The sequence below is a fragment of the Chryseobacterium culicis genome (assembly GCF_002979755.1).
Classification (GTDB): domain Bacteria; phylum Bacteroidota; class Bacteroidia; order Flavobacteriales; family Weeksellaceae; genus Chryseobacterium; species Chryseobacterium culicis_A.
In genome coordinates this window covers 576716-634386 of record NZ_PCPP01000002.1, presented here as the reverse complement: position 1 = coordinate 634386, position 57671 = coordinate 576716, and the positions used below count along the sequence as shown (strand labels likewise).

The 57671-nt window shown below is 36.6% G+C and carries 42 protein-coding genes, 4 tRNA genes and 2 riboswitches (2 of these 48 running past the window's edge); of the genes, 13 read left to right on the top strand and 33 right to left on the bottom strand.

Annotation, left to right across the window (positions count from 1 at the left end; all coding sequences use genetic code 11):
- Positions 1-2459, bottom strand: the 5' portion of a protein-coding gene (locus tag CQ022_RS15910) for a putative LPS assembly protein LptD (RefSeq protein ID WP_105683298.1). The gene continues 127 nt to the left of window position 1, outside the view; only the first 2459 of its 2586 coding nucleotides appear in the window; the start codon lies at positions 2457-2459; the stop codon falls past the left edge of the window.
- Between the two features lie 53 nt (positions 2460-2512).
- Here CQ022_RS15910 and CQ022_RS15905 point away from each other — a divergent pair, with 53 nt between their 5' ends.
- The 9 genes from CQ022_RS15905 to CQ022_RS15865 all read left to right on the top strand — a co-directional run bounded on the left by CQ022_RS15905 (position 2513) and on the right by CQ022_RS15865 (position 7368).
- The gene (locus CQ022_RS15905; protein ID WP_185126817.1) at positions 2513-3799 is read left to right on the top strand and encodes an N-acetylmuramoyl-L-alanine amidase; all 1287 of its coding nucleotides are present in this window, start codon (positions 2513-2515) and stop codon (positions 3797-3799) included.
- A gap of 59 nt (positions 3800-3858) precedes the next feature.
- Positions 3859-3930 (top strand) — tRNA-Glu (locus CQ022_RS15900).
- Between the two features lie 347 nt (positions 3931-4277).
- On the top strand, positions 4278-4598 hold the full coding sequence (locus CQ022_RS15895) for a hypothetical protein (RefSeq protein WP_105683297.1): 321 nt from the start codon (positions 4278-4280) through the stop codon (positions 4596-4598).
- A 66-nt stretch (positions 4599-4664) separates the two neighbouring features.
- Positions 4665-4919 carry a 30S ribosomal protein S20 gene (gene rpsT, locus CQ022_RS15890; protein ID WP_002983073.1) on the top strand — a complete coding sequence of 85 codons (255 nt, stop codon included), beginning with the start codon at positions 4665-4667 and terminating at the stop codon, positions 4917-4919.
- Positions 4920-4929: 10 nt separating this feature from the next.
- Positions 4930-5001: transfer RNA gene (locus tag CQ022_RS15885), tRNA-Glu, on the top strand.
- An 82-nt stretch (positions 5002-5083) separates the two neighbouring features.
- Positions 5084-5155, top strand: a tRNA-Glu gene (locus tag CQ022_RS15880).
- A gap of 63 nt (positions 5156-5218) precedes the next feature.
- Positions 5219-5290 (top strand) — tRNA-Glu (locus CQ022_RS15875).
- A 292-nt stretch (positions 5291-5582) separates the two neighbouring features.
- On the top strand, positions 5583-6356 hold the full coding sequence (locus CQ022_RS15870) for a T9SS type A sorting domain-containing protein (RefSeq protein ID WP_105683296.1): 774 nt from the start codon (positions 5583-5585) through the stop codon (positions 6354-6356).
- 223 nt (positions 6357-6579) lie between these two features.
- A complete protein-coding gene (locus tag CQ022_RS15865; protein ID WP_105683295.1) occupies positions 6580-7368 on the top strand; it encodes a T9SS type A sorting domain-containing protein in 789 nt (262 codons plus the stop codon).
- A 171-nt stretch (positions 7369-7539) separates the two neighbouring features.
- Here the strand turns inward: CQ022_RS15865 and CQ022_RS15860 are convergent, their stop codons facing one another.
- The 20 genes from CQ022_RS15860 to CQ022_RS15765 form a co-directional block, all read right to left on the bottom strand.
- Positions 7540-9798 (bottom strand): DUF5074 domain-containing protein, encoded by a 2259-nt coding sequence (locus tag CQ022_RS15860; protein WP_105683294.1) that lies wholly within the window; start codon positions 9796-9798, stop codon positions 7540-7542.
- A 36-nt stretch (positions 9799-9834) separates the two neighbouring features.
- Positions 9835-11028, bottom strand: coding sequence for a cell surface protein (locus tag CQ022_RS15855; protein ID WP_105683293.1), 1194 nt, complete (start codon positions 11026-11028; stop codon positions 9835-9837).
- A gap of 14 nt (positions 11029-11042) precedes the next feature.
- Positions 11043-12176 carry a YncE family protein gene (locus CQ022_RS15850; protein WP_105683292.1) on the bottom strand — a complete coding sequence of 378 codons (1134 nt, stop codon included), beginning with the start codon at positions 12174-12176 and terminating at the stop codon, positions 11043-11045.
- A complete protein-coding gene (locus CQ022_RS15845; protein ID WP_105683291.1) occupies positions 12173-14206 on the bottom strand; it encodes a TonB-dependent receptor plug domain-containing protein in 2034 nt (677 codons plus the stop codon). The genes CQ022_RS15850 and CQ022_RS15845 overlap by 4 nt, the downstream gene beginning before the upstream one ends.
- Positions 14207-14314: 108 nt before the next feature.
- Positions 14315-14500: riboswitch (cobalamin riboswitch) on the bottom strand.
- A gap of 92 nt (positions 14501-14592) precedes the next feature.
- Positions 14593-15540 carry a transporter gene (locus tag CQ022_RS15840; protein WP_105683290.1) on the bottom strand — a complete coding sequence of 316 codons (948 nt, stop codon included), beginning with the start codon at positions 15538-15540 and terminating at the stop codon, positions 14593-14595.
- Between the two features lie 12 nt (positions 15541-15552).
- Complete coding sequence (locus CQ022_RS15835) at positions 15553-16602, bottom strand: cytochrome-c peroxidase (protein WP_105683289.1); 1050 nt, start codon at positions 16600-16602, stop codon at positions 15553-15555.
- Positions 16595-17425, bottom strand: coding sequence for an MbnP family protein (locus CQ022_RS15830; RefSeq protein ID WP_105683420.1), 831 nt, complete (start codon positions 17423-17425; stop codon positions 16595-16597). The genes CQ022_RS15835 and CQ022_RS15830 overlap by 8 nt, the downstream gene beginning before the upstream one ends.
- A gap of 188 nt (positions 17426-17613) precedes the next feature.
- Positions 17614-17982, bottom strand: a complete 369-nt coding sequence (locus tag CQ022_RS15825; protein ID WP_228421746.1) for a hypothetical protein — start codon at positions 17980-17982, stop codon at positions 17614-17616.
- Positions 17983-17986: 4 nt separating this feature from the next.
- The gene (locus CQ022_RS15820; protein WP_105683287.1) at positions 17987-18661 is read right to left on the bottom strand and encodes a superoxide dismutase; all 675 of its coding nucleotides are present in this window, start codon (positions 18659-18661) and stop codon (positions 17987-17989) included.
- 188 nt (positions 18662-18849) lie between these two features.
- Entirely contained in the window at positions 18850-19527 is a 678-nt protein-coding gene (locus tag CQ022_RS15815) for an SCO family protein (protein WP_105683418.1), read from the bottom strand.
- Positions 19514-19789, bottom strand: a complete 276-nt coding sequence (locus tag CQ022_RS15810; RefSeq protein WP_185126816.1) for a YHS domain-containing protein — start codon at positions 19787-19789, stop codon at positions 19514-19516. Before CQ022_RS15810 ends, CQ022_RS15815 begins: the two co-directional genes overlap by 14 nt.
- Positions 19790-19962: 173 nt before the next feature.
- Positions 19963-20343, bottom strand: coding sequence for a hypothetical protein (locus CQ022_RS15805; protein WP_228421744.1), 381 nt, complete (start codon positions 20341-20343; stop codon positions 19963-19965).
- Between the two features lie 786 nt (positions 20344-21129).
- Entirely contained in the window at positions 21130-22779 is a 1650-nt protein-coding gene (locus tag CQ022_RS15800) for a heavy metal translocating P-type ATPase (protein ID WP_410492713.1), read from the bottom strand.
- 378 nt (positions 22780-23157) lie between these two features.
- Positions 23158-23577: a Fur family transcriptional regulator gene (locus CQ022_RS15795; protein WP_105683284.1), complete on the bottom strand. Its 420-nt coding sequence runs from the start codon at positions 23575-23577 to the stop codon at positions 23158-23160.
- Between the two features lie 17 nt (positions 23578-23594).
- A complete protein-coding gene (locus CQ022_RS15790; protein WP_105683283.1) occupies positions 23595-24491 on the bottom strand; it encodes a cation diffusion facilitator family transporter in 897 nt (298 codons plus the stop codon).
- A gap of 16 nt (positions 24492-24507) precedes the next feature.
- Positions 24508-25389, bottom strand: a complete 882-nt coding sequence (locus tag CQ022_RS15785) for a bestrophin family protein (RefSeq protein WP_105683282.1) — start codon at positions 25387-25389, stop codon at positions 24508-24510.
- Between the two features lie 21 nt (positions 25390-25410).
- Positions 25411-26148, bottom strand: coding sequence for a methyltransferase family protein (locus tag CQ022_RS15780; protein WP_105683281.1), 738 nt, complete (start codon positions 26146-26148; stop codon positions 25411-25413).
- Between the two features lie 18 nt (positions 26149-26166).
- Entirely contained in the window at positions 26167-27396 is a 1230-nt protein-coding gene (locus tag CQ022_RS15775; RefSeq protein WP_105683417.1) for an efflux RND transporter periplasmic adaptor subunit, read from the bottom strand.
- 82 nt (positions 27397-27478) lie between these two features.
- A complete protein-coding gene (locus CQ022_RS15770) occupies positions 27479-31840 on the bottom strand; it encodes a CusA/CzcA family heavy metal efflux RND transporter (protein WP_105683280.1) in 4362 nt (1453 codons plus the stop codon).
- A gap of 145 nt (positions 31841-31985) precedes the next feature.
- On the bottom strand, positions 31986-32309 hold the full coding sequence (locus CQ022_RS15765; RefSeq protein WP_079240189.1) for a DUF6660 family protein: 324 nt from the start codon (positions 32307-32309) through the stop codon (positions 31986-31988).
- A 156-nt stretch (positions 32310-32465) separates the two neighbouring features.
- Between CQ022_RS15765 and CQ022_RS15760 the strand changes: the two genes are divergently transcribed.
- A complete protein-coding gene (locus CQ022_RS15760) occupies positions 32466-32939 on the top strand; it encodes a hypothetical protein (RefSeq protein ID WP_123864449.1) in 474 nt (157 codons plus the stop codon).
- A gap of 51 nt (positions 32940-32990) precedes the next feature.
- Entirely contained in the window at positions 32991-33455 is a 465-nt protein-coding gene (locus tag CQ022_RS15755; protein WP_123864448.1) for a hypothetical protein, read from the top strand.
- A gap of 61 nt (positions 33456-33516) precedes the next feature.
- Here the strand turns inward: CQ022_RS15755 and CQ022_RS15750 are convergent, their stop codons facing one another.
- A complete protein-coding gene (locus CQ022_RS15750; RefSeq protein ID WP_105683277.1) occupies positions 33517-35010 on the bottom strand; it encodes a RagB/SusD family nutrient uptake outer membrane protein in 1494 nt (497 codons plus the stop codon).
- 17 nt (positions 35011-35027) lie between these two features.
- Positions 35028-37961, bottom strand: coding sequence for a SusC/RagA family TonB-linked outer membrane protein (locus tag CQ022_RS15745; RefSeq protein ID WP_105683276.1), 2934 nt, complete (start codon positions 37959-37961; stop codon positions 35028-35030).
- A gap of 83 nt (positions 37962-38044) precedes the next feature.
- Positions 38045-38143: riboswitch (SAM riboswitch) on the bottom strand.
- A 245-nt stretch (positions 38144-38388) separates the two neighbouring features.
- On the opposite strand from CQ022_RS15745, the gene CQ022_RS15740 reads away from it, so the two are divergent.
- Positions 38389-38796 (top strand): type II 3-dehydroquinate dehydratase, encoded by a 408-nt coding sequence (locus tag CQ022_RS15740; protein ID WP_105683275.1) that lies wholly within the window; start codon positions 38389-38391, stop codon positions 38794-38796.
- Between the two features lie 65 nt (positions 38797-38861).
- Entirely contained in the window at positions 38862-39299 is a 438-nt protein-coding gene (locus CQ022_RS15735) for a hypothetical protein (RefSeq protein ID WP_105683274.1), read from the top strand.
- A 49-nt stretch (positions 39300-39348) separates the two neighbouring features.
- Here CQ022_RS15735 and pckA read toward each other — a convergent pair whose 3' ends face one another.
- From pckA to nusA, 10 genes are all read right to left on the bottom strand, one after another.
- On the bottom strand, positions 39349-40965 hold the full coding sequence (pckA, locus tag CQ022_RS15730; RefSeq protein WP_079240179.1) for a phosphoenolpyruvate carboxykinase (ATP): 1617 nt from the start codon (positions 40963-40965) through the stop codon (positions 39349-39351).
- Positions 40966-41092: 127 nt separating this feature from the next.
- Positions 41093-41998, bottom strand: a complete 906-nt coding sequence (locus CQ022_RS15725; protein WP_105683273.1) for a GYDIA family GHMP kinase — start codon at positions 41996-41998, stop codon at positions 41093-41095.
- 11 nt (positions 41999-42009) lie between these two features.
- Complete coding sequence (gene fabD / locus CQ022_RS15720; protein WP_105683272.1) at positions 42010-42885, bottom strand: ACP S-malonyltransferase; 876 nt, start codon at positions 42883-42885, stop codon at positions 42010-42012.
- 70 nt (positions 42886-42955) lie between these two features.
- Positions 42956-44926, bottom strand: coding sequence for a LysM peptidoglycan-binding domain-containing protein (locus tag CQ022_RS15715; RefSeq protein ID WP_228421741.1), 1971 nt, complete (start codon positions 44924-44926; stop codon positions 42956-42958).
- Between the two features lie 38 nt (positions 44927-44964).
- Entirely contained in the window at positions 44965-46551 is a 1587-nt protein-coding gene (gene bshC / locus CQ022_RS15710; RefSeq protein WP_105683270.1) for a bacillithiol biosynthesis cysteine-adding enzyme BshC, read from the bottom strand.
- Between the two features lie 12 nt (positions 46552-46563).
- Positions 46564-48501 carry a putative porin gene (locus tag CQ022_RS15705; protein ID WP_105683269.1) on the bottom strand — a complete coding sequence of 646 codons (1938 nt, stop codon included), beginning with the start codon at positions 48499-48501 and terminating at the stop codon, positions 46564-46566.
- A 92-nt stretch (positions 48502-48593) separates the two neighbouring features.
- Entirely contained in the window at positions 48594-50033 is a 1440-nt protein-coding gene (locus CQ022_RS15700) for a RagB/SusD family nutrient uptake outer membrane protein (RefSeq protein ID WP_105683268.1), read from the bottom strand.
- 12 nt (positions 50034-50045) lie between these two features.
- Complete coding sequence (locus tag CQ022_RS15695) at positions 50046-52841, bottom strand: SusC/RagA family TonB-linked outer membrane protein (RefSeq protein WP_105683267.1); 2796 nt, start codon at positions 52839-52841, stop codon at positions 50046-50048.
- A 588-nt stretch (positions 52842-53429) separates the two neighbouring features.
- Positions 53430-56408: a translation initiation factor IF-2 gene (gene infB / locus CQ022_RS15690; protein ID WP_105683266.1), complete on the bottom strand. Its 2979-nt coding sequence runs from the start codon at positions 56406-56408 to the stop codon at positions 53430-53432.
- A 76-nt stretch (positions 56409-56484) separates the two neighbouring features.
- A protein-coding gene (gene nusA / locus CQ022_RS15685; RefSeq protein WP_105683265.1) for a transcription termination factor NusA crosses the window boundary here: on the bottom strand, positions 56485-57671 show its 3' portion. It continues 49 nt past the right edge of the window; the window shows 1187 of its 1236 coding nt (coding positions 50-1236); its start codon lies off the right edge, out of view; its stop codon occupies positions 56485-56487.

Here is a 57671-nt window from a genome sequence, read left to right as displayed (position 1 = left end):
TTGATGGTAAAACTTCGTTGATCTCTTGAAAAACCAATTCTTGTGTACGCCAATTCTTTAGTCACCATATCATAATGCGTACTTCCGTTGATATTCCAGTAAGGGGTAAGTTTAATACTACCATCCAAACCTAAAGAAGCAATTTTATTACCAAACCTGCTTAATCCTTTTGAGTAGGCATAATTAGCACTAATATTCAGAGTCCATGCCTGATCAAAGTGAGCATAATGATCATCATCAAAATAATAATTTTCATTTCTGACTTCTCCTTTCGACGAATACTTCTTCGCATAATCTTTCTTCTCTCCAAAAATTTCGCTGCTTAAAGGATAAGACAACTGAACGTTGAATCCCTGTACACTGAAGTGTCCGAACTGTTCTGTTCTTATTCCTGTATCCTGTCCTGATGAGAAATCAATTTTATAAGGTTCCAGTGCCAGACTGGTATTTACCGTAAGTTTATTGTTGAAGAAAGAAGACTGTCCGTTGATTGAAAATACGGACCAAGGATGGTCTTTAGCAGCAAAGTTGTAGCTTCCTGCAAAGTTTAAAGATTCAAAAATTTTGATTTTTTTCACTCCTGTAGAATCGCTCTTAGACTTTACTTTCATCTCGATATTATTACCGATATTAAAACCTAAAGCTCCCTGCATACCACTTGACGGGCTTCCAATGATTCCTTTTTCAAAAATAGAATAAGGGGTCAGTGCTCCGTTGGCATTGTAATAATTTTTGTAATATCCGAAGTTAGGACTTGAAAAGTCCGGTGAATAAGTAAAGCTCACACTCGGAGTCATCATATGTCTCACCGCTTCCACTGTAGATCCTTTTTTGAATTTCATCATTCCGAAAAGGGTCGTCTGAAGACTGGCAGAAGTAGAGAAGGTAGAATATCCTGTAAAGTTTTTATTGATCTCATCCACTGTTACGTTTTTTACGGGATCATAAAATCTGTTCAGCGTCTTTGTTGTCAAAGCATTGTCGATATTGGCACTTAAACTGAAAGTGAAATATTTCGCCAATGTTGTATTGGTTGCTAAAGCGATGTTATTTTTAAGCCCTGTCTGCATCTTATCCCACATTTCTTTTTTAAACAGCTCATTTTCCTGAGTATTTACGAAATTGGTAAGGTTGAATCCGGTATTTACAGTAATATTTTCAAGAAGTCCCTGTCTGATTCCTGTTCTTGATTTAAACAGATAAAACTGGTTGATGGCTACGTTCATTTGCGGAAGACGAAGGTCTGCCAATCCCGTTGCAAAGTTTTGAGAATAAGAAGCTGTTCCTGTAATTGTCATCGGAAGTTTCAGGAATCTCTTGGTAAGGGTTACCGTAGAGTTCTGCTGGGTATTCAATACATTCTGGTTGAAAATGTAGTTGTTATTAAGCGGATTGTTATAGAACTTGGTACTTACAATATCTACCGAAGCACTGAATGTAAGGAAAGGATTGGCTTTAGAATCCTGAGAATGCGTCCAGTTTATTCTGTAGGTACTGTTTTTGGAATAATCATCCAGTCCTTTAATTCCTCTTACCATAGTCCCGATATCTGCCGTAAAGTTTCCGGAGTAACGGTATTTCTTCTGGTAGTTCACCTGAGGCCGTAAGTTCCAGCTTCCTTTTGTATAAATATCAGCTAAAACTTTAAGATCAAAGTGCTCTCCAATGGGTTGGTAATATCCTATTCCATTCAGGAAGAAACCTACATCTTCCCTTTCCCCGAAACTTGGGATCAGGATACCCGCTGCTCTTTTATCTGAGAACGGCAAAATGGCAAAAGGAAGATAAAGCGGTGTAGGAACCTGCTCAATAAACATTTGAATAGGACCTGTAACGATCTGGGATTTATTCTTGGTTTTAATCAGCTTAATATTATAAGCTCTCATAAAATAATCCGCTGCCGTATCTTTTTTCTTAATAAAATAATCATCCGTTGTATAATCCGCTTTTCTCATCGCGAATACGGAATCATTATATTTTTTTGTTTTCTGAGCTATAATTACCCCTTCACTTTCTTCTGTTCTTGCATTGAAAGCAATGGCCTGTTTCGTTTTTGTATTATAGCTGAATTCGTTGGTTTCGTATTTTTTTCCTGCCTGCGTGGTAATTACAGGTTCAATAATCTTCCCTAAAGAGTCCTGTTTTCCTCTGGCATAGATCAGACTTTTATTATCATCAATAGAGATATAGTCTGCATCAATCTGCATATCCTGATATTTTACCTGAGCATTTTTATTCAGGAATGTCATTTTTTTCGGGACATCTCTTCTCTGATCATCCGCTTTGGTACGAAGAACATCATTTAAAGATTCTTTTTTTACAACTATGGTATCCTTTTTGGAAATAGTATCATTAACCGCATTTTTAGGCAATTTTTCAGGAGTTTTCTGTGCTAAAAAATTGTTAAAAATTAGGATAATTAAAATTTGTAATATATTTTTGAAGACGGTTTTGGCCAATTTTATACTATATAATTAAGGCTCAAAATTAATATAATTTTTATAACTGTAAGATGCACAAACAAAATTTTAAAATAATTTTATCATTTCTCCTTATCCTAACCAGCAACTTTGTTTTCTCCCAAAAGAAGTTTACTATCGTTCTGGATGCGGGTCACGGAGGAAGTGATCATGGAGCCAACAGGACTTATTCTGACATTGGAAGAGTCGCAGAAAAAGACATTACACTTGCCATTACGTTAAAAGTAGGGGCAATGTTAGAGAAAAACAGAGACTTCAAAGTAATATATACCCGAAAAATTGACGAATATCCTTCTCTGTCGGACAGAACCAATCTGGCCAACAGGAGCAAGGCAGATCTTTTTGTATCTATTCACTGTAATTCTTCCCAAAGACCTACAGCATATGGTACTGAAACATATGTACAGGGACCTAACCAGAATAATGAAAACCTTGAGGTTGCTAAAAGAGAAAATGACGTGATTTTTCTGGATGAAAAAGATAAGCAGACATTCGGATCGTATAATCCGGATTCACCAGAATCATTAATTGCCCTGAAGCTTCAACAAAGTAAATATCTGGAATCAAGTCTTCTTTTAGGAGGATTGGTAGAAGATAACTTTGTGAATAAAGATAAAAGGTCTTCAAGAGGTGTATTCCAGAAGAACCTTCACGTTCTCCGTATGAATGCCATGCCTTCTGTACTGATAGAAACAGGGTTCATCAATCATCCTGAGGAAAGCCACTACATTGCTTCAGACAAAGGACAGACTGAAATTGCGGAAAGTATCTACAATGCTATTATTGATTATAAAAAAGCTGTTGACAGAAAATCCGGTGGTTCTATTGCTGTCAGAAAACCTGAACCTGAAAAGCCGGCAGAAGTTCCTTTGAAAAATGATTTCAGAATTCTCTTAATGAGTTCACCTACTAAATACAATGAAAATGATCCTGCACTGAAAGGACTGAACTATATTCTTACCCTTAAGGAAAACGGACAATATAAGTACTATTATGCTGTAACCAATATGGCTTCCGTGAAAGACATCAATCTTAAAACAGCTAAGGATGCAGGCTTCAGAAATGCTTTTGCAGTAGGATTTATGCCTAACCAGAGAATCAGCATGGGATATTATACGATAGAAGTGTATTCCGGTGATAAACTTAATGGCAATTCTTATATCCTTCAAAATTTAAAAGATGTGGAGCGAAATAAGGACAGTGGTATATTTTATTACACGTATGGAAAAGTATACACCTTAGAAGATGCTGTAAAACTTCAAAAAGAACTTGAAGCTAAAGGTGTCAAAAATACCGTGATACAGAAAGTCTACAAATAATTTAAAAAAAAAATTTTGAAGTTCAGAAGTTAATGATTACTTTTGCAACCTCAAAATTTGGCCTATTCGTCTAGTGGTCAGGACTCAAGATTTTCATTCTTGCAACAGGGGTTCGATTCCCCTATAGGCTACAACTTATAAACCTTTAGCTGATCAGTTAAAGGTTTTTTTATGGGCTCTTCTGTTCTTATTTTTAAAATTTTAACAGCTTTGAGCGCCTTTCAAGTTTTGTGATTATATTATCAATGAAAAGGGACAAAATTTTAGCATACTGACACTCTGGTAATTACTGTCATTATATTAAAAAGGGGGTTACTTTTATTTGAAAAAAGCATTCCGCTTATTTTATATGTTACAAAAGCATTATATTTGCAAAAATTTTAGCCATAGTTGGTCACCCAAATATGCTAACACTGATGAAAAATATTATTGATAAATCATTGTTTGTAGTTTTCTACAGACTATCAAATTTTATATCATGCCGGATTTAAAAATACAAGAAGCGAAATTGCTTTTTAAGAAAATCCACTCTAACCCAAAAAGTTATGATTTACAAATCAATGAAGGCGGGATTACAGGCAGAGATGATAAAATCAGTTTCAGACTTTACAGGACTGGAGAAAGGGTTGCTTTTGAAGTAACAATTGACGAACTTACTTTCACCAACACCACTGGAGAATGGAATAATGCACTGATCATGCTAGGAAATACGATCAAAAAATTAGAAAAAGAACAAGAAAATTTAAAAATAGAACAAGCAATAAATAAACTTAGAAAGTACCTTTCAGAAGAAAATTAAAATTTTTGAAAATAAATTTGGTAGTTTTAAAAAAAGTTTATAGTTTTGCACTCACATTTAAACGATATGGCAAATCATAAATCAGCACTAAAAAGAATCAGACAAAACGAAACTAGAAGACTTCGTAACAGATATTACCACAAGACTGCTAGAACAGCTTTAAAAGCTTTAAGAAATGAAGAGAACAAAGCTGCTGCTACAGAACAACTGCCAAAAGTTATCGCTTTATTGGATAAATTAGCTAAGAAAAATATTATCCATAAGAACAAAGCAGCTAACTTGAAAAGCAAATTGACAAAGCACGTTAATAAATTAGCGTAAAAATATAGCTGGCCCGTTCGTCTATCGGTTAGGACCTCAGATTTTCATTCTGGTAAGAGGGGTTCGATTCCCCTACGGGCTACTTAGATCTTATAAGACCACTATAACAATGGTGGTTTTATAAAGGTCACAGTAGAAAAAGCTATAATAAAATACATCTAACCGGCCCGTTCGTCTATCGGTTAGGACCTCAGATTTTCATTCTGGTAAGAGGGGTTCGATTCCCCTACGGGCTACAATAAGAGTTGATACTTATAAAAACAAAAACTAACACATTACTTCGGTAATGGAAGATAGAGGGCCCGTTCGTCTATCGGTTAGGACCTCAGATTTTCATTCTGGTAAGAGGGGTTCGATTCCCCTACGGGCTACAAAAGGACTTTTTCGAAAGTCCTTTTTTCGTTTCTATACATGACATTCCGGTACTTCTTTTCCAAAAACACCAACGTTTTAAGCATTCTCACCAATTGATTATACGGATTACTGCCGGATGAAAACAATCCTTTTCCTGGATTGCGCTTCTCATTTACCAAACTGTTTATACTCTACTCTACAGTCATATTAAATTTCATTAAAAATATCACCAATAATGGAAATATTGCTTTCTCATTATTCCACTAATCCTTAAATTTGAATAAAACTATTCATTTTAAAATATATAACATGAAATTCAATTTACTTTCGGGGAATCCATTCTCTTTCAAAGCCGGGCTGATGGCTTTATTTCTATTTTCAGCCAGCACAATGTCTTTTGCACAAAACAGAATTTACGCCCATGCCCAAAGTTCGGGTGTATTCGGAGTAGCCTGCCTGGGATGTCGTATAGATAACCCACTTAACGCTGTAGGATATAACGAAGACGATTATTCAACAATGGTATTGGGAACAGCACTATTGGGAGGAATTCAGCAGACACTGATTTTCCCTGACCTAAGATCAGACACAAGGTTGGTTGTAGGAATCGGTACAGACAATATTCCTTTATCTGTACAACTATTAAGCGGAGTAACTCTTGAAACAATGAACGGGGGAACTTCTAATGAAGACCACAGAACCATTGATGTCAGCCTTCTTAAACTGGGAGCCACGCCGAACAGAGGTACCGTAGAATTCAAACCGGCAAAACCTTATGACGGGATAAGAATAGGCTTAACAGGAGGTGTATTAAGCCTTGGCGGCGGATTCAGAATTTATTATGCTTACCAGGATCCATTGGCAAACATTTTGGCTCACAGCTTAAACGGACAGGTAACTCTTGGAGGAAACGTAGCTTTGGAAGGCTCTGAGGTCACTCTATATAATACATCAGGAAAAGAAGTGTTCCGTTCCCAATTGAAATCAAACACATTTGAATCCAAACAATCAGAAGGTGTTTATATCATGAATGTAAAAACCAAAGAAGGGAAAACATACTCCAGAAAAATTGTAATTAAATAATTCAATAAGCGATAAATAAATACGGCAGTCTTTTTAGGTCTGTCGTATTTTTTGTCTTCATTTTCAGAGAAATACAAAAACATCAATCATTAAATAAAAACAAATTCACAACCATAAATATCAACAAATCATTAACAAATCACAGAAATATGAAATAAAATAAGCAACATAATCATTTTATTTATAAATTTACAAAAAGCTAAAACCCAAAATTTTTCAACATATGAAAACTTATTTATTACTTAGCCAACGCACGATGAAAGCTGCAGTTTTGGCATCGTTCCTATTTTTAACAAGCACAATGTCTTTTGCACAGATTGTAAAAACCTATGCAAGCAGCCAAACCAATCAGGTACTAGGAGTATGCTTAGGCTGTGGTGTATTGAATCCTCAAAATGCGTTAGGAAGTAACGAAAGTGATTACTCCACCATTCAGGTTTCAGTAGGTCTTTTGGCAAGAACGGAACAGACATTGATCTTCCCAACGACTAATATCGCGAACAACACCAATAAGCTTGTGGTTGGAATTGGTTCCAATGGGACTCCATTATCTGCTCAGGTATTGGGAGGTGTAACCATTGAAACATTTAACGGAGATGTTTCCAACAACGATTACCAAAGTCTTACCAGTACTCTGATCAACCTTGGAGCCGGAGATCCGAGCAAAGCTGAAATTGAACTTAACATGAACATTCCTTTTGACCGTATCAAAATCAATGTAAATTCAGGATTATTGAATATTGGTGGTGAGCTTAGAGTATATTATGCTTATCAGTACAAAGATCCATTCATCAATTTCATGGCTCACAGCCAGAACGGGCAATTCACTCTTGACAAAAATGTTTCTGCTGAAGGTTCAGAGGTTACTCTAACGAATACATCAGGAAAAGAAGTATTCCGCTCTAAGCTGACATCAAATACATTTGAAACAAAACAGCCACAAGGAGTATACATCATGAATATTACCACTAAAGAGGGAAAAACATATTCTAAAAAAGTGATCGTTAAATAAAAAAATACATAACAAATCGAACCCGGCAAGCTTTTCAAGCTTGCCGGGTTTTTTATATCCAATATAGAATCATATCCGGTTCATAATGATAATGATGTTGAATGATAAATAAAAACCCCTGATCAAAACTGATCAGGGGTTTTATTAACAAGATTACGAACTAAAATACTATTAGTTTTTGATTACTTTTTGCTGATATACAGCTTTATCTGTCACGGCTTTCAAAATATAAATGCCTTTTGGAAGCGAACTTACATTGATCTGTCCGTTATTCAGTGGTGCATTCACTACTCTGCCTGAAGCATCATACATTGAAACATTCTGAATTTTCTCCTGAGTTTTAATCATAAGAATATCAGTTACCGGATTCGGGTAAATACTGAATTCCAGTTTTTTCACCTCAGCTGTAGCTAAAGTTGATGTGGTACTGTTTACCGTAATTGTCTTTTCTACCAGCTTACCATTTGAGTTAAAGCTGATCACGATATCAGATGTCCCCGAAACAAGCGGCGTCAGAACCAATTCATCACTATTGTTAATAGCAGCTGAAACGACCGTTGGATTACTATTTGATTTTATAGTTTTTACCACAGATACCGCCATGTTATCCGCATCAGAAACTATTGATTTCAGATCAACAGTTGTGGTATTCCCAGCTGTAATCTGTGAAGGTAAAACGTTGCTCACAACAGGAACGGAATTGTTGGTAAATACTGTCAATGCAGGGAACCAATAATAATCGTTCAGTGTTTTTGTATTGATAAGAGCTCCGGTCATATCATAGGTATGAATCCAGTTTTTCTGATAATGAGCTCCATATCCGCTTTCCGTTGTATTCAGAACCAGTTCTCCGGTAATAGGATTTACACGAAGCGCCGCACCGTAAGGAATTTGCTTAAACTGTCCTGTCTGTCCCGGGATTGCAGCAAAATTTTCGTTAAATGTTTTTGTAGTAACATCGAATCTTACAATCTGTGTTCCTGAACTCCAGCTGCTGATTGAATTGATCCAGTATAAAGCATTTTCTTTGTTACTTGCTGAAAATTTACCTGCATTCCATGCTCCCCAGTCTCCGATATATTTTGTTGTTGGGATGTTGTAAACCTGTGTTGCAAAAGTAGTAGGATTGATGCTGATCAGCTTCTGATCCTGAATTCCCCAAACACTTCCGTCTTTAGCCTGAGCCACAGAATAGAAACCTCCGGCAATAGTACTCACTATGGTATCTGTATTAGGATTTATGACCAAAATCCCTACTCCTTGTTTCACCGCAAATACATATTGTGAAGTACGGATCATATTTCCAATTTGTCCTGTTCCACCCGTTCCGGTAATTAAAGAACCTACCTGTAAATTATCAATATTGAAAGTAACAATTCCGGTAGAAGTACCGATATACCCTTTATGTTCGTTTACTCCTACAAATGATCTTCCGTCACCTCCTCCGATGTTATTGAATCCGGCAATTTTCTGCATGGTCTGTGCATTGGCTACAACCAGTCTACCCCCCGGAGTATATTGAGTATCTCCTCCATCAGCGGCCTGCTTTGATATGAAATAGAACTTATCTCCGTAGATTGTTCCGTATTGCGTAGTGGCACCGAAAGCCTGATTATTATTTGCATTGCTGTACACACGGTAGTTGATCTGTCCGTTATTGTCAATGAAGTTCACAGAACCATTGGTATGGCCAAACCACTCTTCATTCACCATGAAATATCCATTGGTAAAGTTATTGGAAGCCACATAAGGAGAAACCGGAGTGATGGTAGAGGAAATAGGAGTTTCATTAAATCCTACATTAAAATTCCAAACATCCCATGAACCGTTTTCCAAAACACGTGAAGAAGCTCCCACACTAGAATATCCAAAATCAGCATCCGCAGGGTTCTTTACCCAATATGCCCAGTATCCGTTCACGGTCCAGCCTGACTGCCAGTGATCATTAGCAGCATCTACAATCGTATAGCTGTCAAAATCATAAGCTGTAGTATTCACAAAGCCATTCACAGGATATAGTGGATAAGTGGCATTTCCGCTTTTGATCAGTGCATTGGTATTCTGCCCATTCAGGTCAAACCCTATTCCTCCAACAGCGGATCCAAACTGCGTTCCCTGATAAAGCAGTGTATATAATCTGTGGTCTGCTTTAGCAATAGCTTTCAGCATATCTTCACCTGTAGCATTTCCGTTCCATTTGAATCCCCAAACCATAGCATCAGGGTTTTTGCCATCGTTCCATTGTACTACAAAAGCAGCCTGGTTGGTGCCTGATCCTACCCAATACTGAATATCAGAAAAACTGATTGTAGTGGTATTAAGCTTGCTGATCCCTGAAATATCATTTCTGGGTACACCCTGAACTTTTATCTGTGCATTTGATAAGCATGCAAACAGAAAAAGCATCATAAAAAGATAAAACTTTTTCATTTTTTATTAATTTAAATAGATTGTATTATTGACTTATTATTTGAAGTGTAAATCGTAGGCTCCTGCCACTTCTGTGGAAACTTCTCCCAGCCAGCCAGCTTCCTGATTAACTCCTGTGTATATTTTCATAAAATCGACTCCCGGAAGTTTCACATATTTTCCGCTTCTGTCTACCGCCCAGGAAATATCAATATTGGAGGCATCATCAGTATTCGGAGCATTATCTGCATATCCGAATTCATATGATTTTCCTACCCAATAGGATCCATCACCGCTCTGATCGAAGAAGTTATTCGCCAGTCTGGTTCCCGAAAAACTGTAAGAAGGATCTGTAAACCACAAAGGATAATAGCTTTGTGCATGAAATGTATTTTTTGTTTTAAATCCCTGATTTCCCAGATTATCATTCCACTTGATATATTCTACATCAGTCTGCCAGAATTCGGTGCCGGGTACAGGAACCTTATTTTCATTAGGCTTATGGTACGTTATGCTATAATCTTTTACCGTTGTATTTTTGAAATATTCGCTGCCTGCAATTTCGTACCACTCATCATTATCGGGTTTCCCATTTTTATTTTTGTCGTAGGCCACCATAATAATTCCCGGCTCACAAGATCCTGAACGCTGATCATTAGCATCATTTCCAAAGAATGCATTTCCAAGCACTTTAAAATCTCGACCATTCAGATTGGGAATTGTATGATCAAAACCGAAAACGACATAACCGCCATATCCTCCAAGGCTGATCATCGTAGAATTCCCTCCCACCAATGATTCATTTGCTTTCTGAAGCATATTTGCAGCAGTATTTCCAGGTATATATTCCGGAATTTCATTCATGAACTGTCCTACAGCAGGGCGGAACTCTAATACTTTGGAAATATATTTACTATAAGGTGTTTTTTCTTTGGTAACGATTATTTTAGAATGATAAATCTGCTCCTTCCCTTTATTGTTGATCTTCAAAGTCAGAGGATAGGCATCTGCGTTCGGACTGATAAATTCAAGTTCTGAATTTTGAGAAATGATAGAATCATTAATGCTCCATGTAACCGATCCTGATGCATGGGTAGGAATACTCAAAACTTTAAAACGGTCAATGGAATAGGAATCATCAAGACCATTAAATGTAAATTCATCTTCATCATCATGTTTACAGGCTATCACTCCTACGAGGAAAACTGATAAAAATCCGATTTTTAAATAGGTAAAGGTATTTCTGTTCATTTTTTAAAGTTTGATTATTTGTATAAAAAAGCAAAGTGGGCAGGAATATTTCCTCCCTCCGTTTTCCACTTGAAGTGTCCGTTTTTATCAAAGCAATACACAAATCCCATGGATACATAATTTCTGGCATCTGTAATGTAGATATCTTCTGTAATGGGGTTTACTGCTATGCCGTAAGGTGTTTTAATAGCGGTTTCGTATTCTTTGTCAAAGATTTTGTTGGCAATAATCTCTTCTGTTTTCACATCAATGATTCCAAATGTTTTTTTATAACTGTGGGTATTGTAGTTGAATTCATTTCCGTAGAAATAGAGTTTATCATTAACGATTGTCATCTCACTGACTGAGAGGTGAAAATCTTTTTTAACAGTTCCTGTGGCCGCATCAATTAAATAAAGGCTTGAAGGAACATTATAATAATCTCCTCTTGAGCTTACATACAGATCACCATAATTGTCCTTTTTAATGTGGTGAAGATTGATGGCAACATTTAGTTTTTGGATTTCCGTAAAAGTATTCAGGTCAATTACAGAAACCGTATTGTCATAATCGGGAGCTTTGTATCCTCCGGAATTGGCAACAAATAACTTATTGCCTACAATTTCCATTTCTTCCGGCTGATATCCCACCACCACCTCACGTTGAATAGAAAGAGAAGTGGTATCAATTTCCACTACTTTTCCTTTTGGTGCTTTGGGGTTAATGGCTACAGGTCCTGCATAGCTGCTCGCATAAGCTTTCCCGTCTTTGAAGGCCAGATATCTGCAGTTTTGCAGGGGAATGGAAGTAATACGTTTAGCTGTTTTAGCATCCAGCACTTCAATTTTATTGGAAACATTCACAATGATATAGAGTTTGCTTCCATAGACTTTGATATCATTTCCTACATCTCCCAGCTCTTTTACCACATTCGGATTGATTTCAGCATAAATATTCCGGTAATAGGTTCCTTTGGTATAATCAAAAAAATCCAGCGTACATTTATTGCTTCCCATATTCCCTTCATTCAGCATGTAAAAACCTTTTATTGCTGTATTTTCTGAAGGAAGTCCTTCTACCACTTCCTGACGAACAATAATATCATCTGTACGGCATGAAGTAAGAAAAGCTAATACCAGAAATAAAAAATAAAAGTTTAGTTTTCTCATAAGGTGAAGTTTAGAATAAGTTTAAAATTTCTTCCAGGCATCGGATAATTGATGACAACATCATAATATTGATTGAAAATATTATTCATTTCAAAGCTCACTTTAAATTGGTGATTCGCCCAATTGAATTTTTTCTGAACAGACAGATCGTGAGTGTACCAGGGCTGTACATAATTGTATTGAATATTGTCCTGATTCACATCATATCTTTCTCCTACATACATCGCACTGTAATTGAAACTCCAGTCTTTATAATCTGCCATCAAACTGAATGATCCGCTATGCCATGGGGTATAAGGAATCTGATTACGATAAAAGGTATCTTCCGGATCACTTATATCTCTTGCACTTTGATATGTGTAAGAAAGCAATGGTCTTAACTTTACCTTTCCTAATTGCATTTCGGCCTGAATATTTACATCCGCTCCAATAATTTCAACCATTCCAAGATTCATCATCAGCCAGCGGAACATACTTCCGTTAGGGGCCGCTACAATTTTATCCTGTACTTTGTTGTAGTAACCATCTACTTTAGCATAAAAGGTTTTAAAGAAATGGTTGGTATAATTCTTCTGATAAGTAAATCCTACGTCATACTGATTGGTAAATTCCGGTTTCAGATAGGTATTTCCGATATTGGTATAATATAAATCATTGAAAGTCGGAAGTCTGAAAATTCGTTTATAGAAAGCTCTAAGCGTAAGCTCAGGAATGATCTCAGGCTGGTAACTCATAAATACAGCAGGTGTCCATTCTCTGCTGTCTCCTGGTCTTTTGTTTTTTCTTACTTCTTCAAACGTAAAAGTTCCTAAAAGGCTTCCCAGAATTTTGAACCTGTTCCACTGATAGGTTGTTGCCAATGCCACCAATGTTGTGTATCGCGTAGGATAAGAAAAGTTATCAAGATTAGCATCAAGATTATTGTATTGAAAATCTCCACTCAGACTCACATCCCAATTGGGGGTGATAGAATAGATATTGGATGAGGAAAGATAGAGTTCTCTTTGGATATAGGTATTATCGGTATGAATAATAGACTGTGAACGAACCGTATCCATGAAATGAGTATAATCGTAGGCGAATTTTGCTTTCAGCTGTGTTTCAAGTTTTGGGAACAGTTTCTTTCTCAGATTGGCCTGTACAAAATAATTTTCGTCAGAAAGTCTCGCTCCTCTTCCGCCAAAACGGCCGTTGACGATAGGTGCCGGCATCCCACGGTTTGAAATATAACCGTAGCCACGGATATTCCAGCTTCCGTTATTTAAAGTACCGTTGATAGACGTTTCAAAACGTTTTGCCCTGATATCTGAATCCTGTCTCTTTGCGATGGTATCATAAGCCTGCTGACCATCTGGATATTTTTTAGCATAACGAAATCTATAAATTCCGTCACTCTGCATAAATTCTCCACTGAAACTGGCAGAAACTCTGTCTGATATTTTTTGTTCCAAACGGAATGACGGATTGAAAAGATCAATGGACGCACTTTTTGCTCTTATAACGAGATTGGTTTTTCTTGTTCCTTTAAATACAGGTGTTTTGGGTTGCAGATAGATCGATCCCGAAGAGCCAAAATCTTTTGCAGGTTGGAAAATTTCACTTTTCTGTCCGTTATACAATGATATTTCTTCCAGATCGTCTAAAGAATATCTCCCCAGATCTACCAGTCCGTTTTGGGCATTTCCCAATTGAATTCCATCATAGAAAACACCAACATGCTGGCTTCCCATACTACGGATATTGATCGTTTTCAAACCCCCTAACCCTCCATAATCTTTGATCTGAACTCCGGAAAAATACCGCAACGCATCTGCAACAGAATGACTGTTCAGTCTTTCCAGCTGCTCACCTTGCAGGGTTTGCGCCGGAATAATTTCTTTAAAATTCTTTTTATAAAGACTAATCGCTTTGATGGATTCTTCCTTCAGAGTGTCATTTTTCTTTTTTTGAGAATATAAAAGTTGAGATGTGATCACCAGTATTGTGAAAACAGCTTTATGAATTGCAGAAGTAGTTTGTTTTGCCGCCATTAGCTCATTTAGGATAATGAAGACGCTAATGGATATAAGAATACAACGACAAAGCACAGCTGTTACTGCACAGAATCATTGATGTCCTAAGCTTTATTCCACGAAAGCGTCAAACGATTATTTTCTGGCAGGTCTTCTGACTTACTCCATTTTTGAAATCCTTCCCATTAAAAAACAGTGGATATATTCTTCAAAAACCTTGGTGCGGAGCTTACAGCAGCGGGTCTGTTCCGGATTTTCACCGGATTCCCTTTTAAGAGCTTTTTATGGCTCACCAAATTTCGGCAAAGATAAAAAATTATTCCTAACCCCCAATTAAAATAATGATTCATAAACAATTAAAGCTCCCGAAGGAGCTTTAATATGATTTTTAAAAGGGGTTTTATTTAAATCCCGATATTCAGGAAAATACTGAATCTTGATTTTGCTTCGATGTCACCTCCTGCCAGATGGGTATACATAGGAAGCATGAGCTCACTTCCCAAACTCAGCCTTTTATAGGAAGCTTCAAATCCTAACTTTCCATACAATGCGCTTCCTGCAGTATTGGGTAGCGCTTCGTCAAACTGTTTATTCTGGGCATACACTTCTCCCTGAACTCCGGTTTTTACTGAAAAAATGGATTTTTCATTTCCTGCAATCTGATAAAACCCCGTCGCGGCATAGTTCCATTGGTTTCCAAATCGGTAATTTTTCTTATTCTCCATTTTGATGGTATAATCTGTATTCACCAACACAGCTACTTTATTTTTCTGAAACTTATAATTCAAAGCGGCCTGATAATCCCAGCTGCCGGTTCCCAGCTGAAAACTCGGATTAACGCCGGAAGCTCCTTTTTCATCGAATTTCCCTAAAGGAATTTTCACACCCAACCCTCCGCTTAAGTGGTGAAAATTATCTTTAGAACTCATCAGCTGATAAATTCCCATCAGATTAAGATCCCCGATTCCATTGATTTTGATATCTCCCTGTTGGGTTTTTTTTTCATGGAAATGGAAGGGCAGACTTGCATATACACTCAGTTTTTTAGTTAAAGGAATCTTTCCCCAAAGCTGTAAGGTATTAAAATACTGATCTTGTGTAAGATCTTTCACAAATAGGTTTTCTTTTGCTTTGTAATGCTGGGCAAAATATTTGATTCCGATAAACTGTGGATTCAATAAAGACTCAAAGCCGGAAGAACCGTTTCCTGCAGCACAGCCACAGGCATCACAATCATCATCAAAATCAAATCTGCTAAAGCTGTCCGGAGCTATATATGCACTATCTCTGATAGTTTTTGCCTGATATTGCCCAAACAGGATTAAACTTATTATTACTATAATCTTCTTCATGTTTTCTATAAATTATTCTGCAAATTTTGGATTGGATATAAAACTTTTATCTGATAATGTTTTCAGGAATGCAATAATCGACTGTTTTTCCTGACTGTTCATAGCAATACCAATATGCCCATTCTGTTTCAGCTGCGAATCCAGATTGGGATTATCTTCTACCTGACCTGAATAGAAGTTAAGTACCGCCTCTAAGGTGTAAAATCTTCCGTCATGCATATAAGGTGCTGTATATTCTACATTTCTCAGACTCGGAACACGGAATTTCATCCAGTCTACCTGATTAAGAGTAACTCTGTAGCGTCCCGCATCTTTGAACTCGGTGTTATAATACATTCCTGTATTGCGGAAGCTTTCATCGGTAAATAATTCTCCACTATGACAAGAGGCACATTTCTGACCGAATAAAGCCATTCCCTGGGATTCTGCTGAAGTTAGCTGCTCTTTTCCCTGTCTGAATCTGTCATATTTTGAATCTGCAGAAATTAAAGAAGCCATAAACTGTGACAGCGCTTTTAGAATTCTTTCTCCGGTAATCGTTTCATCTCCATAAGCTTCCCTGAAAAGTTTTTTATACTTCTGGTCATCTTTTATTTTTGAAATAGCTTCCGGTATGGAGCTGTCCATTTCATTGATGTCTGTAATGGGGCTGATGGGTTGTTCATTAAGATTATGAATGACCCCGTCCCACATATATCTTTTCAAAAAAGCCATATTCTGAATGGGTGGAGCATTTCTGATTCCAATTCTGTCATCTACCCCATGGCTTACTGTATGCCCATGATGGGTAAAAGCGTTTTCCTGAATATGGCAGAAACCGCATGAAATGGTATTATTCCGGGAAAGTCTTCCTTCGTAGAATAATTTTCTTCCCAATTCTACTCCGTTTTTTGTCACCGGATTCGTTGATGTATCAAAAGTCATTTCAGGAAAATAAGAAGGAAACTGCAGATTATATGCTTCATCTTTTTCCAGCGGCTGTATCACCTCATCTGAACAGGAAATACAACTCAGCAGAAATACACACAGAACCAGTATTGTTTTTACAAAAAAATTAATCATTATGAACGTGATCTACTTTAAACATTTTTGTAAGGTTATTGGTAACGTCTACCAGATGTTGATTTGAACCCATCAGCATATCATTAGTTGTGGTAAGCGTAAGCGCTTTATCTCCACTCAAAAACTGATTAAGATCTGCCAGAATATGAACAGAAGGGCGGATTTGTCCTGTTACTCTGGCTGTTGTTGGAAGATTCAACGTAATTTCACGATAAAGATCAGGGGTATTATTTTCTGTAGTATTTCCCATATTTCCTGTATGATTCATAAATTCCTTTGATGGAGAATCTGCTCCATATTTTCCTTCCAGTTTTACAAAAACATATCCGGCTGCCCATGACCATGACATCCCTTTCTGCTTGGCTTTTGTCCAGAATTCAGCTTGACCGTCTTGTCCCAATAAGTAAGCTTTCTGGCTGATTCCTAATCCGAATTTTATTTTTTTATAATTATTTTTCGGAATACCTTCCAGGTTGAGGTATATAATTCCGGCTACCGCATCAGCCTGATCTACTATGAAAGCACCTTTATCAGGATTGTTTTCATTGTATTTAAACTCATTCCCGTTCTCGTCTATCAGGGAAATGTTACTGATTACATATTTTAAAGCAGAAAAATTATGTTTCTGTCCATTAGAAGAAGTCTGAACCGTTTGATTCAGGACAATATCTCCTACATTATTAAATCCGTTTTCAAATTTAATCTGAAGCTTTCCGGGCGTAGTATCCTGTGGATTTTCGTCATCTCTGCTGTTTTCGCAGGCTACGAAAGAGAATAAAGTAAAGGCAATAAAGAATAGTGATAAAAATTGAGAAATTTTCATTGTTGATTTTTTAAGTTGAAGGATAATTGTTGAATGTGAAAACATTCTTTTTTTTTACCACAAAAGACACCAAAGTTCTTACACTTAAGGTATATCAAGTGGTAAGTTTTATGCACAATAAGAACACGTAAGCTTTTTTATTTATCTATGCTTTTGTGACTTTTGTGGTTGAATAGTGATCGTTGAACTTAAAAAACCGGTGGTTTGAAAATATGGGTAAGAAACAGAAAAGAATAGGCCGTTTCATAAGTGAAGTTGAAATTGAAAAACGATTGTTTTTCAGTAGTAATAATCTCTGCAGTTTCAGGCAGGATATAGGTATCAAGGATTTTCTGTCCTGAGTTTTTGAGCTTCTGAAAAGGTGAAGATTCTGAATCATTGGTTTTAGCCAATTCTTTACTCAGGTAACACTTTCCGTTACAGTGAACCTCTGGCCTGGATTTATTAATACAGAGAACTTTAACGATATAATCATAATTTACAGCATACTCTACCACGGGTACTAAAGGTCTTAGCACCATGTAAAAAGTAAAAAGTATGCTGTAAAATAATTTCATCAGATTATTTCTTGCTTAAAGCTTCGTCATATCTTCTGCTGATTTCTTTCCAGTTGGTAACATTCCAGATCGCGGTAAGATAGTCTGCTCTTTTATTCTGATATTTCAAATAATATGCATGTTCCCAGACATCAATTCCGAAGATAGGAGTTCCCTTCTCTTCCACCACATCCATCAAAGGATTATCCTGGTTAGGCGTTGAAGAAACAAACAATTTTCCATTTTTATCTACGGAAAGCCATGCCCATCCTGATCCAAAACGGTCTGCTCCTGCTTTAGCCATTTTTTCTTTAAAAGCATCCATACTTCCGAAAGTTTCAGTGATGGCTTTTACCAATTTTGCAGAAGGTTGCGTATTCTTCTGAGGAGTAAGAACCGTCCAGAACAGTTCGTGATTGTAATGTCCTCCTGCATTATTTCTTACTGCAGCGGGCAATTTTGAAACATTGGAAAGAATCTGAAACAACGTTTCTTTTTCCTGTGGAGTTCCTGTAATTGCTTTATTCAGGTTAGCGACATACGCTGCCGCATGTTTTGAATAATGAATTTCCATCGTTTGGGCATCAATATTCCCTTCCAAAGCATTATAAGCGTATGGTAAAGGAGTCTGCTTAAACTGAGCCAGCGTAAACTGAGCCGCGAAAACTGCAGTTACAGCAGCTATTTTCAAAATCTTCATAATGTTTTTGTTTATGGTTGAACAATGTTTTCTTTTTAGGCTGGAAGATGGGGGTTGGAGGCTGGAAGTAATTAATGTCATAACATAAATTCTTCAACTTCTATTTGCTTCTATAGCTATCTAAAAACCGCTACATCTTTATCGTCCGGAAGTACATCCAGCTTCCAGCTTCACTCTCCCAGCTTTCCTTATTTCAATAATTTCTTAATATCCTCAATCAGAATTTCTCTGTCCGGATGGTATTTTCCGGTCAGCATAGGTGTTTTACCTTCCGGATCTCCATAATTCAATCCTGAATAATACAGAATAGGCATATTTTCTTTGTTATATCTGCATCGGATATTTCCATCCTGATCTACCAGAGCGATCATTCCGCTGTGGTTCAGGCTTTCTCCTTCATCTTCTTTGTCCCCCACATAGATATTAAATTTATCCGCGAGATCACCAATATAGCTACGGTCTCCGGTCAGAAAATGCCAGTTTGGAGACTTCGCTCCTATTCTTTGAGCATGTTCTTTCAGTGCTGCAGGAGTATCATTTTCCGGATCAATGCTGATGGAGATAATACCGAAATTCGGATCATCGATCTGATTCTGAATAGCCTTCATATTGGTATTCATCACCGGACATATTGTAGGACATTTACTGAAGAAAAATTCTACGAGATAGACCTTTCCCAACATATCTTTATTGGTGATTTTTTTACTGTTCTGATCTGTCAGTTCAAAATCCGGAACTTTCATTACGGTATAAAGGCTCTTTTTAAAATACCCCATTCCGACACCGATTCCTACGAAAAGCAATGCAAAAACCACAATGGGCATGATTACTTTACTTTTATTATTGGTCTTATTATTTTTGGGCATATTTCTCAGGGCTTTTTTTGAATTCATCTTTGCAGTAAACACTACAAAAACCGTACGTTTTATTTTTATATACCGCTGTATCTTTCAGAGATCCGGCCGTTTCCATGTGGCAAATCGGGTCTACTTCATTTACGATCTGTACATTTTCTATTTTCTTTCCGGAAGAATCCATGTGGCTTGCATGCTTTACCTGAGGCGTTTCCTTGGCACACGACAATAATGATATTGACAGCATTGCCGTCAAAATAAGAGGAGATTTCATTTTAATGTTAAATTGAAATTAATAATGATAAATTAACTTAGAACACAAAGCACAGCGTTATAAATTGTGGGAAATTAAACCCCAAATTTAATGATGCAAGGTGTAGTAATGGCTTTTAATTGAAAGTTTCAGTACCTCCAATTCATAAACTAAAAATATAGTTTAAAATAGAATTAAGCTAATGGAGGATGGAAAATCCTGGAAAAATATTCTGAAGAATGAGAATTAAAGTAACTTGAATCAGGAATCCCAGTAATCAATTCCGAGTTGAGTAGTGAAGAGAAGGAAAGGATATCATGAGAGATAAAGGCATCTAATCCTGCAATCTTTATGGTTTGAGAGCTATTGGACTGTTTTTCTGTTTTTGCCAGTTCTTTTTCCACATAGCATTTTCCCTTACATGTTGATTGTGGTACACTTCTGTTCTCACAAAGGTTTTTCACAATATAATCATAGTTCACCGCATAGTTTACCAATGGCAAAACGGGACGTAATGCAATGGTAAAAATGACGAATATGGAAATAAATAACCTCAACGATTTTTTCTCTGTCACAAATATACTACTTCAAAACTGTTTTATGTATAATTTATGATGAATGTCATTGATGGTTATCTACTGTTACCCACAAAAATTATAAAACTGTGCCTGTCGCCAGTATAATTTTATCCCGAACTTTGATTTAAATTTGAGATCTAAACAAAAAATTTAGTTCTTTATATACAATTTAATCTTGTTGATAAAAGCTCCGCTGATGTTTTTGGCAGAGCTTTTTTATGTTTTGTTAGGAATCAAAAGGTGCTAAAAATGTTTCCGAATACTTAATGTTTTTGAATAAGATTTTCAATCAAGAAGTAAACTTGCTTAAAATCTTTGATTTTCTTGCGTCCTTAAAAACAACACAATTTTTATCTTCTTTGCGCCTTTGCGTTTATCCAACAAAAAATCTATTACCTTTTTTGAATTATGTTTTGGTATGGTGTAAAGTTGGAAACGCAAAGACGCAAGTTTTTTTAAAATGCTTACTGTTTTTTTAAGGCGCAAGGATTTTATTTCCGATAAAATTGCAATGCTGGTTTGATTTATCTCTCTAATGTTTTGTAGAGATTCCTACGGAATGACAAAGTGTGTGTGTATAACATCTTTATGCCCGTTGTAATTGTCAGTCATCATTTATATGAAAGTAAAGGCATTCTATTCGTCATTCTCTGTAGGAGTTTCTATAGTATAATATGGATTTCAATGGAATGAATGCCATGGAGTATAATTTAAAACAAAAGCTCTACTGAAATCAGCAGAGCTTTTATTGAATATAATTGAGTTGTGTTTATTATTTGCTTATTAAAATTTCATTCTTTGAATTCTTACCGCATTTAAAATAGCCAGCAAGGCAACTCCTACATCGGCGAAAACAGCTTCCCACATAGTAGCCAGTCCTCCGGCACCCAGGATTAAAACCACTGCTTTTACGGCAAAAGCAAGGATTATATTCTGCCAAACGATTTTTTTCGTTTGCTTTCCGATATTGATTGCCATTGGGATTTTGCTGGGTTTGTCATCCTGAATGACTACATCTGCCGTTTCAATGGTAGCATCACTTCCTAATCCTCCCATTGCAATTCCCACATCACTTAAAGCAACAACAGGGGCATCATTCACTCCGTCTCCTACGAAAGCTACGGTTTGTTTTCTGGCTTTAATTTCTTTAACCTTATTGACTTTATCTTCGGGCAAAAGGTCTCCGAATGCATTGTCTATGCCCAGCTGATCTGCTACATACTTCACAACGGTACTTTTATCACCGCTCAGCATTGTAGCTTTTACATTCATTTTATGCAGATTGTCTACTGTTTCTTTGGCATCCTCTTTTATGCTGTCTGCAATCGTTATGTATCCTGCAAACTTTTTGTCATAAGCTACTGCAATGACCGTGTACACAATATTAGCATGGTTAAGATCATAATTGATATTAAATTTATCCATCAGTTTAAAGTTCCCTACCAGAAGTTCTTTTCCGTTAATCGTTGCTTTTAGTCCGTGGCCAGCAATTTCTTCTACATTTTCTAAAGGAATGGAATGATTAATTTCTCCTACATAATTGTGAATAGCTGTTGCAACAGGGTGTGTACTTTTACTTTCGAGAACATTGACCATCTGAAGGATTTCCTCTTTGTTAAATTCAGAAGTCATGCTTACTTCCTGAACTTTGAATACCCCTTCTGTCATTGTTCCTGTTTTATCCATCACTACATTCTGAATCTCTGCTATGCTGTCTAAGAAATTACTTCCTTTGAATAAAATCCCGTTTCGGCTTGCTGCTCCGATTCCTCCGAAATATCCTAACGGAATAGAAATCACCAAGGCACAAGGACAAGAAATCACAAGGAAAATCAATGCTCTGTACAGCCAGTCCCTGAACTGATAGTCACTCACAAAGAAATAAGGCAGTAAACAGATTCCTATGGCAAGAAATACTACGATAGGGGTATATACTTTAGCAAATTTTCTGATGAATAGTTCTGTAGGAGCTTTTTGTGCTGTGGCATTTTGAACCAGCTCCAGAATTTTACTCAGTTTACTGTCTTCATAGGCAGTATTTACTTTTACTAAAGCAATACTGTTCATATTGATCATCCCTGCAAGAACAACTTCACCTTTATTTTTAGTATCGGGTTTACTTTCTCCTGTTAAAGCTGCCGTATTGAATGAAGCTGAATCAGAAAGCAGCTCACCATCCAAAGCCAGTTTTTCACCTGGTTTCAGCTGAATGACATCTCCTATTTTAGTTTCTTTTGCTTTTATTGTTTTAGGTTGATTATTTTCCATAACCGTTACCTCATCAGGACGCTGATCCAATAAGGCTTTTATATTTCCTTTGGCTCTGGTAACCGCCATAGACTGAAATACTTCTCCTACAGCATAAAAGAGCATTACCGCTACTCCTTCCGGGTATTCTCCGATGGCAAAAGCTCCAATAGTTGCAATGCTCATCAAAAAGAACTCTGAAAAAACATCTCCTTTAATGATACTTTTATAAGCATCTTTCAATACCGGGAATCCTACAGGAATATAGGCTGCCAGGAACCATACCAAACGAACCCAGCCAGTAAACCATGCAGGTTTTATATAGTTGTCAAAGGCAATTCCCAATAATAAGACTACAAAGGATATAATGGCCGGAAGAAACATCTGAAAGACCGTCTGATCTCCGGAATCGTGAGAATGATCATGGCCGTCATGGTCATGTCCGTCTCCTTCTGCATGATTATGTTTGTGTCCTTTTGTATCTGGTTTTTCCGGGGTTGTACTACAGCATTTTTCCATAACTGAATATTTTTATACAAATGTAAAGGTGAGACTGATGCAATGCTATTGCAAACTTTCGAGACAATTTTCGCAGATTCCTTTGGCAAACAATCTTATTTCATCAATCCTGAAGTTGGTCTGCATGTTTTCAGGGAAGGAAATATCTTCTTTGCAGGTTGTCCGCTTACATATTTTACAATAAAAATGAAGGTGCCAGTCTTTATGTGTTTTTTCGTCACAGTCGTCTTCACATAACTTGTATTTTGTGGTGGTATTTTCCTGAATGCTGTGAACAATTCCTTTTTCTTCAAAGGTCTTCAATGTTCTGTAGATGGTGATTCTGTCAGCATTTTCAAAATGATTTTCTATTTCAGAAAGAGATAAGGCTGCTTCCTGAGAGCTTAAGAAATCATACACCAAAATCCTCATGCTTGTGGGTTTGGTATTCTTATCAATGAGTTTGTGTTCTATATCTTTTTTCATTGTACGCTTTTAAAGTTTTACAGATGTACTTCATTTTCTTCATAGCCTTCCTCTTCTATCTGAAAAGTTGTATGACTGATTTTAAAATTATTAACAGTAGTGTCTGTCAATGTTTTTAATAATTGATTCTGAGCATATGCCGTTTCTTTTACCACATGAGCACTCATGGCATTTACGCTTGATGTCAGTGACCATACGTGCAGATCATGAATATTTTTCACTCCCGGAGTTTGTTCCAGAGATTTACGAAGTTCATGAATATCCACATCTTTAGGAGTTCCTTCAAGCAAGACATTAATGGCTTCTTTCAACAGTCTCCATGTTCTTGGGAAGATCAGCAATCCAATTGCGGCTGAGATCAGCGGATCGGCATAGTACCAGCCTGTTGTCAGCATAATTACTCCTGCAATCATCACTCCTACTGAAGTAAGCATATCTGAAAGGACTTCAAAATAAGCGCCTTTCATATTTAAGCTGCCTTCCGAGTCTTTTCTCAGAATCATCATTCCGACAATATTAACGATCAATCCGATTCCTGCTACAATCAGCATTGATTTACTTTGTACTTCCGGCGGATTTTGAAACCGCTTGTAAGCTTCAAACAAAACATAGATCGAAATCCCCAGCAGCACAACGGCATTGATAACTGCTGCGAGTATTTCAGTCCTGTAATATCCGTATGTTCGGGAAGGATCTGCTTTTCTTTCTCCTATTTTGATGGCTATAAATGCCAGCAACAATCCTACCACATCTGTCAGCATATGCGCTGCATCTGCCAGTAACGCAAGGCTGTTGGTAACAATTCCTCCTATCACCTCAGCAATGAGATAGGTCCCACTAAGGCAAATAACGATCAGGAGGTTCTTTTTATGTCTGCTTCCTGCAGAAAAGGTTTGTGTTGGTGTGTTTTCCATATTGTGTATGGTTTAATTACATTTCATAATAGGATGTGTTTTCTTTTTTAGGGGGAACATTCTGCTCACCAATCATTTGTCTGATATTGATTTCTATGGTCTGCGCCAGAGAAGTCATTGGTGTATCTACGGGACCATTTTCAAAGGGATCCTGCATGATGATTGATGTTTTTTCAATCGCAATGAATGTTACCGGCACCAGGAAAGTAATCGCAATTTCAACTGCCAGCTGTGAATCATCAAGTCCAAATGGAAGTATCGCTGCAAAAACATAGATCAGGATATGAACTAAAACACTATAAGAACGTGGAAAAACCGTATTCTTTAGCCTCTCACATTTTCCCATACTGTCGCAAAGTCTTGTAATGATATCATTCAGCTGCATCTGCTGAAAATCGGTCAGTCCTTTGGAAGCGGCAATTTCTTTTAATTGTCTGGAGTGTTCATCCAGAATAGCATTGGGAATATTAACTGCTTTTATCTTATGCTGATCGAGATATTGCTGAACTTTTTCAGAGAATGGCAATTTTCTGAGGGCTTCTCCCAACGCGTAAGTCCAGATGATTTGTCTTTCGGCAAAATCTTTTACTGTTTTATCTTCTCCCGCCGGCATAAACTGGATGATTAACCTTACAAAAGTCCGGGAATCATTTACTACAGCTCCCCAAACAGTTCTGGCTTCCCACCATCTTTCGTAGGACTGGGAAGTACGAAAGGCCAGCAGTAAAGATACTGCCGTTCCCAGCAATGCCGGAATATTCAAAGGCAGTGAAATTTTACGAAACCATGGCAACATATCCAAAATACCGATGGCTACGGCGAATATTCCGATAAACAGGATTTGGCTTTTTATTTCACGGATGAAATACCAGACTGATATTTTTTTGTTTAATAACATAATTCAATTTTTTGATTGATTTCACCTGTTATTTTCCAGATAAGATGTTCTTGTTTTAATTATTTTAAGAACGATATACATGAGCATGGTTACAAGACAGCCAATCATAAAAATCATATTATAATGACTGTGCTCTTTAATCCACTCTCCAATTAAATCAAAAACCATAAAAATTAAAAAAATCGCGAAAAGTCCATTTTTCTCTTTCTTTATTACCTTTTTTATACTGAATGATAAACTATTACCAGTAAACATCTCTAATTTAGGAATAAAAACCGGCACTTTATCTGCCCAGACTCTATAATTATTTCCAAATTTTCTTTCAAGGAACTGTTCTTCAGCAAATATGATCCTTTCATAATAGATCCAATAGAAAAGAATAAAGGATATAATAAACCATATATTTTCTGTCATGAGTGCAGGCCCCAGCCACATGAAAAAATTCCCCAGATACAGTGGATTTCTTACGATACTATATATTCCTGTAGTATTGAGGGTATCTGCAACCTGACCATCAGCTGTATTTCTGCCTGAGGTATTTTTGGGATTATGCCCTACCGTATATATTCTGATTCCTAAACCTACAAGACTCACCAGCAGATAGAAAAATTCATAATAGATTATACAGTCCAATGTTTTTTTCTGCAGATTGGTTTCAATAAAAGCAATTAACCCTATGAATAAAATACCTATTGGCAGGATACTTCGGTGTTTAAATAACCAATTTCCCTGTTTTTCAAGTTCTTCTTTTAAAGCCATGTTTCTTTAATTTTAGTGTTAATGCTCGTGTTCTCCTGAATTCACCAGTTTCGCATTCACAAAAAAGGATCCTTTCACTACAATTTTTGCATTGCCTGGAATATTTCCTACCGCAGTTATTGCCGTATATCCCATATCAGAAGTTCCTTTTACCACTTCTATTTTTTCAAAGTTTAAAGTTTTCGGATGGGGTTTTCCTTTTTCATCATGTTCTTCCTCTACTTTTTTATCAGTCTGAACAAATACGAAGTATTTACCATCTGCTTCTACAATGGCTTCGGTAGGAACTGCAGGGGTTGTACTTTTATCAAGGCTTACAATTCCGGTGATATTCATTCCATCGATCAGACCGGATTTATTTCCGATTACTTCGCAATGCATAGAGATGGTTTTGCTTTCATTTTCAAAAGAAGAACCTATACTGTAAATTCTCGCATCATATTCTGTTTCCGGATTATTGGTCAGTTTAAAATGAACAATCTGCCCTACTCTCATTTTAGGAAGATCTTTTTCAAACACCTGAAGATCGAGATGAATGGAACCGTTATCAATTACGGTTGCAACAGGAGAAGAAATATCTACATAGCTTCCAATCTGTGCTGTGATACTGCTGATCGTACCACTGATAGGTGCTGTGATAACCAAACCTGATCGCATATTTCCATTGTTTACTTTCCCAGGGCTTATTCCCATCATCTGAAGCTGTTTTAACAGGGAAGCTCTTTTTGTTCTTAATGTTTTCAATTCAGCATCAGCACTTTGAAGGTTTTTCTTGGCTCCTGCATCATTATCAAAGAGTTCTCTTTGTCTCCTGTATTCCTGTTCTGCATATGTTATCCGGCTGTTGGTAGTCAGATAATCTTCCTGAAGCTGAATGTATTCCGGATTGGCAATGGTAGCAATCACCTGTCCTTTTTTCACAATACTTCCTACCTGAATATTTAAGGTCTTGATGATACCTCCATACAGGGAAGTAATGGTTGCTTTATTACTGTTGGGAACACTCAGCAATCCATTTGCTTTAATGGTGGACGTAAGCTCTTTCATTTCTACGGCTCCTAAAGCTACTCCTACAGATTTCATCTGATCTTCCGTGAGTGAAGCTATCGTTTGTGGAGCTTCTTCATGTGCCGCCTCTTTCTGTTCTGTTTTTTCAGGAGCTTTTTCTTCTGCAGCTTCTTTTTTTCCACAACTTGTTAGCAATAGTGAAATCAGGATAAAAGGAATGATATTATATTTGAGTTTCATAAGTAAAAATGTATTTTGTCTGGTGCCGTATGCCATCATTTTCATTGGTCTGGCAGAAAATTTTGTTAACAGCACTTTCATATTATTTATTAATGATTGAATTGATAATTACAACAGATTGATTCACCTGCTGGATAGATTCCAGATATTTTAACTGAATATTGGTAGCCGTTTGCAGGGCAAAAAGATATTCCACATAAGAAATTTCCCCTGTTTTATATCCTAATTGGGCAGCCTTTACAATTTTCTCTGCATTGGGCAGTGCCTGGCTTGTATAATAATCATACTGCTGAATATCCTGCTGGTACTGACTAAAAGCGTTTTCCAATTGAGCAGCAAGTTGTTTCTTCTGCATTTTGGCATTGGTTTCCGCAACCTGTCTGTCATATTCCAATGCCTGAATTCTTGCTTTTGTTGCTCCAAAGGTCAAAGGAATTGCTACGCCTACGGTTGCCGACTGAAAACGTTTTCCTGAGTTATAAAAATTTTCCTGTCCGTTGATGGTATGAAGGCCTATCAAAGACTGATTGGTATATCCTAAGCTGAAATCAGGGAGTCCAAGAGATTTTTCTACTTTCTTATTTTTCTCAGCAATTTCCATTTCCTGGTAAAAAGCTCTTACAGACGGATTGTTGGCCACCACAGCACTGTCGAGTACATTTTCGGCTTTTAAAGGAACATAATCTTTATTAAACGGAACTTCAAGATCTTCTGAAGTGTTCATCAAAGTCTTTAAATTCTTATAGGCGTTATTCAGAAAGACTTCATTTTGTCTGAGCAGCAGATCAATTTCTCCTTTCTGGGTTTCCGCTGTACTGATTTCAATCTTTTTGATATCACCCGCTTTGAATCTTACGGTTGCAATTCTGATGAATTCCTCATAATATTTATCCAGACTGGTCAGTTGGGCTTTATTATACTGAAGATATTCAATCTGATAATAATAGGTACGAACCTGTTTTATCAGTTCATTCGCTGTGATTTCTTTATCAATCTGCTTGCTTTTAATATTCTCATTAATTACATCTTTTCTTGCTTTAAAAAGGGTAGGAAAAGGAATGCTCTGTGAAATCGCAAACGACTGGTCAAACTTCGGACTGTTGTATTGTCCCAGCTGAGCTTCAAAGCTTAATTTAGGAAGCTCTTTCGCAGTTGCCCTTAATGCTTCTGCAGACTTAATGCTTAAGTCTTTCGACTGTAAGGTTAAATTATTATTGACTGCCTGTTCTACCGCCTGTTCTACAGAAACCGTTCTGGACTGCGCTTTAAAAGTTTGTCCCAGCATCATGAATCCTAATACAAGTACTATTGTAAATGTTCCCGGATTATTATTTTTTCTTTTCAAAATTTTGGTGTTAAAAATGATATACAGCATCGGCAAAACAAATAGCGTAAGGAAGGTAGCCGTCACCAGACCACCAATCACTACTGTGGCAAGAGGTTTCTGTACTTCTGCTCCGGCTCCTGTGGAAATAGCCATCGGTAAAAACCCTAATGAAGCCACTGTAGCGGTCATTAATACAGGTCTCAATCTGGTTTTTGTTCCCTCAAATACTCTTTTCAGAATATCTGTTTCACCTTCTTTTTCTAACTGGTTGAATGTTCCTATCAAAACAATTCCATTCAGTACTGCCACTCCAAAAAGGGCAATAAATCCAATTCCTGCACTGATACTGAATGGCATATCTCTTATTAAAAGGGCAAATACTCCACCGATAGCACTCATAGGAATCGCGGTAAAAATCAATGCAGCCTGTTTGAATGAGCGGAAAGTAAAATACAACAGCATAAAAATAAGAAGCAATGAGACCGGAACAGCGATCATCAGACGTTTGCTTGCTTCCTGCAGGTTTTCAAACTGTCCACCATAGGTAAAGTAATATCCGGAAGGCAGTTTCACCTTATCCAGTTTTGCCTGAATATCTTTCACCACACTTTCTACATCACGGTCTTTTACATTAAATCCGATAACTATTCTACGTTTTCCCTGCTCACGGCTGATCTGTGCCGGACCTAATTTATAACTTATGTTAGCCACCTGTGACAATGGAATCTGTGCTCCGGTGCTGGAGGTGATCATCAGGTTATTTACATCCGAAATATCGGTTCTGTGAAGGCTATCCAGACGGACTACGAGATCAAAACGTCTTTCATTTTCAAAAACCTGTCCGGCAGCTTTTCCTGCAAAGGCTGTACTTACGGCATTGTTGACATCTTCGATATTCAATCCATAATTGGCGATTCTTGTTCTGTCATATTGAACATTAATCTGCGGAAGACCGCTCACTCTTTCAATCTGAGGTGCGGTAGCCCCATCTACTGTCTGAATAATTTTTCCCACCTTATCTGCATACACGGCTAATGAATCAAGATTTTCTCCGAAAATCTTTACAGCAACATCCTGTCTGATCCCCGTCATCAATTCATTGAAACGCATCTGGATAGGCTGGTTTTTCTCAAAGAATACACCCGGAATCGTTTCCAGTTTTTCACTGATCTCATCTGCCAGTTCGTCATAAGATTTCTTGGTTTTCCATTCGCTTTGTGGTTTCAATACCACAATCATATCGGTTGCTTCAGGCGGCATCGGGTCTGTAGGAACCTCAGCGGAACCAGTTTTCCCGACTACCATTTTCACCTCATCAAACTGTTTGATAATTCTTGATGCCTGCATGGAGGTTTCTATACTCTGGCTCAATGAACTTCCCTGTGGTAAAATACAGTGAAATGCATAATCCCCTTCCTGTAGCTGAGGAATAAACTCACCACCCATATTTTTAAAAATAAACGCAGAGATAAGGAAGACTACAGCCGTTGCTGAAACAATTGCATATTTCACTTTTATTGATTTCTGTAATAATGGCTGATAAATCTTTTGCAGGCTATTCATCATTTTATCAGAGAACGTTTCTTTGTGAGATATTTTCTTAGATAAAAACAGGGCGCTCATCATTGGAATGTAGGTCAGGGATAAAATTAAAGCTCCTAAAATGGCAAATCCTACTGTTTTTGCCATTGGAGTAAACATTTTCCCTTCCACACCGGCCAAAGTAAGAATTGGGATGTATACGATAAGAATAATGATTTCCCCGAAGGCTGCACTGCTTCTGATCTTTGATGCAGAAAGAAATACTTCTTCATCCATCTCAGACTGCGTTAATGCACGGGCAGATTTCCTTACTCCTAAATGATGCAAGGTGGCTTCTACAATAATTACCGCACCATCCACAATTAATCCGAAATCTATTGCCCCAAGGCTCATCAGGTTGGCACTTACTCCAAAAACATTCATCATTCCCAGGGCAAACAATAAGGAAAGCGGAATAGCAGAAGCCACGATAAGCCCTGCCCTAAGATTTCCAAGGAAAATTACAAGTACGAAAATAACGATCAGTGCTCCTTCAACAAGGTTTTTCTGTACCGTATTGATGGCTCTGTCTACAAGGTCTGTTCTGTCCAGAAACGGTTCTATGATAACATCATTGGGAAGAGATTTCTGAATGGTAGGAATTTTTGCTTTGATATTGTTTACGACTTCATTACTGTTCGCTCCTTTTAGCATCATCACTACTCCACCTACGGCATCTACTTTTCCGTCATAGGTTAATGCACCGTAACGAACGGCACTTCCTAAACGAACATCAGCGACATCTTTGATAAAGATCGGAACGCTTCCTGTTTCATTTTTAACGGCTATGTTTTTAATATCTTCAAGGGAGGTTACTAACCCTATCCCTCGGATGAAATAGGCGTTTGGCTTTTTATCAATATAAGCACCTCCTGTATTCTGATTGTTTTTTTCAAGCGCAGTAAATATTTCAGTGATACTTGTTCCCATTGCTTTTAAACGATTGGGATCAATGGCCACTTCATATTGTTTTAATTCTCCTCCAAAACTGTTGATTTCTGCAACGCCTGGTGTTCCGTTCAGCTGTCTTCGAACGATCCAGTCCTGCATAGTTCGGAGTTCTTTGGCATTGTATTTCTTTTCGCTTCCTTTTTTAGGGTGAAGAATATACTGATATACTTCTCCAAGACCAGTACTTACAGGGGCCAGCTCAGGAGTTCCTACTCCTTTTGGAATTTCTTCCACTGCGTTTTTCAACTGTTCATTAATGAGCTGTCTCGCAAAGTACACATCTACATTTTCTTTGAACACCACTGTAATTACAGAGAGCCCGAATCTTGAAATACTTCTTGTCTCCTGAATATCGGGAACATTGGCAATACTTTGCTCAATGGGAAACGTAACCAGCTGTTCTACTTCCTGTCCCGCCAATGTAGGACATACGGTAATGATCTGCACCTGATTGTTGGTGATATCCGGCACAGCATCTATTGGCAATCTGGTGGCACTCCACGTTCCCCAGATGATCAGTACCAGGGTCATCAACCCAATGATCACCTTATTTTTAATACTGAATTTTATGATTTTATCTAACACGATTTTAGGTAATTTTTATTGAAAATGAATGCACACAGCATAAAATACTGCAGCAAAAATATCCTGAAAACCTCTGCAATGGTATTGCAAAGTTTCAAGCACAGTTAAATATTAGAAAGTATAACTTTCTAAAAGTCAATAAAAATTAAATTTTAGGAGGCTGCCAGATAGGGTCGTAGATCTGGTAAGCAAAGTCGTTTTTGTGGAATAGAATCTTTTTTGAAAAGTAAGCAGGAATCTGCTCAGGAATTTCTAATAAAGGATCCATTTTAAAGGCTGAAACCGTCATCTGACAGCAGCTGCATGCACACAGTGGAGAACAGATATCTCCTTTTTCTGTAGAATGAACGCCGTGAATACTTAATGAGATCTTATTATCTCCTGAATTCAACGGATGGGACGTGTCTTCACATGGCATCAATGATAACGCCATGAAATAAAATGCAAGTATCCATCTTAAGAGGTTCATTGTTACAAAGGTAGAGATTTTTTCTAAAATGGGTGAAAGCTTTGGTTGTTTTATAGATTATTATTCTTATCAAAGCTAATAAAATACCATTCCAATTATTATTTGTTAGCTTTGTATTTCACAAAACTATTAGTTCCAATACCTCTATTAATCTGAATGAGTCTGTTTACAACAAAATTATTTCTCACAGCTTGCCTTTGCTTCATCATATCATCCTGTGAACAAAAAGAAGTATTGGCCAAAGACATTTCCATTGCAACAGAAAACAGGAATTTATCAACTCTCAAAGGCACGGATATTTATAATACTCTATTATATACAGAACCGAACACTTCAGATACCCTCCGATTCAAACTTACAGAGCAGGATTGGATTATTTTAAAAGAAAGTTTTGAGAAGAATCAGCTCTACCTGATTGACAATACTACAAAAATTGGGGAAAGGGTACATTCCATCTACATGCCGCATAATATTAAAATCAAAACCAACAAAAGGCTCTTATCTGTACAGTATCGCTTCTTCATTGGGGAAAAGGAAAATTTTGATCATATAAAAAGTGAAAAATTTAAAAAGTTCTTGAAGACTTTTGATTCTTTGGTATATTACAGATCAAAAAAACACTCCAATTAAGATTATGAATCTTAATATAATCATGGAATACCATCCCATAATAAATATAATATGAAACTTTTTTTATTAGCAATATGCCTTGCCGTTTTTTCTTGCACATCCAAAGTTAAGGAAGGCGCAGAAATGACTATATACAATGAAACAAATTCCGATATTTTTATCATAGACAAATTTCACTTTGATAATACGGACTATTCCAAACCCTTTGATATATTTTCATATGGCTATGATAGTTCCAATACAAAAGAAATTACACCTTATTTAAAGCCCGAATATGTTACGATGTACACAAACAAAACATTATTTTTTCCTTTAGGAGATTATGATAACAATAAGGTTTATAAGACTTTAATATTTTATTTTATTAAGAGAGAAAATCTGAGGAAAACCAAACAGGAAATACTCACCAATAAATTATATGACAGTATAGATATAAGCTTAAGCAAATTCCACAAGGAGGGTAATGATAATCATATGCATATAAAAGAAAACAAGGTTGAATTTAAAAATTATTAATAAAAAAACCACCGCAAAAGCAGTGGCTTAAAAAATCAAATCTAATTATAAGTATGTCCTCTTATAAATTCGGGTTATTTTCAGATTCCCTTTGTGGAATACTGAATAGATAATAATTACTGTTTGGTGTGAAAGCAGATTTATCCGGAAAATCGAGAACAGAATGCCCCCTACCATCTACTGTTTTCACCGTACCATCTGGTGTAGTAATCTGAACTTTTATCGGTTTGCCATCAGCATCTACAAACGGTTTTCTTACCACCGTTCCTTGAGTTCTGATAATATCTGAAAGGGAGAAACCTTCTCCAAACAATTCTTTTCTTCTTTCAACCAGAACTGCTGCTACAACCTCATTCTGTGATAATGAACCATTATAAATATTGGCATTTCTGGCAGATTTCAACTGATTCAGAACAGCTACTGCCTGAGAGACATTTCCAGTTCTGGCTTCAGCTTCAGCTTCAATCAGATACATTTCAGCAGCTCTCATATAAACAATATCTGCAATAAGGGTTGGTTTAAATTTAAACTTAGCATACCTCAGCAATCCTTCTCTTCCTTTTTGTCCGTCCCATGAAAATAATTGAGATCTGATATCATTGCCATCGAAAAGATCTTTAAAATAAGGATCCGCCATAAAGCTGTAATAATAACTTCCTGATGAAGATACATCCAGATAATGGAAGGCATAACTTGCATCAGACTGTTCCTGCGTCTGTCCGTGTCCCCAGATCCATTCTGCATTGTTGATATCATTGAAGCCATCTTTATATTTTTCCGGAGCCATCAGCGGAAAACCTTCTCTTGCAATTTTTGCAGATGCAGAAGCTTTACTCCATTCCCCGGTATTCAGGTAAGTTCTTGCCAAAAGACCGTTCACTACGGCACGGTTGATCTTATCCTTGTTATTTCTCGTATAAGTTTTCAACAGGTTATCTGCATCCGTAAGATCACTTTTAATTAAAGTATAAATTTCTTCAAGACTTGCTCTCTTCTTCCCTACTGTAGTTGTTGTGGATGGTTCAGTATAAATAGGTGCTGTCAAAGCCGACTTATCTTTCAGATAACTGAACTGATAAAAACTTGCCAGATTCAGATAACAGAAAGCACGCAATGCTTTTGCCTGACCTTTCACCTGATTCTTTTTCTCCTGACTGCCTTCCGTTCCATCAATTCTTGTAATCACATTATTCATATTATTGATGGTGGAATACAACATCGTCCAGATAAATAAAGGTCTGCTTGCTGTACTGTTTACCATTTCAGTAAATGCATAGGTTGAAGCAAAACCATATTTATTAGTCAATACAGCCACATCACTTCCCATTGCATCACTGGCTCTTAAAACTGTGGAATATCCGATATTGGCATATGTTGTTCCGTCGTTATTAAATTTTGCCCACGTACCGTTTACTACAGTTTCTGCACTTTCAGCTGTTTTGAAAACTTCTACACTGCTAGCCTGATCAGTTGGTGCGGTATCAAGATCATTTTCACAGCTTGTCAGTGACAAAAATCCGATAACAGCAAATGATAGATATTTTAATTTTTTCATTGTTTCAATTTTAAAGGTTAAAGTGTTGCCTGAAGACCAAAAGTGATTGTTCTCATTGCCGGATATCTGTAATACGTTGTTCCGTCCAAAGCCTGTTCAGGATCCATTCCTTTATGTTTATAGAAGGTCAGAAGATTTTCTGCCTGGATATAAATTCTGAATTTCTTAAGTCCTATTTTCTCAAAATAATCCTCGGGAAGTGTATATCCTAAGCTTACATTTTTAAGTCTCGCATACGTTCCGGAGTAAAGGAATCTTGAAGAGGTTGAGGTCCAGTTATTCGTTGTTGTACTTAATCCAGGAACATCTGTATAAGGATTTTCCGGAGTCCATCTGTTTAGCATTTCAGCGCTCCACGCACGTCCTCCCGCACTTCCGTTATGCATGATGGAAGTATAATCGGTATCTAAAATTTTTCCTCCGATTTTGAATGTCAGTAATCCTGAAAAATCAAAATTCTTATAGGTGATACTGGTACTGATTCCTCCTGTCAGTTTAGGTAAGGCTGAACCTTGTAACAACTTTGTGGCTTTTGAATACTCTGAAGTCGTTCCTTCTACCGAATTTCCGCTGGCATCGGTAGCAACTGTTTTCCACAAAGGCTTTCCATTACTTGGATCAACTCCAGCCCATTCCGGAATAAAGAAGTCGTATACCGAACCTCCTACTGTCAACAGCTTAGTTCCTACCACAAGAGAACCTCCGGGTAATTTCGTTACCTTATTGTTTAAAGTACTCAGATTCACATCTACATTCCACTGGAAATTATCATTCTTAATGGGTGTTGTGAATAATGAAAATTCAAATCCTGTATTCTGAATGGTTCCGATATTCGCCGGATAATCACTGATTCCCAATGATGGTGCTACAGGCATATTAAACAAAAGGTCCTGACTTTTTCTTTTAAAATATTCGATATTTCCTTTAACTCTGTTATTCAGAATTGCGAATTCCAATCCTACATTTAAATTAAGATTGGTTTCCCATTTCACATTATTGGTAGACGTTTTTTCCAGCGTTGTTCCCGGTTCTCCACCAAGACTGATAAATCTGTACAACTCCTGATATGCATAATAAAGCGGCTGTCCGTTTGGTCTAAGCAGTTTATCATTTCCTTGTCCTCCATAGCTGGCACGCAATGTCAATTGATTGAAAACATTTAAACTTTTGACAAATTCTTCATTTGAAATTTTCCATGAACCTCCTACTGACCAGAATCTTCCCCATCTGTTATCTTTTGCAAATCTCGAAGAGCTGTCTGCCCTTCCTGATGCAGATAAGAAATAGGTATTGTTATAATCATACTCTACTTTTCCAAGGAAACTCAATAAACTCAATTTATTACTGTTTCCGCTGAAACTTCCCAGTAAAGAAGCGGCATCCGGCTCATAATAGTAAGGCAGTGAGAACTGACTTCTTGTTCCGGAGATTGTCTGATAATCATATTTGTAGAATTCGTGTCCTGCTAATGCATTTACATGATGTTTTCCAAACTTTTTATCATACGTCAGAATATTACTGGTTGTATAAGAAAGCGTTCTGGTATTGGTTTTCGTCACCGATCCTCCAATCTCTGCGCCTTGCCCCAATAATGGATTTGAATAATAATGTCCGTTATAATTCACCAAATCCACAGAGAAACTCGTCTTGAATTTTAGCTCCGGCAAGAAAGTAAATTCCATGAATCCTTTCCCTGAAAAGTTATCCTCTTTATTTTCGTTTTTGTCTAATGGTAAGGTTGCTGCGGCATTTTGATTCTGAAGCGCATTCGTGGGTCTGTATTTTCCAAAATCATAAATCGGGTTTCCATCAGCATCCAAAATATAAGTTCCATCTGCATTTCTTTCATAATAAGGATAGAATGAAGGAATAAATCTTGCGGCATTGATGATGTTACTGGCCTTGGAATCTGAAGAAGTAGGTGCCTGCTGAATACTGTTTGTATAACTTAAGTTCACCCCAACATTCAGCCATTTTTTTACTTCAGAATTGATTTTCAATCGGGTATTATATCTTTTATATCCTGATTCAATTGCCATTCCTTTATCATCCAGATACCCCAGAGAGAAGAAATAATTACTTTTCTCACTTCCTCCGCTGATATCAAGATCCACCTGATTTCTTGAAGCCACTCTCTGCAAGATATCTCTCCAGTCATCATTCCAAAGTGGTGATGCACCAGGTAATAGTTTTCCATCTGTACCTATCGGTTTTGGATAAGCTGTCCCATATGGATTAATGCCCAATGAAGAAACAAGATTGTCTGTTGCCATCTGCGCAGCTTGCTGAGAAGAAACTTTCCCGGATTGATATCCATTTCTCAATGCTTCCCAATATAATTGAAAGTATTGATCTGTATTTACCTGTTCATAGTCTTTTACGGCTCTTCCGGAAAATCCCTGACTGATATTAAAATTAACTTTTGCTTCCCCTTTTTTACCTGATTTTGTAGTAATGATAATGATCCCATTTGCTCCTCTTGAACCATACAAAGCACTTGCTGTAGCATCTTTCAGAACACTTATAGATTCGATATCGCTGGGACTGATAGAGTTCAGATTTCCATCAAAAGGAATTCCATCCACTACATATAACGGATCACTGGAAGCGCTTATTGAACCAATTCCTCTGATTCGGATCGTGGAAACAGCACCCGGCTGGCCTGATGCACTGGTAGTCTGAATCCCTGCAACCTGTCCTTCTAATGCTTTCGTAATATTCGTTACAGGTCTGTTATTGATTTTATCACTGGAAATTGTAGCTACGGAACCGGTATAGCTGTTTCTTTTCGCTTTTCCGTAAGCTACCACTACTACTTCATCAATTTCTTTTTCATGAAGGCTATCTTTTTTCGGTTTGGAATTCTGTGCATTTACACTGGTAATTCCCAGAAAAAAAGCAGCAACCGGAGGTATCCAAGCTTTAGAATTAAATAAAGTTTTACTAATCATAATCAATTTTATTTATCATATATTAAAATTTAGCCCTTTGCAGAAAAGTCAGCAAAGGGCATCGATAAATACGATAAACCAAATGCTTATTTTTCCTTAAAAGGCTGAACGTAACACCTTGCCCAATGGGTAGGTTGTTAAGACTTCACGGGGTCAGTTCCCTCCATCTTTCTTTATAAGCCGATCGAAATATGTTTGCAAAGCTAAAAACTTTTAGTCTACAAAACAAGTAGACTTATTTATTTTTCATGATAAATTTCTAATAATTAACATAAAATTTTAATAAAACTCATTACAATAAGGAGTTGTAGCCGTTACCATTTATTCAAACATGACAAATATCATTATTAATAATTCAATGGAACAAATATTTGAGGACACCATAATTTTTGTATTATTAATTGAAAAAACTTTTTAATTTTATAGTATGAAAGTTTTGATTATAAATGGGCCTAATCTCAATCTTTTGGGCACCCGCGAACCGGAAATTTATGGAAGTATTTCCATGGAAAGTTATTTGGAAAATTTAAAATCCGAGTTTCAGTCTCATGAAATACAATATTACCAGTCCAATATTGAGGGCGAGCTTATCAACAGACTTCAGGAGGATAATTTTGATGCAGTGGTGATTAACCCGGGAGCATTTACCCATTATTCTTATGCTATCGCTGATTGTTTAAAGAATATCCGCAAGCCAAAAGTAGAAGTACATATCAGTAATATCTACAAAAGAGAAGAATTCCGCCAGAAATCTGTAACGGCAGCTAATACGGATGCAGTTTTATCTGGCTTTGGAATGGATGGATATAGATTGGCTATATTAAGTTTGAAGTAATTTATACTTTTCCCACAGATCGCGCAGATTTTCACAGATAATTAAGGATAGTAAGAAAATAATTGATGAAGATAAAGGATAAGATTTATTGTAAAATCATTGGGCCGTATTCCGGGCAATTAACGAAGAGAAAATCTTATATTATCGAAGAAATCAACGTTGAAAATATAAAAATCTGGAATGATGAGGGAAAACTTAGGTGGTATTCAAAGTTATATTTCAGTGCAGATAAAGAATCAGAAATCATTTCCATTCATATAGATGATGAAATAGAAAATGTTGAAGCTGATGCTATAGAAGTAACCATTGAATTTTCCAACAAAGTAAAATACTGGATGACTTTCACTACTCCAAAGTATTTAGATAAGATATTGGACGAAGAATCTTATTTTTCTTCAAAACATTTTATGATCATAAAACATTTAACTGAAGAATCAATCAAATCAACAGTCTTAAAACTTGATGAGCAGGATGAATTGATTGAAAACTGTCAAAAATATTAATAAAAAAGCCTCATCAATGATGAGGCTTTTTTTATGTTATAGAGAACTATTAAATAGTCTGTTCCTGTAACTGAGGTCCTGAAGCAACTAATTTCTTACCTTCTTCAGTATCACAATACTGCTCAAAGTTTTTGATATATCTTGAAGCAAGATCTTTTGCTTTTTCTTCCCATTCTGAAGCGCTTTCATAGGTATCTCTAGGATCTAAAATACCTGTAGAAACGTTTGGCAATTCAGTAGGAATCTCAAGATTCATGATTGGAACCTGAGTTTTAGGAGCGTTATCGATAGATCCGTCAATGATTGCATCAATGATTGCTCTTGTATCTTTCAGAGAAATTCTCTTTCCTGTACCATTCCAACCTGTATTTACCAAATATGCTTTAGCTCCGTGCTCTTGCATTTTACCGATCAATGTTTTAGAATACATTGTTGGGTGTAATGTAAGGAATGCTTCACCAAATGCAGGTGAGAAAGATGGTTGAGGTTCTGTAATTCCTCTTTCTGTTCCAGCTAGTTTTGATGTATAACCGCAAAGGAAGTGGTATTGAGCCTGATCTTCATTCAAGATGGAAACTGGAGGAAGTACTCCGAATGCATCTGCTGAAAGATAAACAATCTTCTTAGCATGACCAGCTTTAGAAGGCAATACAATTTTGTTGATATGATAAATTGGATAAGAAACTCTTGTATTCTCAGTGATTGATCCGTCTGTATAATCTGCTACTCCATTGTTCACAACAACGTTTTCAAGAAGTGCATCTCTTTTAATAGCAGCAAAGATATCCGGTTCTTTTTCTTCAGATAAGTCGATCACTTTAGCGTAGCATCCACCTTCATAGTTAAATACTCCGTTGTTATCCCAACCATGCTCGTCATCACCAATAAGATATCTTTTCGGATCTGCAGACAGAGTCGTTTTTCCTGTACCTGAAAGACCAAAGAATAAAGCTACATCACCTTTTTCTCCTACGTTAGCAGAACAGTGCATTGAAGCCATCCCTTTTAATGGAAGGTAATAGTTCATCATGGCGAACATCCCTTTTTTCATTTCACCTCCGTACCATGTACCTCCGATGATCTGTAGTTTTTCAGTAAGGTTGAACATGATGAAGTTTTCAGAATTCAATCCTTGAGCTTCCCAGTTAGGGTTTATTGTTTTAGAACCGTTGATTACTGTGAAATCAGGCTCTCCAAAGTTTTCAAGCTCATAGTGAGAAGGGCGGATAAACATATTAGTAACAAAATGCGCCTGCCATGCTACTTCAACGATAAATCTTACTTTAAGTCTCGTATCTGCATTCGTTCCGCAGAATGTATCTACTACATAGATCTTTTTAGATTCAGCAAGCTGGTTCAGCACTAGTTCTTTACAAGAACCGAAAATTTCTGCAGTAGTAGGTAAGTTTACTTTACCATCCCAGAAAATTGTATCTCTTGTAACATCATCCTGAACAATATATCTGTCTTTAGGTGAACGACCTGTGAAAATTCCTGTTTTTACTGACACCGCGCCAGATTCCGTAAGTTCAGCTTTCTCAAATCCCTGATTTTCAGAAGAAACTTCAGCCTGGTATAATTCTTCATAAGAAGGATTATACACTACTTCATAGTTTCCTTTAATCCCCAATTTCTCTAAATCCTGGATGATTTTAGTGTTTTTCATTTTACTTATATTTTCTATTTCTTTATTGACTTCAACAAAAATAATATTAATTATTTGTTAAAGGTGGTTTAAATATACTGATATAAGTCAGAATGGCAAATAAAAAAACAGGATTGTAATAAACTGATTACAAGTCGATTATATTTTCCCATTCAAAAACCGAAGGAAAACCTTTCTCCCAAAAATAGTTCTTATAGTCCCCAAATTTGGCACTCATTACAAAATCTCCGCCCCATGCCCCTAAACTTTTGACAAAAGAAGGGCAATCTGAGAACAGTTTCTCTTTAACTGTGGAAATTTCAAGAAAATTAGCGATTTTATGTTCATGAATCATCATTAATTCAGAAAAATTTTCCAATTCATTACATAACAATATTTTTTTTGTAAGATCAGAAAATTCACTAACCAATTCCGGAGACTTCTTTTTTGACATGTAAAAATTGATTCCTTCTCTGCTATCCTGTTTCTGATTTAAGTGAATAAAAATCAACTCATTTTTAAAAGAAGGATTGAAATTAACCTTTTCATATTTTATTTCAGGTTTACTTTGGAAAAGAACGGCAGCCTTTTCTTTCGCCACCGCAATGTCATATCCACTTCCTCCCAAGCTGATAGAGTTAAGATGAAAAGGATCAATCTCTGCCCATTCTGAAAGATTATTCATCAGGGTAGAACTACTCCCAAGTCCGTAATCTGCCGGAAACTGAAGATTGGTTTTTAAATGATAAGTAAGATCAGTTTTGAATTTACTATTAGAAAGCTGCTGAACATTTTGTAATGTTTTGGTAATAAATTCAGCGCTTGATGGAATGTTGGTTTCTAAGATCTGCCATGTTTTATAATCAATAACAGCTTTCAACCATAATGTATTCTGATGATAAGCCTCCCAGATAATCAGAGATTTTTTATCATCTGTTTCTTCAAAAAAAAACTCTTGTCCCAGCTTGGTAGGTACCGCTAAGACAAGAGCTCCATCGATTGCGAAATATTCTGAAGTAAGCATAAGCTTGCCCGGTGAAAATATCGCGTTCATATATTTTTAAATTAGATTGCAGAAGTAGATTCTACGGATCCGTCAATTTTCTTGATCAATCCCTGAAGGGTTTTTCCCGGTCCAACTTCAACGAAATTAGAGGCACCGTCTTTAATCATGTTCTGGACAGATTGTGTCCATTTTACAGGACCGGTAAGCTGAGCGATCAGATTTTGTTTGATCTCATCAGGATTTGTTACCGCTGTTGTAGTGATATTCTGGTATACAGGAATAGTTGCTTTTCTGAATTTTGTTTTTTCAATAGCTGCTGCCAGTCTTTCCTGTGCAGGCTGCATTAATGGTGAGTGGAAAGCTCCGTTTACCGGTAACAGCAATGCTCTTTTAGCTCCTGCTTCTTTCAGCTTTACACAAGCTTCTTCTACAGCAAGTGTTTCTCCTGAGATTACCAATTGTCCCGGACAGTTATAGTTTGCAGGAACAACAATTCCGCTGATCTGTGCACAAATTTCTTCCACCTTAGCATCCTCTAATCCTAAGATCGCTGCCATAGAACTTGGATTGGCGTCACAAGCTTCCTGCATCGCTTTTGCTCTTTCAGAAACTAATTTCAAACCGTCATCAAAAGATAAAACTCCGTTGGCAACTAAAGCTGAAAACTCTCCTAAAGAGTGTCCTGCTACCATTTCAGCGCCAAGACCATTTACGGCTTTTAATGCGGCTACTGAATGTATAAATATTGAAGGCTGGGTAACCTCTGTTTTCTTAAGATCCTCATCCGTTCCGCTGAACATCATGGAAAGAATGTCGAAACCTAAAATTTCATTGGCAGATTCCATCAGATCTTTAATATCTTTTCTAGAATCATACAATTCTTTTCCCATTCCTACGAACTGAGAACCCTGCCCTGGAAATACAAGTGCTTTCATGTATTGAATTAAATATTATGCAAATATAACTATAATGTTAACAATATTCTTTTAAACAGTTATAAATCATTTAAGGTACCAACCTGATTACTCTATAACCAGTATTTACATAAGCACCATTAGCTTTAGATTTTACAAACTCAAATTTTGTAGCAAGCTGAGTCTGAACTTTATTCATCTGTTTAAATATCTCTCCTTTTTTATTTTCTCTGGTTAACATGTCATTGACAACATCAAAACCTACGATAGCATATTTTGGTGGAGTTTTGCAGTATTTGCTTTTATAAGCAGCCAGAATTTCTTTCTCAAAATTACCGTCAGTATTAATCTTTCTATCCATCAGATATACCAGACTTGCCTGACTCAGCTCATCTACTTTCTTTTCAAAAACTGGAGAATAGAACATACTGAAGGCTTTTACTCCCTGTACTTCTTTAGAAACAGCGATTATTCTGCTGGCAAAAGCATCGCCTGCTGCATTATCATCATTCGCTAAAATAGCAATAACCGGAGCAGATTGTCCTGTCATCATATTCTGATCAGGCTGAATATCTGCCGGAGAATTCACAATAATGATATTAGGATTTTTCACCGCTTTTTCAAGTCCTGCTTTGATATAGTTGGCATTTTCTTTTTTAGGATCTGCCACGATATATATTTTCTGATCCGAATACGTACCTTTTACTTCTTCTACAATCTTGTCAGCATAAGTCTGATTGTTCGTTTCTACGATAATAAGATTGCTGTAGTTATAGAGTTCCGGAGTATTGGCAAATGGTGCTACTACCGGGATTTTCTGATTTTTTGTAAAATCAAGAACATCAATTACATTGGATTTGAAGAATGGACCGATAATAAGATCTGTATTATCCGGATTAATCTGTGTCAAAGAATTTTTAAATGAAGCTTCATTTCCTGAGTCTACTACTTTGATATCCAGTTTTTGTCCACCTCTTGCATTTCTTTCGATGGCAAGCTTAGCTCCTGTCAAAAAGTCAAGGGCCATTCCTCTGTATTGGGTTTCGTTTGTACTGTACCCGAAAGGAAGCATTAGGATAACACTTAAAGCATCCCCGTTTTTCTTCACATAAGCAGCATCCTGCTTCTTGATTTTTAGAACCATTCCGGTCTTCAAGCCATGTGAAAGGTCTGGGTTCAGAGCAATAAGCTCATCTATGGAAACACCAAATTTATTAACGATAGAGAATACTGTATCTCCCTGCTGAACTGTATAGGTAACATAATCATCTCCTGCTACAACATTGGAAGCAGCGGTTGATTTTTCGTTCCCGGAATCCATTTTTGCTTTTGGATTTGAAGGTTCAGTAGGCGTGTCAGTATTGGTATTATTTGTAGTGGATGTTTTTATTTTAATGGTATCCCCAGGCTTAAGTCCTTTTTCTTCCAATCCTGGATTTAAAGCAAAAAGATCCTGCTGGCTGATGCCAAACTGTTTTGTAATTCTGTAATAGTTATCTTTAGACTGAATCACATAAGACTCTCCTTCTACAGCAGTGGTAACAGTGGTAGGTGTAATGGTCGTTATGTTTTTTTCCACGGCAGGTTCAGCATGTTTTTCTCCTGATACAGCCTGTTGCTCTCCGCCATATTTTTTTATGCTTGCAAGAGGTAAAGTAATCTCGTCCCCGATTTTCATGTGAGAATCCAGCTCAGGATTCAATTTTCTTAAATCAGTTTCGGAAATTCTGTATTGTTTTGTAATACCATAGATTGTTTGCTTTGGTAGTAAAACAATTTTACCTAGAGAAGAAGCACTTGTAATTGAAGTTACTTTTTCTGCTGGAGCTGTTTTTGTCACAACCGGAGTGGCTGCTTTATCTGATTTTATTGTTAAAACATCTCCGATAGCCAATTTGCCATCTTTATGTTTTGGGTTTAGCTTCAGCAATTCATCTACAGTCATTCCATACTTTTTGGCAATGTTGTAAGGATTATCACCTTGCACAACCGTATGTGATTTCTGGGCTGAAACTCCCAAAACCATACATAAACTGGATAGAATAAAAAACCTCTTTATCATATTCGATAATTATAATTTACAAAAATACTTCTTTAAAATTAAATGGCAACAATTATTAATTTGGAATCATCAACCACCATTTCTTCCAAACAATTTTCAAGCCACGAATATCCATAATCTGAAAAGAATACACTAAAGTTATATACTCTTTCCTGCCATGTTTTAGCAGGATGAACATCTAAAAACAGATTTTCAAGTCTTTCCAGCAATTCATTCTGTTTTATTTTTTCAGCATGAAGCAGGCGTTTCTTCATTCTTTTAAATGATTTTAATTGCCGTACCTCTTCTGCCTTCACCATATTTCCAAAGGATTTCTCAGTAGTTTCAGCAGCTCCTTTCAACTCCGAAAAATTACGGATCAGCAATTCTTCTTTTTCTTCCAACAGCTGCAAAATAGAGTTATCTTTTAAAATCTTCTGATTGGTAAGTACCGTGAAGTTCTGAAAAAAGTCGTCTATTTTAAGATCCAGTTTCTCAATCTTCCCTATTATTTTCTCCTTCAGGAAAAGCATAGAGTTTCTTGGAATCAGAATAGGGAAAGGAATCATAATTTTTGAGAAATAATCTTTCAGTTCCAGCCAGTACATGATTTCGGCATTTCCACCGATATAAGCCAGGTTTGGCAATACATTTTCCTGGTACACCGGGCGCATTAATGCGTTGGGACTGAATTTTTCAGGATGATTTTCCAATTCAGCCAGAATCTCCTCTTCAGTAAACTGAATTGCTTTATCTACAATGATATATTTCTGTCCGTTATATTCAATTCTGTCTCTGGTATCAGAAAGGTAGAAAAGGTTTATTTCACGAGGATTCACCTGAACCTTTCCATATTTCTCTGTCAGAAAATCTACTTTATCTTTAGCTATTTTTTGTAGGCTGAAGTTCAGAAGCTCATCTTTAAAAATTGTCTTCATCTGCTCTTTAAGCTCCTTAGAATCTCCATCTACAATCAGAAGCCCGAATTCTGAAAAAAGACGGTTAACAAGAATCTTAATGGCCTCCGTTAAGGTATTTCCTGTTTTGTAAGCTTCCTTCATCATTAAGATCAGCTCTGTTCCGAAAATAGAATCTTTAAATTCTTTTTCAAATTCCGAAATAAAATAGGTATTACTGATTTCAATTCGACCTACCGGACCTCCAGATTTCTCATTGGTTTCGTAATAATTATTTTCGGTTTTAAAATGATTGATCTCAGCAAAGTCATGATCCTCTGAAGCCATCCAATACACCGGAACAAAATTAAAATCCGGGAAATTTTCTTTCAGATAGCTGCATGTCTTGATGGTCTGAAGAATTTTATACACAAAGAACACAGGCCCTGAAAATAAATTCAGCTGATGTCCTGTTGTAATGGTGAATGTATTGGGCAGCTTACTATTTTCAATATTTTCTCTTTGCTTTGAAGAAAGGGAAAGGCTGGCAAGCTGGCCTTCGAACACCTCTGATAAAATGCTCCTTTTCTCTGCTGTGAAAGAATCTTTTTTCAGATGAATCTGCTGCCTGAAATGATCTAGGGAAAATGTATTATTTTCAAAACCCTCAATTTTTTGATTTAAAAAATCTTTTACCAGCTGAGGAATGCTTTCTATATCGTTAAATGATATTTTATTAATTGTTTTCAACCTGTATAGTTTTTAGTTGAACAAATACCACACAATTCCAATATTCAATCTGAAATCATACACCGGATAATGTGGAAATGCATATGCTTTGTTATTGGAAATAACAGTTCCTATCTGTTGACCCTCTATGAAAAAGAACATTTTTTTCACTTTCATATTAATATAGATATCGGCGATAGGCTGTCCTCCAATTGAAAATGAATTGGCGTTAGGAAGGATATATTCGTTAAGAACTGGGAAATAATCTCTTGATGCAAATTTAGAAAAATAGTATACTTTAACTCCTGCCTGAATTTCTGCTGCTTTTTTGAAAGCCTGCGTCTGATAGAAGAAATTGGCTCTCCCAATAAAGCCTGGCATAGGAAGCAGTTCTTTGTTTGTTAAAGTATTCTGGAAATGCACTCTTGTATTCAGATGGAATTTGTTGAAGCTGAAAGTAGCATCTCCTCCAATCTGAGAGATATTCACTGAATTATTACTTTGCTTAGGACTTCCGTTACTATCAAAATAAGTATAGTTGTCAATTCTGAAGTAATTGGCAAAGATTTCTGTTTTAAACCATTTTAGATTAATACTTCCTCCCACTTCCATTACAGATTGGTTCTTTGCATTTTCAAGGTAGTAATTGAAATTATTGTAAACGGAAGTATTCAGTAAGTAATTGAATGAAGGGTAAGCACTCTGGAAGTTCACTTTTGCATTAACGAAATAATCTTTGATAGGTTCAAACTTCAGATTATTGGTTGTTTTCAGGTAACTTTTAAACTGGCTTCCGTTTGAAAATTCAAGGAATGAGTTCAGCTGGATTTTATCCCAAAGTTTTACCTGCAGGTTTCCTACAGCTCCGATTCTGTTTTCTTTTAGCTCACCAGGGAAAGGCACTCCATTAAGGGCAACAACATCTCTTATCCCTAATTTGATCATTTGATAGCGTACACCGGCATCCAGTTTGAATTTTTCATTATTAAAAATCAAGCTTACTGTATTACTGAAGTTTTCAGAGTATTTCTTAGTTGTCAGTGGAAAACCATTCACTAAATCCGTAGGAGCATCATACCAATAAGACTCCAATCCAGTTTGGTTATAATAATATTTATTCCCCTGATGAGAAATAATATGTCTTATGCTGAAAGGAAATTTCCCAGAGTTGAAAGGTGTAAACTGATGGCTCAGATAGTATCTTCTGTAAGAAAACTGCGAGCTTGAAGAGGCGAGATTTACCTGCGCATTTTGCCTGTTGCTATAATTACTGTCCCCATTCATAAACAGGTTATCCTCTGTAATACCACCACTTTCCTGATTGTTTACATTCTGGTGAAGATAGTGAGCAAAGAGCTCATAATTACCACTTTTTGAAACATAGTGTCCTGAGAACAGGGTATTATTATTTGCTGATAATGAGTTTCTGTAAAGTCCCTGAGAACGAAGTCCCATGTATTCAAGGGCAAAATTGAATCTTTTCCCAATGTTCTGGGTATAGGTAGACCTTAGAGCGGCTCCGTTTCGCATGGCATTGTGATAAACAAAGGTAGCAGTAGGCGTTTTTACATCGTAGTATTTCACATCATTTGCTCCAATAATCATATACGATTTATTGGATGGCAATAAGGAAAGGTTTTCCTCAGCATTCACTTCGAATACAAGAGGGTTAAATCCAGAGCCAATATTGGCAGGCTGTACTCTTCCAAAGTTATCTTTATTATTTTGTTGGGAAAAGATATACGTTTTATCAAAAGTCATTACCGTATCAAAAACTTTCTTTTCGGAAAACTGAGTCTGATACTGGTAATCATTAATGGTAGGTTTGAATATTTTCAGGGAATCTTTCTTCCCGGAATCAATCACAAGGGTATCTTCTTTCTGGGGTTGAGGCTTAGCGTCTGCTTTATTAACGACCTGAGCTTTGGCTACAAAACCTAAAGAGAAGAGTATGAAAAGGATGTACTTCATTATTCATTATTGTACAGCAAAAATAAGAAATAAAAGAACATAAAAAACCCCTGCTTTGAGCAGGGGTTCTATATTGAATGATTATTCTATGATTAATAACCAGGGTTTTGCTGAATCTGTGGATTGTTATCAATTGCTCCTTGAGGAATTGGTAATTGCCACTTATGACTTGCAACAGGAAGCGACAAAACAGTCGCAGGGTTTCCTGCTCCATTAGATTCCGGACCGAAGTTAGATCTTTGAATAGGTAGAGCAAGTCTCTTTAATGTAAAGAATCTGTCTGTTTCAAATGCTAACTCTAATCTTCTCTGTAACATAATTTCATTCCAAAGAGCTTGACCAGATTCTGTTCCAGGAACAAAACCAGAATATCTTTGAGCTCTTAATGTATTTAATAACCCTAGAGCTCCAGCTTCATTTCCTTTCTTATACATTGCTTCAGCAACATTTAAAAGTACTTCTGAAGTTCTTAAATACTTAACATCAACAGCTTCAATTGGCTTATCTGTAGCTTGCTTGTATTTAATTACGTTATTATAGTTCTTACCATTAAAAGGAGAAGTTATAATATAAGAAGATTTTCTGATATCTGTATCTACGAATTTAGTATATAGATCATAGTCAACAACATATTCTGATTTAATCTGACCTCCTACAGTCTGGTTATAAGCAGAACCTGTTTTAATGTTTTCAATACTTGAGTTCAATACTTTGAATAATACTCCATCAGTAGAAGTATCGTTCCAGATATTTTTGAAAGTTCCGATTGCTCCTACACTTGGTTTCAAAGCGATAGCTTTTTGTCCCCAAAGAATTGCATTATCATAGTCACCTTTATATAGATATACTCTTGATAACATACCTTGTACAGCAGCTTTTGTCAGTTTACCAACATTTGCTGATTGCGTAATGTTTTGTTCAGCAAAAAGTAAATCTCCAAGAATTCTGTCATAAACCTGATTTACGTTCAAGCTTCTTGTAGTTATTAAAAACGGATCAAATTTATCTACATATGCAATACCCATTGAAGTTCCTGCATCAGCAGACTGAGTAGGTATTTTACAATATCTTCTAACAATATCAAAGTGAGTAATTGCACGAAGACCTCTTGCTTCAGCTTCGATATTGGTTCTGAATGCTCCTGCAGGTAAGTTATTAATCTTATCAAGAACTGCATTAGCTCTAGCTGCCACAGCATAACCTGCTCCATACACAGAAGTAATCTCTCCTACGTTTCCAGCAAAGTTTAAGTTGTAACCATCATTATTAGATCTTCTTCCCTGAGGATTCTGAATTAAGTTATCTGAAAGAATATCTGGAATAATTACTTGGCTATTATCTCCAGCATAGTACCCTCCTGCTTTGAATGCATCATAAGCATAATCAACACCTCTTCTGAAATCTCCTTCAGTTGTATAATAGTTATCTACAATCAGTCTATCATTTGGCTGTACACTTAAATCATCCGTACAAGATGTTGCAGTGAAAGCAAGTGATGCAAATAATACTATTCTTACTATATTTTTTTTCATGATAAAATTGAATTAGAAGTTAACTTGCACTCCCATTAGGAATGTTCTTGTATTTGGATAGTTATATAAGCTTAAAGCTCCTGGAATAAATGCTCCATTGTTAATCTGAGTTTCAGAAGCTACAGCGATTTCTGGATCCCCTGTAAAGTTAGTCCAAAGCGCTAAGTTCTGACCAGAACCGTATACTCTGATACTGTTTACAGGAAGTTTCTCACCTAAGAATTTCTTATCAAATGTATATCCAATTTCTACTGATCTTAGTCTTACGAAATCTGTTTTTTGTAAGAATTGATCTGTTGTTTGAAGACCATTTACGTTAGGTTTTGGCAATACATCCTTATCACCTGGGTTTTTCCAGTAGTTAAATGCATCTGTGCTTAAGTTTTGGTTGTAAGCAGAGAAGTCAACAAGGTTTTGTCCTACAATATTGTAGCTATATCCTCCTGTCTGGAAAGAGAAATCTGCATTTAAGTCAAATCCTTTATATCTGAAAGTTGTTCCAAAACCTCCATAAGCACTTGGTAAAGTAGATTTTCCTGGTAAGAATTGAGCATCACCTGAGCTATATACATTGGTGATAGAACCATCAAGTTTGTAGTACAATGCATCTCCGTTAGTTGGATCTACCCCTGCACTTTTAACCATTTTAAATACTGTTGGCTCATTTCCGATGCTCATAAATGTGTAACCGTCTAAACTAAGCTGAGTGTTAGTTCCATACAAGCTCTTCACGTTATATTTAAGCATTGAAATATTTCCTCTTACAGACCAGTCAATATCTTTACTTCTGATGATGTCAATATTCAATTCAGATTCGAAACCTTTGATTTCAATATTTCCGGCGTTAGTAACACTCGAGAATAAATATCCTCCACCTTCATATTGAGTACTTGGAATTGCATAAAGGAAATCTTTTCTGTCATCCTTAAATACTTCCGCACTTAGTTTAACTCTGTTATTCCACATTACAAAGTCAACCCCTAAGTTTTGAGATGTTTTAGATTCCCATTTAAGGTTTTTATTTCCTACGTTATTAGAAGGACCTGATGTAGGATCTAAACCATAGTCACCAGATACAATAGAAATAAGGTTTTGGTAATCAGCAAGAGCAGAGATATTACCTGTTGTACCAATACTATATCTGAATTTAACATCATTGAAGAAAGGTACATCAAAGAAAGATTCTTTTGCTAAATTCCATGCTGCTGAAGCAGACCAGAAGTTACCATATTTGTTACCTTCTCCTAATCTTGAGTTTCCATCTCGTCTGATGGATCCTGATACGATATATCTATTAGCGTAGTTATAGTCAACAACTCCTAATAAACTCACGTAATTTGTTGTAGTTGTATTACCTGTAACAGCAAATGGAGTAGCTGCAGAACCTACGTCAGTAATATCTGGTCCTAGCATAACTCTTTTTGTACCAGATAAACTACCAAATTGTTCCTGGCTATATTCAAATGCAGCAACTGCAGATACTTTATGTTGTCCAAAAGATCTTGTAAAGTCGAATCTGTTGTTAAATACATATGTCCAGAAATCTGATCTAGTATCTCTGATACTTCCATCCGGATATCCATATACTTTAGCAATATCTGAACCTTTTCTTACAACATATTTGTTTTTTCTAAGGTCATAGATCGTACCGAAAGTAGATTTAAATGATAATCCTTTAAAGAATTCGTATGTACCAAAAACCTGTCCTGACAATCTAGTTCTCCAATCTGTTGTCACCTCATTTCTTCTAAGGTCAATTGGGTTAATAGAGTTTGTTGTAGGGTTAAATGAACCATTTGGATTATAAATTGGCTCATATGGATTCAATGAATATACTGAATAGAACGGGCTTAATGCGTTATATGAAAAACGCTGATCTTGGGTCTTAACATTTACGATACCAAAATCAAAACCTAACTTCATTTTATCAGTAATCTTCTGGTCGAAGTTAAATCTTGCATTATATCTTTTGAAACCCTCTAATTCTTGTAGGATCCCTGAGTCAGAATCATAACCGATAGAAGCATAATATGAGTTTTTATCTCCTCCACCTCTTACAGATAAGTTGTGGTATTGAATGCTTGAGTTTCTTAAAATTTCTTTTGACCAATCATGATCTTGTGCTAGCAACTGAGCTTTTTCCTGCTCTGTATAAAGCGGGTTTGGATTAATTCCAATAGTAGACATCTCATCTTCAAACTGAATCTTTTGTGCAGTATTCATCATTTTGAAGTTGATATCTTTTGGCTTATAAGCAAAACCAAATCTTGTATCGTATGTAATGGCAGGTTTTCCTAGTTTACCTCTTTTAGTAGTAACTACGATAACCCCGTTTGCTGCTCTCGCTCCATATACAGCTGTAGAAGCTGCATCTTTCAATTCTGTAACACTTTCAATATCTGTTGGAGGGATCGAGTTAAACTGACGTTGAGTCATGTAAACACCATCAACCACAAATAATGGATCAGATGCTCCTAAAGTAGAAGAAACGTTAATAGCTCCTCTAATTCTAATTGATCCTGGTTCTCCTGGCTTACCAGAGTTTGTAGACACCTGCAAACCTGACATCTTACCTTGAAGCATGTTCGTAATACCTGTACTTGAAGCTGACATTCTAGTTAATTCTTCACCAGATACTACAGAAACAGCTTGGGTAACTTCTTCTTTTTTCTTTTTTTGTACCCCAACTACAACAATCTCATCAATTACTTTAGTATTTGCTGTATCTTTTTTAGTTGTTTGCGCAAAAGCGGATTGTCCTAAAAAGAACATAACTCCTGCACTCAATACACATAATTTAACATTCATATTAACAAATTTTAATATATTTTAGCAACAAATATGTTAATAAATATTAACACTAGCAAATTTTTAACTTACATAAAATGAGATATTTTTAACAACAAACAGTGATTATAGCTTAAATTATAAATATATCGCAATTTTAAAAGGACAAAAAAGCTTAAAATTCAAACAAAACATAAAAACAAACACTTTAAATACCTAATTCATAAATTGATATTTTTTTATTTATAACCATTCTAAACTAAAATATTGAATAAATTTAGCTTTTAAGACCATATTTACATATAAAAAGAAGAAAATTCTCACATTTCATTCACAATCTCAACCAATTATCATCAAACCCTCTTTTTTCCATAATGTTGACAAGATCAATTTTAAAAAACCTCACCTAAAAACATCAAAATTCCATACGTACAGCCAATAGGTTACACAAAAAATTACATGTCAGGATATAAAGACATCCAAATACTCTAACTGAAAAAAATTAACCAATACAAAGAATACAACTAATAAAATACTTGACACCTTCATAAAAGACATAAAAAAAGTGCCATCTCATGAGATGGCACTTTTAACTATTATACTAAGATATTATTTAAGTTTTTTCTTAACAGCTACTTCTTCGTATACTTCAAGAATATCACCTATTTCAATATCATTATACCCTTTAAGGTTCAGTCCACATTCATAACCTTTTGTTACTTCCTTCACATCATCTTTGAAACGTTTTAAGCTTTCAAGCTCTCCGTCGAATTTAACAATACCATCTCTTAACAAACGTACTTTGGATTGTCTTGTTACTTTTCCGGTAAGAACCATACAACCTGCAATTGTTCCCACTTTAGAAATTTTGAATACTTCACGGATTTCAACATTACCAATTACCTGCTCCTGAATTTCCGGCGAAAGCATTCCTTCCATTGCTTCTTTTACCTCATCAATGGCTTTATAGATTACAGAATATGTTCTGATCTCAATTTCTTCACGGTCTGCAAGTTCTTTTGCATTAGCACCTGCTCTCACATTGAATCCAATGATAATAGCATCTGATGCTGCCGCTAAGTTGATATCAGATTCAGTGATCTGTCCAACACCTGAGTGAAGAATTTTCACACTGATTTCCTCTGTTGACAATCTTTGTAACTGATCAGAAAGAGCTTCTACAGAACCATCCACGTCTCCTTTCAGGATAATATTCAATTCTTTGAATTCTCCTAAAGCGATACGTCTACCTAATTCCTCAAGTGTTGTATGTTTCTTAGTTCTGATTGACAATTCTCTCTGTAACTGTTCTCTCTTATTGGCAATAGCCTTACCTTCACTTTCATCAGCATATACTCGGAACTTATCACCTGCAGTAGGCGCTCCGTCTAATCCTAAGATCGTTGCCGGAATAGATGGCCCTGCTTCATTAAGGTTTTTCCCTCTTTCATCAAGCAAAGCTTTTACTTTACCGTGATTTTTACCTGCTACTACATAATCACCCACTCTTAAAGTTCCGGTTTGTACCAACATTGTTGCTACATAACCTCTACCTTTATCTAAAGATGCTTCAATAACAACTCCATTTGCTGCACGTTCAGGGTTTGCTTTCAACTCAAGCATTTCAGCCTGTAGTAAAACTTTCTCTAACAATACATCTACATTGTTACCAAATTTAGCCGAAATCTCCTGCGCCTGAACATTACCACCCCATTCTTCTACTAAAACCGGAGGGTTTAAGCCTGAAAGCTGTTGACGGATGTTATCAGGGTTTGCATTCGGTTTATCAACTTTATTGATGGCAATAATCATTGGAACCTGAGCAGCCTGAGCGTGAGCAATAGCTTCTTTCGTCTGTGGCATCACATCATCATCGGCAGCAATTACAATAATGGCAATATCCGTGATCTGTGCACCTCTTGCTCTCATCGCTGTAAAGGCTTCGTGACCTGGTGTATCTAAGAAGGTAATTCTCTGACCGTTTTCCAGTTTCACATTATAAGCACCAATGTGCTGTGTAATTCCTCCTGATTCCCCAGCAATTACGTTCGTTTTTCTTACGTAGTCCAATAATGAAGTCTTACCGTGGTCAACGTGTCCCATTACAGTAACTACAGGAGCTCTTTGCAATAGGCTTTCTTCAGTATCCACTTCTTCTTCTGAATCTGTATCTTCAAGATCAGCATCGGAGAATTCGATTTTATAACCAAATTCATCTGCTACTAATAATAAGGTATCAGCTTCAAGTCTTTGGTTCATGGTAACCATTACCCCTAATGAGAAACAAGCAGAGATTACTTCAGTTGGAGAAACATTCATCAAACTTGCCAATTCACCTACTGTGATGAATTCTGTTACTTTAAGAGTTCTGTCTTGTGCTTCAAGCTCCTGCTGACGCTCATCCTGCTCTCTACGGAAAGTTCTTTTATCTTTTCTGTGTTTTGCAGATTTAGATTTCCCTCCTTTATTAGTAAGTTTTTCTAATGTTTCTTTGATCTGGTTTTTAACTTGCTCGTCAGTCAGCTCAACTGGCATAACTCTTTGTCCAGGTCTGTTGTTCTGGCCTCCTTTTTTGAAGCCACCACCACCTTGACCCTGACGGTTTCCACCACCCTGGTTATTTCCAAAACGGTTTCCACCCTGGCCACCCTGACCTTGCGGACGGTTTCCTTGACCACCCTGACCCTGGCGGTTTCCACCTTGTCCACCCTGACCTTGCGGACGGTTTCCTTGGCCTTGACCACCTTGGTTATTGTTATTATTATTTCCTGAGTTTTGATTATTCCCCTGACCTTGTTGGTTATTCTGGCCACCAGGTTTTTCAATTCTCTTTCTTTTCTTTTTTGCTCCGGCACCTGGCTTCGGCGCAAACTGAGTTAAGTCAATCTTTTCCCCAACGATCTTAGGACCATCAAGTTTCTGATATACTGTCTCAATTTTCTGTGGTTCCTGAGATTCAGGCTCAGCCTCTACTTTTGGAGTTTCCACTTTTTTCTCCTCTACAACCACTGGTTTTGGAGTTTCTTTTACAGGTTGCACAGGTTTAACTTCTTCTTTTTTCTCCTCCATTTTTGGCTTGTCTTTTTTCACAGGTCTGTTTCTAGATTCTATTTGAGACAAATCAATTTTATCCAAAACTTTAAATTCCTGCTTTTCAGGTACTGCTTTAACTTCCGGCTGTTGTTCTTCTTTCACGATTTCTTCTTTCTTTTCTTCAACCGGTGCTGCAACAGGAGCCACAGGAGCTGCAGGAGCTTCTTCAACTTCAGGCTTCTTAGGTTCTAACTCTATTTTACCTAAAATTCTAGTTTCTGGTTTATTTGCTTTAGCTCTTATCACTTCAGGGGTTTTCTTTTCTTCAATTTCCAGTTTTTCTTCCGGAACTTTAGTGATCACCACCTCATGGGAAGCCTTTCTTTGTTCGCCGTCTTTAGCAAACTCAGCCTCCAATGCAGAATATGCCGATTCTTCCAATTGAGCGTTAGGATTGCTTTCAACTTCGATACCCTTTGATTGTAAAAACTCTACTAATCTGGACATCGAAATATTGAATTCCTTAACCGCTTTATTTAATCTAATTTTTGGCATTTATATTATTTACTGTTTTTAATTTTTAAAATTAAAGTATTTCTTTTTTACTGTTTATTAAAATTTATTTAAAATCTTAATCTTCAAATTCTTCTCTCAGAATACGTTTAACCTCTTCGATTGTTTCTTCTTCAAGGTCTACCATATTTAAAAGACTCTCAGTTTCTTTATCTAATACTGATTTTGCAGTTGTAAGTCCTACTTTCTTAAACTCATCCAAAATCCACTGCTCGATATCGTCGTTAAATTCTCTCAATTCAACATCATCATCCTCGCTGGACTCTCTGTACACATCAATCTCATATCCTGACAACCAAGAAGCCAGTCTGATATTCTGCCCTTGTTTTCCAATTACTTTAGAAATCTCTTCAACAGGAGTATATACTAGTGCATAGTTTTGTTCCTCATTGATGTCAATTTTATTGATGGTAACATTTCCTAATGCTCTCTTCACCAAAATCTCAGGGTTTTTAGACCACTGAATAACATCGATGTTTTCATTTCTCAACTCTCTTACAACACCATGAATTCTGGATCCTTTTACCCCAACACAAGCTCCTACCGGATCAATTCTGTCATCATAAGCATCTACTGCAATCTTCGCCTTTTCACCAGGAATTCTTACTACCTTTTTCAGCATAATTGTTCCGTCCTGGATCTCAGGAATTTCCAGCTCTAATAACTTCTCAAGGAATTTAGGTGCAGTTCTGGAAATAATAATCTGTGGTTTAGAACCTTTAAAATCTACTGTCTCAACAATAGCTCTGATATTCTCACCCTTTTTAAAGAAATCGGATGGGATCTGGTTTTCTTTTGGTAAAATAAATTCATTTCCTTCATCATCCAGCAAAATCACATGCTTGTGACGGATATGGTGGATTTCCCCTACAACAATTTCCCCAATTTTATCTCTAAACTGTTCGTACAGCATTGCATTATTGTGCTCCTGAAGTTTTGTAGCCAGAATCTGCTTAAGGGTAAGAATATTTCTTCTTCCCAATTGCGCCACAGGAATTTCCATTGTAAAGTCCTCACCTACTTCGAAGGTAGGGTCAATCTTCTTAGCTTCAGAAATTTCAATTTCCAAATCATCATCTTCAGACATTTCGTCCTCTACAATTGTTTTATTTAAAAATATCTGAAAATCTCCTTTATCCGGGTTTACAATCACATCAAAATGATCATCTGAATCAAATCTCTTTCTTAAAAGAGTCTTCAGTGAATCTTCAATAATTGCCATAAGATCAATCTTACTGATCCCCT

Coding starts and splice junctions, on each gene's coding strand:
- infB (WP_105683266.1), bottom strand. CDS start 56,408: ATGCCAAAAATTAGATTAAATAAAGCGGTTAAGGAATTCAATATTTCG.
- CQ022_RS15765 (WP_079240189.1), bottom strand. CDS start 32,309: ATGAACCTCTTAAGATGGATACTTGCATTTTATTTCATGGCGTTATCA.
- CQ022_RS15835 (WP_105683289.1), bottom strand. CDS start 16,602: ATGATTAATTTTTTTGTAAAAACAATACTGGTTCTGTGTGTATTTCTG.
- CQ022_RS15745 (WP_105683276.1), bottom strand. CDS start 37,961: ATGATTAGTAAAACTTTATTTAATTCTAAAGCTTGGATACCTCCGGTT.
- CQ022_RS15695 (WP_105683267.1), bottom strand. CDS start 52,841: ATGAATGTTAAATTATGTGTATTGAGTGCAGGAGTTATGTTCTTTTTA.
- CQ022_RS15755 (WP_123864448.1), top strand. CDS start 32,991: ATGAAACTTTTTTTATTAGCAATATGCCTTGCCGTTTTTTCTTGCACA.
- CQ022_RS15785 (WP_105683282.1), bottom strand. CDS start 25,389: ATGTTATTAAACAAAAAAATATCAGTCTGGTATTTCATCCGTGAAATA.
- CQ022_RS15740 (WP_105683275.1), top strand. CDS start 38,389: ATGAAAGTTTTGATTATAAATGGGCCTAATCTCAATCTTTTGGGCACC.
- CQ022_RS15790 (WP_105683283.1), bottom strand. CDS start 24,491: ATGGAAAACACACCAACACAAACCTTTTCTGCAGGAAGCAGACATAAA.
- CQ022_RS15870 (WP_105683296.1), top strand. CDS start 5,583: ATGAAATTCAATTTACTTTCGGGGAATCCATTCTCTTTCAAAGCCGGG.
- CQ022_RS15780 (WP_105683281.1), bottom strand. CDS start 26,148: ATGGCTTTAAAAGAAGAACTTGAAAAACAGGGAAATTGGTTATTTAAA.
- CQ022_RS15905 (WP_185126817.1), top strand. CDS start 2,513: ATGCACAAACAAAATTTTAAAATAATTTTATCATTTCTCCTTATCCTA.
- CQ022_RS15840 (WP_105683290.1), bottom strand. CDS start 15,540: ATGAAGAAGATTATAGTAATAATAAGTTTAATCCTGTTTGGGCAATAT.
- CQ022_RS15725 (WP_105683273.1), bottom strand. CDS start 41,998: ATGAACGCGATATTTTCACCGGGCAAGCTTATGCTTACTTCAGAATAT.
- rpsT (WP_002983073.1), top strand. CDS start 4,665: ATGGCAAATCATAAATCAGCACTAAAAAGAATCAGACAAAACGAAACT.
- CQ022_RS15895 (WP_105683297.1), top strand. CDS start 4,278: ATGCCGGATTTAAAAATACAAGAAGCGAAATTGCTTTTTAAGAAAATC.
- CQ022_RS15775 (WP_105683417.1), bottom strand. CDS start 27,396: ATGAAACTCAAATATAATATCATTCCTTTTATCCTGATTTCACTATTG.
- CQ022_RS15830 (WP_105683420.1), bottom strand. CDS start 17,425: ATGAAAATTTCTCAATTTTTATCACTATTCTTTATTGCCTTTACTTTA.
- CQ022_RS15815 (WP_105683418.1), bottom strand. CDS start 19,527: ATGCCCAAAAATAATAAGACCAATAATAAAAGTAAAGTAATCATGCCC.
- CQ022_RS15820 (WP_105683287.1), bottom strand. CDS start 18,661: ATGAAGATTTTGAAAATAGCTGCTGTAACTGCAGTTTTCGCGGCTCAG.
- CQ022_RS15700 (WP_105683268.1), bottom strand. CDS start 50,033: ATGAAAAAAAATATAGTAAGAATAGTATTATTTGCATCACTTGCTTTC.
- CQ022_RS15735 (WP_105683274.1), top strand. CDS start 38,862: ATGAAGATAAAGGATAAGATTTATTGTAAAATCATTGGGCCGTATTCC.
- CQ022_RS15860 (WP_105683294.1), bottom strand. CDS start 9,798: ATGAAAAAGTTTTATCTTTTTATGATGCTTTTTCTGTTTGCATGCTTA.
- CQ022_RS15850 (WP_105683292.1), bottom strand. CDS start 12,176: ATGAGAAAACTAAACTTTTATTTTTTATTTCTGGTATTAGCTTTTCTT.
- CQ022_RS15750 (WP_105683277.1), bottom strand. CDS start 35,010: ATGAAAAAATTAAAATATCTATCATTTGCTGTTATCGGATTTTTGTCA.
- CQ022_RS15855 (WP_105683293.1), bottom strand. CDS start 11,028: ATGAACAGAAATACCTTTACCTATTTAAAAATCGGATTTTTATCAGTT.
- CQ022_RS15845 (WP_105683291.1), bottom strand. CDS start 14,206: ATGGCGGCAAAACAAACTACTTCTGCAATTCATAAAGCTGTTTTCACA.
- pckA (WP_079240179.1), bottom strand. CDS start 40,965: ATGAAAAACACTAAAATCATCCAGGATTTAGAGAAATTGGGGATTAAA.
- CQ022_RS15865 (WP_105683295.1), top strand. CDS start 6,580: ATGAAAACTTATTTATTACTTAGCCAACGCACGATGAAAGCTGCAGTT.
- CQ022_RS15760 (WP_123864449.1), top strand. CDS start 32,466: ATGAGTCTGTTTACAACAAAATTATTTCTCACAGCTTGCCTTTGCTTC.
- CQ022_RS15715 (WP_228421741.1), bottom strand. CDS start 44,926: ATGATAAAGAGGTTTTTTATTCTATCCAGTTTATGTATGGTTTTGGGA.
- CQ022_RS15810 (WP_185126816.1), bottom strand. CDS start 19,789: ATGAAATCTCCTCTTATTTTGACGGCAATGCTGTCAATATCATTATTG.
- CQ022_RS15825 (WP_228421746.1), bottom strand. CDS start 17,982: ATGAAATTATTTTACAGCATACTTTTTACTTTTTACATGGTGCTAAGA.
- CQ022_RS15800 (WP_410492713.1), bottom strand. CDS start 22,779: ATGAGCATTGCAACTATTGGAGCTTTTGCCATCGGAGAATACCCGGAA.
- CQ022_RS15795 (WP_105683284.1), bottom strand. CDS start 23,577: ATGAAAAAAGATATAGAACACAAACTCATTGATAAGAATACCAAACCC.
- CQ022_RS15705 (WP_105683269.1), bottom strand. CDS start 48,501: ATGAAGTACATCCTTTTCATACTCTTCTCTTTAGGTTTTGTAGCCAAA.
- fabD (WP_105683272.1), bottom strand. CDS start 42,885: ATGAAAGCACTTGTATTTCCAGGGCAGGGTTCTCAGTTCGTAGGAATG.